The following is a 57,671-nucleotide window of genomic DNA, read 5'->3' as shown; positions in this document are numbered from 1 at the left end:
CGGCCGCAATGACGATCAGGTCAAGCTGCGTGGCTTCCGCATTGAACTGGGGGAAATCGAAAATGCCCTGACATCCCACCCACAAGTCCGACAGGCGGTGGTGATTGACCGCCTGCATCAAGGGGATCAGGGAAAAGAAAGAAATAGAGAAAATAATGGAGGAAATAAAGTACTGGCTGCGTATTTGGTCATCGAAGGTGAGCTGTCTGATGAAAACCTGACCAAATATCTCTCTTCGCGTCTGCCGGAATATATGATACCCGCCAGTTTTACCCGCCTTGAGTCCATTCCCCTGACGCAGAACGGCAAAGTGGATCGCCGCGCCCTGCCGGAACCGGTTTGGGGAAATCAGGGCAACGGCATTGCCCCGCGCAATGCACTGGAAACACAGCTATGTGCTATCTGGCAGGAGGTGCTGAAGCTGGAACACATTAGCATTGACGACAATTTTTTCCGCATTGGCGGGGATTCGATTGTCAGTATCCAATTGGTTTCCAAACTGCGGCAAGCGGGCTTCTCCCTTCAGGTCAAATCGATTTTTGAAGCACCGACTGTGGCCCAGCTAGCACAATGGTTGTCCCAATCGTCATCCACAGAGAAAATTATTGCTGAACAGGGACGATTAAGCGGGGAATTTGATTTATTGCCTATCCAGCAAACCTTCTTCAACTGGCACTTATCCGCTCCACACCATTGGAATCAGGCTTTCATGGTTCAAATCCCCGGCGATATTGAAGCGAATCAAATTGAACAAGCCTTAAGCAGACTGATTGAACGACATGACATGCTGCGAACCCGTTTTATAGAAACGGAAAACGGTTACCGCCAGTACTATTCTTTTGACCACGACTATCCTGATTCAGAGGAAACTCCGCCTTCGCATCCCCTTTTACAGTACTGTGATATCCGGGGATTGGATAAAGCAACGCTGCATCAACAATTGACCCAATGGCAAAGCGGGTTTGATTACCTTAACGGGCCATTGTGGCAAGCCGGTCTCTTGACCGGATACGCGGACGGCAGCGCCCGATTATTCTTAGCATTCCATCATCTGATCATTGATGCGGTTTCTTGGCGAATTATTGCTGAAGACATGCGACTGTTATTGCAGGGCATGAACTTACCCGCGAAAACCAGCAGCTACCGGCAATGGGTCGCCGCTGTTCACCGCTATGCGCAGCAGCACCAAAATGAAGTCGCTTATTGGAAACAAGTCGTCTCCGGCAACAATATGGCACCAGCAACGGGTGACAACACCCAGCATGAGTTAAGCCTTTCTGCGGAAACGACTGACATCCTGCTCCATGAAGCCAATACGGGTTATCACACTGAAATTAATGATTTATTGCTGAGCGCTCTGACACTGGCCTTGCAAGAAACTTTCTCTCGCACCGTAAACTACATCCTTTTGGAAGGACATGGGCGGGAACCGATTGACAGTGCATTGGATCTTGCCGAAACCGTTGGCTGGTTTACCACCATGTATCCGGTTCGTCTGGAAATGCAGGCAGATATTGCGGAAACCATCATTCACACCAAAGAAATGCTGCGTGACATACCGAATAAAGGCATCGGTTACAGCGCACTGCATCAAGCAGGTTACCTGACCGGCGAATTGCCGGCCATCAGTTTCAACTACCTCGGACAGTTGGGCGGCTCCAGCCATCAAGACTGGACAATCACCAGTGATGATTGCGGGGATACGATAGCCAGCGCAAACGGCAGCCACCTATTGCTGGGCATTAATGGCGCAGTACAGGCAGGAAAATTGCAGTTCAAAGTGGATTCCCGCTTGCCGCAAACCCAGACCGAAGCGTTCATCCGGGCATTTGAACAAGCACTCAATAACATTGTGGTAACAGGTCAAAAACAGGCTCAGTCCGGTGGCATAAAAACCCCCAGTGATTTCGGCATCAAGGGCATTTCGATGGAGCAATTGAACCAGCTTAGCCATCAATTTGATCTTGTTGAAGATGAAAACTCGCCTCTCAACTCAGAAAAGAAAACTATTTTGGACGTGTAAAAAATGTTGATGCTATTTAAAGAACTCAATAAAAATCAGGTATCAGTCTGGGTCTGTGAAAATAAGTTAAAACTGGCATTTACAGGGGATAATCCCCCTGTTCAACTTATTGATAAGATTAAGCAAAGAAGAGAAAGCCTCTTAGATTTTTTAAACGAAAAAAATATCTTCTCTGAAGATGAATTCAAGCATTTTGTTTTCTGTGAAAATATTGCCAGTGAAAATCACGCTGATTTAGCTAATTCGTCACCATCCAGCAGAAAAAAGGTCACGGCGATATTCCCGGCTACCAGCTTGCAGCAAGGCTTTGTCTACCACCACTTGGCCCAGCCACAGGATGATGCCTACCGTGTACAACTCTTGCTGGATTACCGCGCCCGTTTGGATCTTGCTGTTTACCAACAGGCTTGGTCTTTGGCTTCACTGCGTTTTCCTATCCTCAGAACTGCATTTGACTGGAAAGGAAAAATATTGCAGTTAATCACCACAGGCTCCAGCATTGACTCAAAAAAATTTACGACCAAAGATATCAGTCAGTTGGCAGAAAAAGACCGCAACGCGGCAATTGACACCATCCAGCAAAATGATCGTGCTCTGCCCTTTGATTTAAGCCAGCCCGGATTAATCCGTTTCACTTTTATCAAACAGGAAGAGCAACTGACAACTGTCTTGATCACTTTGCACCATTGCATTATTGACGGCTGGAGCTATCCGGTTTTATTGCAGGCAGTGCATGAATATTACAACCAACTGATACAAGGGCAGCCCCCCCAAATAGTGGTTGATAATGCCTATCTGGCAACCCAACAGTATTATTTGGATCATAAAGCAGAAACCGAGACTTATTGGGCTGAACGCAAATCACAATTCTACTCAACGAATGATTTGTCGCCCTTGTTAAGTCATCGCGTTGATTTAGCGCAGATAAAAACCATTGAAAAGCCTGCCGAGCAGATACTCACGATACAAGGAAGCACTTACGGGCAACTCATGGATACCTGCCGGGAACAAGGCATTACCCTGAATGTGGCGCTGCAATTCGCCTGGAATAAACTCCTGCACAACTACACGGGTGATGAGCAAACCCTTGTCGGCACGACCGTTTCCGGACGCGATGTCCCGGTAGAAGGGATTGAATCCAGTGTTGGCCTGTATATCAATACCTTGCCGCTGATGGTGCAATGGAAGCAAACAGACAGCATCGCGACAGTCTTGCAAAACATCCAACAAGATATTGCCGCCCTCAACAGCCACAGTGAAATTTCACTATCAAGCCTGCAATCTCATGGCGAACGCCTGTTCCACAGTTTGCTGGTCTTTGAAAATTACCCGTTACCCGAATCAGCCGAAAACGAGACAGGCATCGAGCATACCCTGACATTCCGCCGCGCCGTCGAAAAAGTGGATTATCCGGTATTGTTGATGGCTTACACCCACGATAACCGATTAGTCATCAAATTCAGTTATGGAGAAGACTGGCTGACGGAAAAACAGGCCCAGCGTTTGCTGTGCCAACTTGAACGTATTTTGCACGCGGTGGCTTACACCCCGAACCAGCAGCACACTTCAATAACCTTCCTCAGTGAAGAAGAACGCCATACCCTGCTGGACAGTTGGAACCAGACCGATGCGCCTTATCCACAGGACAAGACTCTGCAACAATTGTTTGAAACTCAGGCAGACCAACGCCCTGAAGCCATTGCCCTCATATTTGAACAGCACAAGATCAGCTATGGCGAACTCAACCGGCGCGCCAACCGTCTGGCCCATCGCTTGATTGCACTGGGTGTGCGGCCGGATGACAAGGTCGCCATTTGCCTCGAACGCAGTCCGGATATGGTGACAGGCATACTCGCGATCCTCAAGTCCGGCGGCGCTTACGTACCGCTCGATCCGACCTATCCGGCGGAGCGGCTGGCGTACATGCTGGAAGATTCCGCCCCCGTGGCTTTGGTGACCCAGACACAGCAAGCCGAAAAACTGGGCAGCGCTGTACCGCCAATGCTGCATGACAGGACGATACTGCTCGATGCTCAGGCTGCCTTGCCCGAAACCCTGCCGGACACGAATCCGGATACTTACGCCTTGGGGCTGACCTCACGTCATCTGGCCTACGTTATTTATACTTCCGGCTCCACCGGGCAGCCCAAAGGCGTGATGGTGGAACACCGCAATGTACTTCGGCTGATCATCAACAATGGCTTTGCTGACATTGGCCCGAATGATTGCATGGTCCATTGTGCCAATATTTCATTTGATGCCGCGACATGGGAAGTTTGGTCTGGATTAGTTCATGGTGCCCGTATCCTGCTGATCCCAGAAAAAACCCTGTTGCACCCCGCTGAATTTGGTCAGTGCCTGTCATCAGAAGGAGCCAGCGCGCTGTTTTTGACCACCGCCCTGTTTAACCAATATGCAGGCTTGATTGCGCCGTCATTGTCCGGGCTGCGCTATGTTTTGTTCGGCGGTGAACAAGCGGATAACCGCTCCGCCATTCGTCTCAGGGCGGAACATGCACCAGAACATCTGCTGCATGTTTACGGGCCGACAGAAACGACCACATTCGCCACAACTTATGAAATACCACTGATTGAAAATGAAGACAGGAAACTTCCCATCGGGCGACCCATCAGCAATACCCGCATCTATATTCTGGATAAACAAGGCCAACCCGTTCCTGTCGGTGCTGCCGGCGAGATCCACATTGGCGGAGATGGCGTTGCCCGGGGTTACCTGAATCGCCCGGATCTGACAGCGGAACGTTTTCTCCCTGATCCGTTCTCACCGCTGCCGGAAGCCAGAATGTACAAAACCGGTGATCTCGCCCGCTGGTTGCCTGACGGAAATATTGAATACCTGAGCCGCAATGATTTTCAGGTCAAACTGCGTGGTTTCCGCATTGAACTGGGAGAAATCGAAAATATCCTGACGACTCACCCACACATCAAACAAGCCGTCGTAATTGATTATGACTATAACGGCCATAAAGGACTGGCAGCTTACTTAATTGCCGAAGGAACATTATCAGATGACATTCTGATCAAGCATTTATCTGAGCGATTGCCGGAATACATGATACCCGCCAGTTTTACCCGCATCGAAACCCTGCCCCTGACCCTAAACGGCAAAGTGGATCGCCGTGCCCTGCCCAAACCCGTTTTGGGGGATCACGATAATTATGTTGCCCCGCGCAATGCGCTGGAAACGCAACTGTGCACCCTTTGGCAAGACGTGTTGAGGCTGGAACGCATAGGCATAGAAGATAACTTTTTCCGCATTGGCGGGGATTCGATTGTCAGCATCCAGCTAGTCTCCAAACTGCGGCAAGCTGGTTTTTCCCTTCAGGTTAAATCGATTTTTGAAGCGCCGACAGTGGCCCAATTATCACAATGGTTGCTCCAGACTTCTTCCACAGAAAAAATCGTTGCAGAACAAGGCCTGTTGAATGGCGAGTTTGACCTGTTACCGATCCAGCAAGACTTCTTCAACTGGAATTTACCGAGCCCGCACCACTGGAATCAGGCTTTCATGATCCGCCTGCCCGGCAATATTCATTCTGCTGCAATTGAACAGGCCCTAACCGCCCTGACCGAGCGGCATGACATGCTGCGTGCCTGCTTTAGCACGCTCACACCTGATGCAGCACTCCCTGCCGGAACAAACCGGAAACACCGCCAGTACTACTCCGCCGGCATGCCATCCTGGCAGCCCACATTACTGCATTGTGATGTCAGCACATTGAATGAAGCAGAGAAACAGCAACAATTAACCCAATGGCAAAGTGGCTTTGATTATTACACCGGGCCATTGTGGCAAGCGGGACACCTGACCGGATATGCGGATGGCAGCGCTCGCCTCTTCTTCGCCTTTCATCACCTGATTATTGATGTCGTTTCATGGCGGATCATTGCTGAAGATATACGCAGATTATTGCAGGGAGAGACGTTGCCGGCGAAAACCAGCAGCTATCGGCAATGGGTCAATGCCGTTCACCACTATGTTCATCATACACATACTCACCATACACATGCTCACCAAGCAAAAAACCAGCAACAGGAAATGGCCTACTGGCAGCGAGTTGTTGCAGGAAACACTGCCCATCCGGTTTCAGGTGAGGCCAGCCACCACACGCTGGGCATTTCTGCTGCACTGACTGACGTTCTGCTGCGTGAAGCCAATTCAGGTTATCAAACTGAAATTAATGATTTATTGCTCAGTGCACTGACACTGGCATTGCAAGCCGTTTTCTCAAATCCCGTCAATCACATCACACTGGAAGGCCACGGCCGGGAAGCCATTGATGACACATTGGATGTCTCGGAAACCGTTGGTTGGTTTACCATCGTGTATCCTGTTCGTCTGACCATGCAAGATGACATTGCTGAGACGATTATTCACACCAAAGAGATGCTCCGTGCCGTACCAAATAAAGGCATTGGCTATGGTGCATTGCGTCAGGCCGGATATTTGGACGGAGATTTGCCGGCGATCAGTTTCAACTATCTCGGTCAGTTGGGCGGAGAAAGCGGGCAAGATTGGTCACTGACCAGCGATGAGTGCGGAATCGCGGTAGCGGGTGATAATCATAGCCATTTATTGCTGAATATTAACGGTTTGATCCAGACTGGCACGTTGCAATTCAACATCAGTTCCCGTTTGCCGGAAACGCAGACAGCCGTATTTATCACCGCATTTGAACAAGCCCTCCATTCTGTTATCACAACGGGCCAAAAACAGGCGCAATCGGGCGGGGTAAAAACACCAAGCGATTATGGCATTGACGGGGTTTCGATGCCGCTTTTGCGCCATCTTCAGCAGAAATACCCGATTGAAGCCCTGTATCCAGCCACCAGCTTGCAACAGGGATTTATTTATCACCATTTGGCCCAGCCGCAAGACGATGCCTACCGCGTACAACTGCTGCTCGATTATCACACCCATCTGGATATTGCCGCTTATCAGCAAGCATGGGCTCTGGCTTCACTGCGCTTTCCCATTCTCAGGACAGCATTTAACTGGGACGAAGAGGTTTTGCAAATTGCCGTCCAAGGCGCAAGTATTCGTGCGGAAAATTTCGAGAGCAAAGATCTCAGCCAACTGCCGGAAGAAGAACGAAACAGCGCAATTGATGCGATCCAACAAGATGACCGTACTTTGCCGTTTGATTTCAGCCAGCCCGGATTAATTCGTTTTACCGTCATCAAACAGCATGAACATCTGGTCACTGTATTGATCTCGATGCACCACGCGATTATTGATGGCTGGAGCAACCCGATCTTATTGCAAACCGTGCATGAGTATTACAACGAACTGACACAAGGCCACACGCCCAAAATCGAGCCAGATCATGCTTATCTGGCAACCCAGCAATATTATTTGAATCATAAATCAGACGTTGAAGCGTATTGGGCTGAACGCAAGGCGCAATTCCACGGTATAAATGACCTCTCGGCTTTATTAAGCCATCGTGTTGATTTGGCAAAAATAAAATCGATAGAAAGCCCGATGGAACAAACGATCAGCCTGCAAGGGGATTCATATCAGCGACTGAAAAAAATGTCCCGGGAGCACGGCATTACATTGAATGCCATGTTGCAATTTGCCTGGCATAAACTCCTGCACAGCTACACGGGCGATGAACAAACCCTTGTCGGTACCACCGTATCCGGCCGCGATGTACCGATAGCCGGGATTGAATCCAGCGTTGGTTTGTATATCAATACTTTGCCGCTGGGGGTTCAATGGAATAAAACCCGCAATATTATCAGCGTGCTACAGGAAATACAGAAAGATATCGCTTCACTCAACAGCTACAGCGCCGTGTCACTGACCGATTTACAATCTGACGGAGAACGTTTATTCCATTCCTTGCTGGTTTTTGAAAATTATCCCGCCCCGGTTATCGGGAATAATTCAGCCAGTGCCGATGAAAGCAATAACGGGAAAAACATTCGTATTGAGAATAGGCTGACGCTGCGCAATGCCATCGAAAAAATCGATTATCCCTTATCACTGATGGCTTATGAACCGGACAACAGTCTTAGGATCACATTAAATTATGGCGAAGCGTGGATAACCGCAGAACAAGCGCGGCGCTTACTTGGCCAGATTGAACGGATTCTGTGTGCTGTCGCCAGCGATCCACACCAACCACATACATCAATCACGTTCCTCAGTGATGAAGAGCGCCACACCTTGCTGCATACGTGGAACCAAACTGACGTTGCTTATCCGCAGGATAAAACCCTGCAACAACAGTTTGAAGCCCAAGCAGAAAAAACGCCCAATCATGTCGCACTGGCATTTGAAGGAGAAACGCTGACCTACCGCCAGCTCAATGAGCGAGCAAACCAGCTGGCACATGTCATCCGTAAACATTGCCAACAGCGATTTAATGGCCCCATGCAGGCTGATACTCCCATTGCCCTTTATCTTGACCGTAGTCTGGAAATGGTGGTCAGTATTCTGGCAGTACTGAAAGCAGGTGGTGCTTATGTCCCTATTTCACCGGAATATCCGGCGGAAAGAGTTCAATTTATTCTGTCTGACATTGCCGCGCCTTGTGTCATTACTCAACAGCAGCATATGGCAACATTGGCAAACTACAGCCAAATTCTTTCAGAGCACCCGATATTCATCCCTGCGGATGAGCAGACCGTCACAGCCACTCTGCCTGTGGAAAACCCGGCACCGATAAATAAATCGACCGATCTGGCCTATATCATCTATACCTCAGGCACCACGGGCCAACCCAAAGGGGTTATGATTGAGCATGCCGGCATCAGCAACTTGGCGCAATTTATTGCCAGAACACATTCACTGAATTCTCAAACCAAGGCGTTGTTTTTCTCCAATTATGTCTTTGATGCCTCTGTTTTCGAAATCTTCCCTGCCCTGCTGGCAGGCAGTTCTCTGTTTATTGTTCCTGCCGCGGCGACAAAAGACAGTAACCGACTACTGGCATTCATCAATATGCATGAAATTACCAAAGCGTTTATTCCAACCGCTTTGATGAACCATTTTTCCGCATCATTGCTCCAATCAACGTTACAAACCATCCATACCGGCGGTGAAGCCTTGAATACGCTGGATCTACATTCAGGAGTAACCGTATTCAATCAGTATGGCCCTACCGAGATTACCGTTTGTGCCACTCAACGTTTATTGCAGGACAAAGAACAGTCCATCGGTAAAGGTATCGACAATACCCGTTTATATGTTCTTGATGATGAGGGCCATCCGGTTCCTATCGGTGCAGCAGGAGAACTGTATATCGGCGGCGCCGGGCTGGCCCGGGGATATTGGAATCGGCCTGAATTAGCCTCAGAGTATTTTGTGGCAAATCCATTTGCGACAGCGGAAGATACCGCCAGAGGCTACACCCGTTTGTATAAAACCGGTGATCGGGTACGCTGGCTAGCGGATGGTAACCTTGAATATCTGGGGCGCAACGATTTTCAGGTCAAAATCCGCGGTTATCGCATTGAATTGGGGGAAATTGAAACCGCCCTGTCCGCACACCCGCAAGTCAAACAAGCCGTTGTCATTGATCATAAACACAAAGGCAACCGTATTCTGGCAGCCTATCTGGTCACAGAAGCTACAGACGATGAATTGTCTGATGAAAGTCTGATTAAGCACCTTTCCAGTCGTTTGCCGGAATACATGGTGCCCGCCAGCTTTACCCGCATTGAAACCGTACCATTAACACTGAACGGCAAATTGGATCGTCGCGCCCTGCCAGTACCCGCATGGGGGAACCGGGACAGTTATGTTCCGCCACGCAATGAGCTGGAAGCCCAGCTTTGTGCCATTTGGCAGGATGTTTTGGGAGTGGAAAAAATTGGCATCGAAGATAATTTCTTCCGCATTGGCGGTAACTCCCTGACCGCAATTAAACTGACCACCGCCATGCGAAATCAATTGGGAGTAGATATTCCTTTAAATATTCTGTTTAACCATAAATCGATTGCTTTGTTATCGGAATGGTTAGAATCAGGTCATTTAAAATCCAGTTTACTGAATTACCTCACCCCAAAATCGGCGGCGAAAAATAAACTATTTATGATCCATGCTGCTAACTGTGGCAGTGAAGTTTATGAACCGTTGGCAACTACTTTATCCGATATCTATAACTGTATCGGTATCGATAATTATAATCTTTGTACAGATGATCACATTGGTTCATTGCAAGAAATAGCGCAAATCTACATGAAGCTAATATTGACCCAAACGTCTATTGATGCGCCTATCCGCATTTTAGGCTGGTCATTGGGCGGGCAGTTGGCGATGGAGATGGCTTTTCAGCTTGAGAAACTCGGAGCAAGGGACATCCAGTTATTTTTATTGGACACCATCATGAATAATGATGAGATAAAAGAACTGCGAAATAATTTAGATATGCCATCTATATACCAAAAGATCACTAATACATTGTATGAAAAAGGGGCAAACGATACTTATATCAATAAAGTTCTGGAGATTGTTCCTGTCGAAGGCAGGATGGTGAATTGTGATTTAAGCGGGAAACTGGCACATGCCAAAGTCACGTTATTTAAAGCCGGAAAAACAAATCCGCTCCATAAAAATGGAGTTGATTTATCAATAAATCAATTGATCAGAAAAATACCGGACAATAATATTTCACAATGGACTAATACACCATTGCGAATCATCTTAATTGAAGATAGTTATCATGAAAACATGATCAATTACGCTTCCATCATTCGTGGAGAAATGCTCAATTATTCACCTTCAATAAATGGAAAATAAATTTCATTGATTTACCTTAAAGAAGCCAGCAATGCTGGCTTCTTTTTTTGTTATTATATTAATTTCATAAGGTTATTTTATTTTCCCTGCTCTACTTTAAGTAGTAAAAGCATTGGCAATCTGGATCGATCAATTATTTTTTCAAACATTAAAAACCAATTAAGAAATAAAATCCTTAATGTAGATACACCGATTATGCGGGACAATCTGCATTTCGACATGTATATAAAGCCGAGTTAAGCTAACATCCTGTTATTGCTCTGGTCATAACATTTCTTCAATAAAAAATTGACGGCATCACGTATTTTTATCACATCAATGTCATTAACTACCTTCCCTTCCTTTAAAAGGATATTTTCAACATTAAGGGGATGCCAACGTAAATATTTTTCAGGCCTATTTTCAAACAAAGATACCACTGGTATCTGTAATGCTGAACACAGATGCACTGGTGCGCTATCAGCTGACACAATCATGCTCATGCAACTTGTAGCCGCAATCATATCCTGAACGCTTGTGGTGTTAAGGTAATGCACCGGAAGACCAGAAAAATACTGTTTACTTATTGCTTCACTTTGGTCATGAAAAATAAAAAATTCAGCCTCACTTCCTATCAACCTGACTAAATCAGCCCACTTATCGATATCCAATTGCCTGTCTTTTGATTTATTCGAGATAAACAGGCCTATTTTTGGTTTATTTGCTGAACCCATTTTTCTCATCCATTCATCACGCAACAACGGATCAGGATAGACATAGAGTTTTAAAGTATTAACCTCAGGCGTTTCAATTTCAGGCATCAAATCAAACCCAGATAAAACTTCATGCTTTATTGGCCGATTAGCAACATGATCAGCGTTCCTGTCATCAAACTCACTTTCCTTCGTGTGCCAACGACAATCGGGTATATTTAATTGACGAATAAATTGAATGCTATTTTTATTCAACCCGCCATTTGGGATAATTCCTAAGTCAAAGTGTATTCTTCGCAATTTGAAAATTAATGCAAGCCTATTTATCAATGAGCTGAATATCCCGGGGTTTACATTTCGTTCACGGTTTTTGCTATAAACATACGTATGAACAAATGCAACATCCGGGTTTCTATCCAGTACCGGCGCATTGTATTTATTAGCTAAAACATGAATCTCAGAGTTTGGGAACTTTTTCTTTATGGCATGAATCAGAGGTGTTGTGCATATCATATCGCCAAGAAAATCTATCCTAATTATTAAAATACGTTGTTTTCTCATATACATTTTTAAAAATTATTTTTCTTATGGAATATATGTAGGATCCATTACGTAAACTGGACAAGTTTATCTGCTTAAAACACCGATTAGACACAGTAAAAACTTATAGGCACAATTATAAGGTTCTAGTTTCACCTAATACGCCAAGAATTAAGTTAAAGGCTTAGAACCGTTTTAATAGCTTCTGATTGCACTGTCGTCATCATCTTGGAAGACTTTAGCTTTATGTCGATGATTTTGCCAAAAATTAATTCTATTTTGAGATCAACCGCTCACAGAAGATAATTTATCTAAGACTATGTTTTGGTTTGTTTATTTTTTGGTTTTTTTTAATCATCTGAACCACCTGTGACTTAGGATGGCTTCCTTGGTCTTTTTTACAGCATCATCCATTGAATCACCGGCCGAGAAACAGCCGGGTATACTTTTTAATGCTAATTGGATCTCTGCCGGTGGCGCCCTAAGTGTCTTTTTAACAAACGTGCGCAGGATATATATCTTTTTCCCTTTAGCGAAAGCAAAAAAGGTGCGTGTAATATCTTTTTTGCCTGCTCTTAACTCAAACAGTCCATCCTGAATAATATCCGTATGCGGATAATGCAACTGATTACCTTGTGCCTCAAGTGCTGGGGCCTGATTCAACAATAGTCAGAATGGATATATACGCAATGAATTTCAAGTTGCATCGCGGCGGCAAGGGAATTCATCCCCAGGAGCATAGATAACTATGTGACTGGGGTGAATGAGTGCAGCCAACAAAGAGGCAACTTGAAAGACGAAGCGTATAGTTAATTTGGGTATAGTTAATTTGGGTATAGTAAATTTCGTTATCGTAAATAAGTTAACTAAGAATAGCAATTTAGGATTTAAATTGACTGGTTAACTGTGCTTTTGTTCCATCGCCTCACAAACCCAAAAAATAAAATTTTTATTCGGTGTTCCGTAAAACCCCATTCTTCGCTTTAGGTCTGGGAGGATGTCAAATTTTTGTAACAAACGTTGTTTATTATGAATTCGTTATATAAACCTTGCTGGGTAAAAATTTTAATCAGGAATATTTACATGAAACTAACGCTAAAAAAGATAAATTGTATATTAACAACAAGTTTAATTGCCTGTTCACTATTTGGTATTACTCAGGCCCAAAGTAATACCATTAATAATCCCCTCACTAGTAACGCTACGTTGCATAGAGCAGACAATATTCAAAAAATTGAGACAATCATAAGTACTATTGACAAACCGAATGTTGCACCAATATATAAAAATAACAAACCTAACCGCATCACATCTACGTTAAAAAAACAAACAGATACAGAACGGTCATTTCGTTGGTTCACCAGTGACGAAGTAAAATCACCTGTTGTAATGGTTGATACTCATCCTGATATGAAAAATGCTACAGCTTATCCAGCAGAAACGGCTATAGTTGAAAGCCATTATCTTGAACGTGATAAAGATGGTTTTTTTATCTATAAAGTGCTCGATGATAAAAACAATGTAGTACGCTATTTCACTGATGCTGGTATTACCGATATAAAATGGGAACCTAAAAAAGAGGCGAAAAATAAAAATGAAAAGGTAGCAATAGATATCATTCCTGTAAAAGAAGTGATTTATAGTGCAGACATCAGTGGATTATCTCCTGATACCGTTTATTATTACAAAGTTGGGGATAAAAATGGTGAACTTAGTCAGATTGGTCAATTTAAAACATCTAGCTCACCACAAAAACCCTTTTCATTTATTCAATATACCGATACACAAAATGCTTACTGGAACGAGCATATTCGTAATGAAGCCCAATTTGGCGCAGATACCCTACAACAAGCACAGAAAAAAGCCCCTGATGCAGAATTTGTAATTCATACTGGTGATATTGTGGAAGTTAGTGAAGTTGAGGATGAATGGGTTGATTTAATGTCACAGTCGCAAAATTCATTATTAAAAATGAGTATTGCGCCCGTTTCAGGTAATCATGATGAATATGGTTTAAACACAACTGATTTATACCTTAATAAATTTAATGATCATTTTAATGTCGATAGTGCTGGTAAAATTGATGGAGGATCATACTACTCCTTTGATTATAATAATGCTCACTTCATTGTACTAAATACTAATGATTACAAAAATAAAGAGAAAAAAGCATTAAGTAAAGAACAATTAAAATGGTTAGAAAATGATGTGAAACAAGCGCGTGAAAAAGGAGCCAAATGGGTTATATTGAATTACCATAAGCCATTATTTTCTAAGTCTTATCATTCATTACAAGATGAAGATGTGCAAAATGTCCGCGAAGATTTTATGAAGTTAATTGATCAGTTGGATATTGATTTAGCGCTACAAGGTCATGACCATGTTTTCTCACGAACTAAATCATTAAAGTACGCGGATAAAGCAGACAGCTTTGTAAATGCTAAAATTGATAACGCTCAATTCACCTATGATGAAAATAATTATAAAAAGTTAATTTCCCCCTCAGGTACGACTTTTGTTATTCCGAATACGGGAGGAACGAAAGCCTATGATGCGATCTTCAATAAGCCGCTAAAACATATTCACGAAATGCGACCAAAATTAAATTGGTTAACTCAGGAACAACTCGATCATTACAATAATTTATTTGAAGTCGGTTACCAACCCCAGAATTCTGAACGTTTTAAAACAAAACATGAGAATTACCGTGATAGTTCAGTTCAAAACTTTGCAGTCTATACAATCGATAATAATCAGCTAACAGGTGAAATCTATCAAGTTGCTGGTGATTTATCAAAAGGTGAAAAGCGTAGTGTAGAATTAATCGATAAATTTTATATAGAAAAATAGTAAATAGGGGGATCGGCGTAGAATCCTAATACGGAATTCTGCGCCGGAAGCCAGTAAAATTTTGAGGTATTGATCATCAGCCTGAAGACAGAGTGATCCCACCGAGCATTGCGTCCAGTTCGATCTTCTTCCTCTCACTGATAAAAGTGTAATGTCCAATTAAAAAGATGTGTTGCCAAGCGAATGGTAACATCCAACTCAGTAATTCAATACTACGAGAGTTATCGTTGGCCTCGTATTTTTGTAGGCAAAGAAATAAGCAGTGTTATGACCGGTTATATTTTGGCTGATAATGGGAGAAAAATAAGCCGATTGTTCGAGATTATCCGGGTTAATAATGTCAATATAATGTAAACTTAAGCCGACTTTTTTATATGAATGGACAGCGTAAAGAGAGGGAATAATGATGGTTTCTCGCCCAAAAAATTATTTACCGGGGCTAAAGAGTATATTAGTTTCTTTGTTTATTATTTTTTTCTCTGTGTTTTGTTTGTATAAATACAAACATATTAATATCGTCGAAAAGATATTTGATTATACAGACAGGTATTGTCATGTTAATGAGGAATGTGTGGTTAACATGGCAAACGTCACCCCATTTGAATGGGATTATATGTATCTCATCGATAGTGGGCAAGATCCTAAACGGGTTGAAAGTATTATCAACTTAAAATTTTATGGGGATCTTGATTTTTTACAAAGTATTTTTTTTATTAAAGATAACAAAATTATTCATTTTGAAGGATACTTTTATTACCCGGATTCCAGTGATGAAAATGGGTTGCTGTTAAATTTTGATAGTTTTAAAAAGGGAATAAAACCGATTAATTATTACATCATGTCAAAAGATAACGCGAGCATTTTGATAAAAAAGGAAATAACCCCTTATAAAATTCGCTATTGGCTTTCATATGCAAATGAAAACCAAGTGGTGAGGGGGAATGTGATATATCAGGGACGAGCAGGAGATTAAATGTTAAGTATTTACAAGGCGATAGCCATTCTACCGCCTATGACATTTCATTATCCCCCAGCAACACCAATCGACGTGTTTTAATGCTTCAATGGTCAAGTCCGTGTTTTGCTATACCATTTCCACTGATTTCGTGATTTTCTCTTCGGTAAGGCGAACAATCTCCCCTGTTTTATTACCGTGGGAACACAATATTCTGCTTATTAAAAAGATAAAAGATCAAACTGAGCTATTTTGGTATGCAGAACAGGTGCAGGTTCTTGATGCTGCTTTTTATCTATATGCCTAATGATTTAATTCCCCCCAGCCATAAGGGTACAGCCAGACAGATTTTACAGCTAAATGTTAGCCCCCATTTCACTATCAAATGGGGGCTATGTGGCGAATCTTACGGCAGGTAAACAAAACTTTTACAGCGGGTAAAGGCTTCTTTTATTGCTTGGCCCAATTCTTCATCAGTAACATTATCTGGGAGGGTGATATTACAATCAGCTGACATACCTTTTCCTCCCCAGGTTTCAAGTTTCTCATGAGCCTCTGGCGTAATTGTTAGTTTACCGTCTAATTGTTTTACATGACACAGGTTCATTTTTTTGAATAATGCCCGTTTAGTTTTATATCCACCTTTTTCCATTGCTTCTGCAATCCAGTTTTTATAACGAGCTTCGATCATATCACGGTGAAAAAAATCAATATCTTTATATGGGTCAACTATACGGCTATGGGATAATGCCTGTCGAACTGCGTCACCTAATATTTTATCATTAGCATCTTTGGGTAAATAAAGTACTTCTGCCTCATGATCCACAACTAAAAAGTGATAGCCTGACCATGTTTTCACATAATAAAAATCCCCATTAAAATTAATGGATGCATTAAAACCTAAGCCAGTATCTTCAATCATGGGGCATCACCTCTTACAATAGTCACTTTGACATCAATGTTTTTATCTGCGGCGTAACTAATGGATTTATTAATTTCAGCCCATTGCGTGGGTGTGGTTTTCTCTGGTACGGCAAGATATAGAGTTTTCTGCTTGATCATATCATTATTTATTTTGAATTCACCTTTAGTCGTTTTTTCAAATTTGGCCATCTCATTAATATACCCATTTAGTTGGCTGCTTATCTGCTCCGGTTTTTGTAATCTAGAAGCCGTCGTTGTATTTAACGTTTTTACACTAATTGCCTGACGGTTAGGTGTAAAATAATCAAACGTTTCAGAACCATAAGGTAAACGCGCACTTTCTGGCAATTTTAATTCTTTCCCCACAAAATCCTCAAACGGGTAGCCTTGCTTGTAATTCCCTTCTGTCCATGACATTGACGTTTTGCTCCCGTCTTTCTCAATACGAACGACATCCCTGATACTGACCATTCCTTCCGTATTTTTCAGGCCTGAAAATTTGCTGCCGACTGTTCTGAATGTATTGGTCGCTGCTGACGCTCCCCCTTTGACCACGGCTACGTAGCCAATCATTTTCGTGATTAGTTTTCCTGTCTCCACTCCGTAATTATACGCACCAATCAGACCGGCTCTTTCATACTCTTGCTCAATGGTATCCAGCCGTTTGATGAAATCGGCTTTTTCTGCTTGATAAACAGTATTCATGATGCTGTCACTATTTATCAGTTTTTTTAACGCTTGCAGTGTTTCCTTATAATTGGCCGCAGCCCCCAAAATGGCCACGACCGTATCCGAAAGTTCCTCCGGCACGCCTGACACAACTCCCGCCAGTGCGGCACCATCCTGATTTGCACTGGTCAGACCCCATTTGATATGGATAAGTCCTCTCTTCATGGGGTTGGGTTCGGCTGCCAGTTCTTTGTCCCGCAGTTCCGTTTGATGATGAGCTAAATAATTATAGCGGAAAGTTGTCTCCGCTGCCGTGGCACCACTCTGTACGCCGCCCGCTTTTCCAGTGACTACAGCTCCGGCAAAACCTCCTAATACGCGGACAATTTGAGCTTGTGTTTCTGCTGCCTTGGCCCACTCTTCTGCTTTAAGCGTATTTTCACCCAGTGATATCGCGGCCAGCTCCGCCGCCAACGCACCAACAGCCGCCCCTTTCGCATCTCCACCTGTGATTTCAGCCACCATACCACTGAGTACGGCATGACTGACTGATTTGCCGGGATGTCCGAGAATTTCTCCTTTATCACCAATCAACCCGGCACCATAAGCGTGGATTTGGTTGCCTAGATTATTTAATAAATCGGCCCTCAGATTATCCGCAAAACTGCCGCCATTAATTGCGCTTCCCAGTGTCGAACTGACGACAGAATGCGCCGCGACACGTCGAGCTGCTTCTCCCCATCCATGATTTGATAATGGTAATGGGAGCTGCACTTCGACAGGATCAACGATCTTCGTGTTTTCGACTACTTTTCCCCATCCCATGACGTGGTCTACGCTACCTAATGCCCCACCGACCGCCATTCGCGTTACCAGTGATTTCACTGAATCACTTTTTGCCAGTGCTTTTAGTGTGCCACTCAGATTGCCTTTATTCTCAACCAAGGCAACAGCCGCTTGAGTCGTCAATCCTATCATACCCGCGTAAGCTGCCCCATACACCGCGCTTGCAGCTGCACCCGTGGCTCCGGTCGCCCCGACGGCACCTTTACCTGCCCACGCCGCAAGGCCTGAGCCGGAAGTGACCGCCGCCACGGCGATCGCAATCACCGCGCCCGCCACCGGATTTAACTGTTCGCTTTTCTTATCCCAGCTAGTGTATGCATCCTTCACTAAATTCCACTGAATATCATTACGATCTTTTAAGCCTTTCAACCATTCTGTGCCGGGTGTGTTCCCCAGTGTTGTCAATACCTCTTCCAGTGTTTGTCCTTCTTTCATTTTGGCATCGGCACTGATCCCTTTCGCAACATCCACTGTTAATGTACCGCCGACACGTACAGAGGGGATGGCCCAAACGGTTTCATCACTGCCTTTATCTTGGTGGGTAATAAAAAAACCTTTTGCTGTTGAAACGGTTTGTTCAAACGCGGTATTCGGCATGGCCTTAAAGCTGACGCGCCCTGTCTGGCTGGTGATTTTAGCGTTTTTGTTGGTTTCAATCCGGCTGGCTTCCAACGTCACATCATCTTTGGCCATCAAATTAATGTCACCCCCTGCGATAAACTCAGTGGGTTTATTTGTTGAACTTACTTTTCTGTGAGTTTCTGTTTTTGAACCAAAAACACGGCAGGATCTGATACCCAAGAAACTATTACATTTTTTCTTTGTTTCTTCCCATTGGTAATCCTCATTCATGGCTTGTGCGTAGAGAACCCCCCCTTTTGCTGCTATATCCATCATTCCTTTGGCTATTAACGAGGTTGCCTGAAATAAAATACTCCCTTGAGAGGTGATTTTTAATTCGCCACCGCTGTTAAGCTGACTCGGCCGTTGTCGAGTACGCGCACTGTTTTTCTCTTCATGATATTCCTGTACTGATTCAAAACGAATATTTCCTCCGGTAGTAATTGTCATATTATGACCGGAAGTTAGGTTTGCGCCTGATGTTGATAACTGTCCAGCGGCAGCTAACGTCAAGTTCCGGGCGGCGTTGAGGTGAATAGGTAGGTACTTATAGTTATAGTTTAGGTCTGCGTAGCCAAAAGCCGATAACGCCAGATGACGACCTGAATTAATGGAGATATCGCCAGCTTTCGCTGTTAACGAGGCACTTCTGGCCAGAATATCTCTTCCTGCATTGAGTTGCAGATTATCACCGGCAATCAGTTTTGTGGCACTAGATATAATACGCGCGCTGCTTTCGTCGAAGTGTATATTGGAGGCTCCATCATCCGCATTGTCATCCCGCATGAGAATATCACGGCCCGCGTTCAAGGTGATTTGTTGACCTGCAATCAAGTTGGTCTTTGTTGCATGGATATCATTTCCAGCCAATAAATTAATATTGCCTGAAGCGTCTAATAAGGTTGTCCCCTCGCCAGAATAAGGTATGTTTGGGAAAAAATTCAGATTGTTGCCCGCGATGAACGTAGCATTATGAAGAGGATATGATAATTTTTCGGTGACTTTCAGATCCTTTCCCGCAGTAACCGTCAAGTTTTTGGCTGAAACGCGTATGTAACGAGAATCTAACTGAATGCTCTTTCGGGGGAAATTTAATTCAACATTCTCTCCCTTCCAATAGTTATCTTGTCCCCAGTTATGGGTTGTTAAAGATAAATTTTTTGTTGCCTCTGCATGGAAAGTGTTAAGGTATTTACCTGCATTTAAAATAATATTCTTCGCTTGAAGACGTGACAGGAGAATATTATCATTGGCCACTAATTCTATGTTATTTTGAGCAAAAACAGGAACATCACTGTTAATGTCTTTTCCGGCCAATAACTTAATATTGCCTGTCACCGCCGAGAAAGGTTCAGGGGCTGAAGAATAAATTTTAATATTTTCGTCAGTGGCTAACGTAACATTATGAAGAGTGTTAGGTAATTTTTGGGGTATAAATATACTGTTCGCTGCAGAAATGGTCAGATTTTTAGCTGAGATTGAATGCTCCGAAGAGTTAAAATTGAAATTACTTAGAGGGAAATGGAATTCGACATTTTCGCCCTTCCAGTCACCTATTTTACCAAGCGAGGGTGCCTTAACTAATAAATCTTTTATGGCATAAGCTCGTCTAGTCTTAATTTGTCTATCTGCATTCAAGCTAATATTATTAGCTGTAAGTGCTCCAGTGTCGATAACACTTTTTGAAAGTATGTTAAGATTATTTTTGGCAAATATAGGAACCCCAGATAACATAACCCCAAATGACATACCCCCCATTGTTTTGGTTGAAATATCAATGTTATTACCTTTAATTTCCGGCCAATAATCTTGACCTGTTTTATAATAATTCCTGATTTCTGTCGCTGCTCTTAGTTTTAAGTTGTTATTCGCAGTAATATCTTTCCCTTTAAAACGAATCGCGTTATTTTTTGAATAAATATCAATGTTATTAGCTTTTAATGTTACATCATTGAGTTTGATATTACGCTTGGCTCTTAATTGTAAATTGTCATCGGCAATAATTGATTGACCTGACAAAATAACCTCTCCCTCTTTGGATGAAATATCAATATTATTAGCCTTTAATGTTACATCATCATAAATAATATTACCTCTTGCATTTAGTTGAAAGTTGTCACTTACTTCAATCGATTTACCTTCAAATCTTTTACCTTCATGTATTTTAAGTTCGCCTTCAGACGAAAAAAGTGTTATGTTTTTTCCTTTAAGTGTCGTTTTTGGATCTATTATCATTGAAAGGGTCGATGATAATCCCAAATTATTTTCGGCAGAAATCATGTTATTGGTTGCAAAAGTTATTATGCTACCCTCATGATTGAAAGTGTTATTGTCCAAAAACCGAATAGAGCCGTTACCAGTGATTAAATCGATGTTTTTACCTCTAACTGCTGATCTTTCAAATTCGATAAGCTCTTTCCCTGCCAACATGACATTATTTTTTCCTGATAGAACAGTATCATTCATTGTAATGTATTCATCTGATATAATTGACAAATCATTTTTTGCCATTATGTAAACATCATTATTTCTTGGGGGATTGGAATCATAATTGATTTTGATTTTTGGGGATTTTAATAGAATATTTTCTCCATGAATGCTTGAAGCTCCATTTTCTATGGTAAACGCGTCTCTAAAATCAGCCACTACATTTGAATTAGAGGCAAGTGTTCCCAATCCACTTGAATATTTATCAGAGGCAAGTGTTCCAAATCCACTTTCATATTTACTTCCTGTCAAAATGAGGTTTTTTTTCGCATATATATAACCTCTATTATTAAATAAATCATTTGCATTAATATAAGCATGTGCACCTGATTTCAAATCGGCTTTTTCGTTATTGAAGAGTCTTTTGGTGCGAATAAAAATATTTCCCTCATGAGTTTTCAAATTGCTTGACGTGTTGTCAATGTAATCGGCTGCCTTTCCTTGTGCATCTCTTTGTAGCCATAAATTATTTTTGGCGACAATATTTGCTGGTATTAAAAGATTTTTTCCGGTTTTATTGTTTCGATTTTCCAATCGATTAACAAACAAACGCATATCCTTGTCTGCATTCACGTTACCGGCGTTATACACTGCCCCTGCCGCAATCGTAATATCTTTTCCTGCCATTAACTTGTTTTTTTCTGATATTGACACGCTTTCGTTGGTGCTGATGTTAAGATCCGTTTTAGCCGTAATATCACCTTTTACTATAATTTTTCCATCCGTTGTCAGGGTAATATCATCCTGTTGAGCAGTAATATTAGGCAGATGCAAGTCCTGTTTGGTTAGTGTGCTTATTAGTCGAATTTTATTCGCATACATCCCGCCTAGCTCCGAGGCATCTACGGCTAATAGTGGATGGCTCTCTCCCTTTACCGGAGTAATCAGGCCTTTTTGAAAATCAACCTTGTTCGCTCCTAGTGTCAGTGCCAAATTTTTGGCCTGAATTTTGCCGTCCAATGTTGTGGCTAAGCTGATTATATCCACATAATCTTGCGCAGTTGCATCCAGTCCTTTTTTGCCAATAGAAATGGTGCCACCTTTTACTTCCAGTGCCTGTAATGCGCCATCCGGTGCAAACACGGGCTTTCCCGTCGATAAGGTGACAGATGGCGTATTGATAAAACTGCAACCATCACAGGTTATACCTCTTGGGCTGGCAATCAGAAGATTGGCTTTTTGCCCGGCAACTTCCAGTTGGCCTTCCAATTGTGCATAACCAGAGCTTGTTACCTCATTAATAATCAAATCGGCCGCTTTTCCTTTGAAGTTCGGATTTGCCCCAATTTGCCCTGCCAATACAGATTGCGCCTCATTAGTCGCATTATTCAATACGCTGCCTGCCGCACCGACATTAAAATCTTGATAGGTATTATGGGAGACGCCGGCATTATTTGGTGGGGCGATATTGACGATGGGAATATTGCCTTGTTGGATAACCTGAGTTTGATTATTGGCAGACTCAATTCCAGCGCCTATTGCTGGGTGTAATGGCAACACACCCATCACATAAATCAGCAGATAACTCAGGTACTTCATTCTGGGAAGATGTTGTTTAGCCATAATAGTAACCTTTTCTTATTAGGGTTAACTTAAAATTCAAATGAGAAAGCGGCGTAAAACGACCAAGTATCTGGTTTCAGAAAAGTTGGGTAGTACAAAGGTTTTCCGACCATGAATCGGGACGACATGGAATGTTGTGTCAAAGTGACACCCAACGCGGTGCCCAGTAAGTGAATATTTTCTGTATTGTAACGACGCTGCCCCGCCAGATAGCCATAATCCAGTGCGCCTGTCAGTGTCAGCAAACCAAATGGGCCATCTTTCAATTGATGGGTGATTTCCTGACGCCAGTAGCCCCCTTGGTTACCACTCAGGGACTGTGCTTTGTATCCGCGGACGGAGTACAGCCCTCCCAGCGATAATCGTTCAGGAGAAGGCAAATCATCTGGGCTGAGTTGGCTAAAAAAGGACGTAAAATAGGCAGTATTTGCTGTAAAAGGCCAGTAATAGCTGCTACTGAGGTTGAATTTACGGGACTTATTGCGAGTTACAACCGGTGGCGCAGTCACCACCGTGCCGTATTCAAATGAGGGGTTTAGTGTAAAATAGCCTTGTCCCAGCACTGTACTGTATTGGGGACTGAGAAAAACCGTTTTAACAGTTGGGCTGGAGACTGAAATTTTCTGATTGGCAATATCAACATTGACAGACTTATAACGGCCGCCGATCTGTAATCCCAGCTTTTGTTTACCATCACGATAAAGGATACGACTGATATCCAGCTGATGAGCCTGGTTTTCACTGTCATAGGGATATTTTTTATCATTGATCCTGAATGACTGCCGTGAGGTGTTGGAGTAATAGTGATAGCGGGTATTCCAATAACCATACGGTATGTTGACAGACGCTGTCAGATTACGGCTAAAGTGCGCTGACCGAAAATCAGTATCCTGTGTCCAAGATACTGACCATTGCTCCCCTAAGCCTAATGGTGTATCCAAAATCAGTTCGGCACTGGCTTGATATTCTCCGGTCTCTTTCTGACCACTGTTGTCCACACTGAATTGGATCTTACCCGGAAAATGACCTGGTTGTTGTCGAATGTGTACAAGGAAATAGCCTACCTGCGTGCCAGGTAGAATATCAATTGTATAACGGGAAGAATTGAGGCGATTAAGATGCTCTAAACCCTGTTCAATATCCCGTAAGTTTAAAATACGGCCTACTTTGTCGGGAAACAGCATTGTTGTCATACGCGGGGGGTTACCGTCAATTTCAATCGCTTCTATTTTTCCCTCAATTACTGTGATCAGGAGTTTACCCGTAGAGAGATCTTGTGCAGGTAATTGTGCTTGCGAAGTGATATTGCCCTGCGCAATATAAGTGTTGGTTGTTGAACGGACCAACTGCTTAATCTGAGATAATGTGAGACAGCGATGCAAATAAGGCTGAATCAGTATGCGTTGAACGGCATCAGATAATGACTCGGCCTGCTGAAATTCGATTTCATTAATTTTCACACACTTCGTGTCTGTATCTGGGACTGGGTCAGAAGATGGCGGAAATAATGACACCGTGTTTTGCAAATCTTCACGTTGTTGTCGAGCCTCATCGAGCAGTTCTTTTTGTTGCTGCCGCTGGCTATCCAGTGCCGCCGAAGAGGAATCCATATATTGTATTTGCTGGGGTATTGGCCCAGAAGGCGGTGGTTCTGCTTGTGCAGATAATATAATGAATCCGCCCCATCCAAAGCCAATCAGCCTCATTATTATTCTTTTTGACATATGCGCTGCCATTATTGAATGAATAACTTACAGGTTATTGGGGGAGTAACAGAAAATATGAGACAATCTATTGTGGCATCGACTGATTAATTTTCAACCAAATGAATGCATCGAAAATCACAAAGTGATATTTTTAGTTTATTTCTCCATTAAAAATGGATTCTAGAGATATTTTTTATAAAAAATAAAATAAAACGATTAGCCAAGAGAAATATTTATCTGGATATTTAATTATTGCTTTTAAACATAGATTTGTTTTCCATTGCAAATGATTAAATTGTATTTATTCTTTTTGTAAAATCATTCAATGCAGTGATTTTTTTGTGAATTTATTAAGTGTAATTTAGAGATTGTTTGATTTTTTATTTTGGCCAGGGTTAGATGGTGAGTATTTATTACGTGGGGCAGAATGTGATGTTTGTCATAAATAAATATGGATTCTTTTTATAATAAAAATGGATGAAGTTCTATTATATGAAAACCATTAAATTCCTCACCAAATTCAGGATTGAAGTTTGTAACTGGCATATTCGCAACAATGCTAAATAGCTGTTCCAAATAATAGATCACAGGTAGGGAACTCAATCCAAATTGAGCGATCTGATTAATCGCCAAACCAAAAAAATCACCCATCGGACTGAGTTATGTCAATCATAGCACCAATACCGCGCAATGAGCGCCGCTTAATGCAAAAAACTATCCAGAAAACCCGTGATAAAATCATGCCCGAAGATTGATGGCCATGTTGATGTTGCACCGTGGCGACAGCGTCAGTCATGTGGCAAGAAGCCTCGCATGTGGTCGTTCTTCTGTTGGCCATTTACCTTGATTTGTCTCTTATTACGTCAACTGATTTTGCATTCTCCTGAAGCATTCGGTTACCAACGTTCACGCTGGAGCAGTGAGCTTATCGCGAGACAAATTAACGAGATAACGGGATGCCAACTGCATGCATCAACAATACGTCGATGGTTGCCACAAGCAGGTATTGTTTGGCGGCGTGCAGTCCCTACATTGCGAATACGCGATCCGCAGAAAGAAGAGAAAATGAAAGTGATTAATGCGGCACTGAAAAATTGCAGTCCCGACCATCCCGTCTTTTATGAAGATGAAGTCGACATCCACTTGAACCCTAAAATGGGTGCAGACTGGCAATTACGCGGGCAACAAAAACGCATCACAACCCCGGGGAAAAATGAAAAGTATTATCTGGCAGGAGCCTTACACAGCGGCACCGGAAAAGTGAGCTATGTTGGCAGCAGTCAGTCGAAGTCAGGGATCTCACAGGATGCCATCTTTACCTGTCAGAGCCTGACCTGCCTGAAGTGCTTTCAGGGCTTTATCGAAATCGAAGGGTTGAGTCATTTGTCATTCCTTTTTGGTTCATCTTACTGGAATGACACAGAATTTCTAACACTCCCAAATGATACTTCATATATCTCTGAAACATGGATTCTACGAATAATTTCTATTTTATTACAATCAGTTAAAGCAATCACTAACCTTGTTACTTTACTAACTTCAACAGCATCCATTAAAAAAGATAGCAAAATATCTAATCTTTCTTTTCCATTAACAGGAAATCCGGTCATGACTCCAAAACGTTATAATGATGTTTTTCAATATATGCGCCAATTAACTTTTCGTGGACTTCAATCGAACGTGAAAAACAAATTGCTCTTCTTGTCAATCGTTTGATGTAAATGCGCAGATTGAGATTATGCCGCTCAAATACGTTGTGTAAAAATTTTTCCCACTAAATGTTTTTCAGGCTCAATTTCTCTGGTGTAACTCCCCCAATCATCCGTGGTGATGAAACGAATGCTAAAAGACATCAGTCAGTCGAGCAATTGGCGACAGGTCGCATCAGTTCGCGAACCGAATACATGTGCTATTACCTGTTTTCTCTTTGTATCAAACGCATACCAAAGCCAGTGGCGTTGCTTTTTGTTACCGACAAAAGACCCTTGTTCATCTAATTCACAGATAAGAGTCACATCTTCGTAGACGACTTGCCTCGTTGTTACTTGCTTTGGCGAGAGTTTTTAAAGTACGTATAACGGTGTTGATACCTACACCTAGAACACGACCGGTGTCTCTCACACCAGAACCATTCATCGCCATATCAACAATTTTCTCTTTCATGTCAGGCTGATGTCCATTATAACAATAGTTAAGTTGAAAGGTTTTCCGACAATTTTTGCAATAATAGCGAGGGAAACCGGCTTTACCTGTTCCGTGCTTACGTACTGGTTCCGTTTGACCGCAATATCGGCAAGCAACTTCTATCGTGACAGTCATATAGTGCTACACTGAAAAAGTGAAAGAGCATCAAATTAACGCTTTGGAGTCATAACCAAATCAAATAACAACAAACACCAAAAATAGCACCAAACAAAAGCACTTAATCATTCATAAAGAGGGTTCTAAAATGACACTTGAACAAATTTTGCATGATACTATGCAAGAGGCTCAATCGATATTTGAGGGTAAATCACATAATATAAGTTATTATGATATAAATATGTTACCTGAAGAGAAAAGAGAGTATTACACAGACGAAGGTATGGATTATCGAGTCAAGAAATTTACGAATCTAAGAGACGAATTATTAATAATAAGATGCTCAAGCGATAAAATATATAGCGATTTGATTTCAGAAAAAAATTCATTTTTAGTCGGAAACTGTCTTCTATTAACCATTTTTGCTTTACAACACTTGAAAAAAGTCTATAAGCAAAATCTTTGCCAGTTATTCTATCCTCCGGATACTGATCTATCTAAATTAACATGTTTGCTAAGTTTGCAACTCATTGTAACCGATAAGCCCTATAACCATGCATTTGCGCTTATCTGTCCTCCAAGTCATATCTTCCCGCAACACAAAATAAAAGGAAAATATGAGCCCAATGTATTTCCAGAAGGTTCTTGGGTCTGTGATCCTTGGGCTAATATTGTATGTTCTGCCCAAGACTATAATCATGCCTGGAAAGCTAGAATGGCAGAATGGAACACCAAAGGGAAAGTGGTTTTTATGGGACGCACTAAAACTGATTATGATAACAACTTCAATTATTCTCCATTAGGGCTATATACATATATGGCAATACAGAAAAGTAAAAAAACCATCGATGAAATTATTATCATATTTCCAAATGGAGAAACTAAAACAAAAACTAATTATTCATATCCAAAATGCAACTTACTTTGATTTTAAAAAATTATTCTATAGCACTTCTCTTTACCACAAAATAAATTATTAATTTATTAACTAATTTTATCAGCGAGTAGATTAATCTAAATAATTAAATAACATTATTTTGTTCTGATTAAGAAAAAACATTATTTAAATTTTTATTTCAGCACATATAATCAGGATAGTAAGGCCATTTAATGCCCGTTTCGAACCAAGTCACATTAATAGGATTTATTAACTATGTATAAAGTACTTTGCAAGGAGCGCACTAACTAATAATTAATATATTAAGGGGAAACTGATGACTCATACACCGCCTCACTCTCCCAAAATACAAAGGCAGTCATGGGAAGCTAATGATGCTCCACTTTTTATCGTGCTTGGGCAGTCCAATAGTTATGGTCACGATACACAGTTGCCACCGGATGAGAGGATCATCCAAGGTTTAAACAATGTTTTTACCTTATCTTTGCCAGAAGTCTATAGCATTAATTTTACTACGATTAATTGGGCTGGATTAACCAGTTTTGGCAATGCCAATATTGGTGCTCCTGTAGGCTTGCCTCGTGGTAATCAAGACCATCCCTACAATGCTGCCAATCGTTTCGCAAAATTCTGGCAAGATCACATTGATCAAGGTAATGCGCTGAATTTGCCGAATCTTTATGTGATTTTGATGGGCTATGGTGGGCAAGGTATGTATCTGGATAATCCACCGGATAATCGCTGGGCACCAGAGCGTGATCCCAACGATGTGGAATCTCTCTACCCTCGTGCAATAAGAACGCTACGCATGGCAATCAAATCATTACGTATGATGGGAAAAAAACCGCGGGTTTTAGCGGTACATTGGAACCAATGGGAGGCGGAAACAGAAAGTTTGGAAGCAGCCAAGGCGGCAGAGATGAATTTTACCCGTATTATCTCAGGAATTAATCAGGCGATTGGCTCTCACTCGGTTCCGTGGCGGTTGTATTATCCTCTTTCGGTGGCATTCGATCCCCTGAATACCAGCTATGTGAATGAAGCAATTAACGATGTTATCGCCGCAGATCCTCAACACCGCACTCTGATCGATGCGAGAAATTCAACCAATTACACGGGGATCCCTTCTGAATATGGTGTCTTTATTCCCGATGAAATGCATTACGATGGCAATACTCAAACCTGGTTTGCCCAACAGGAGTGGGAACTGGTTTTATCTGGTTACTGCGGCATTAAAGTATAAAATGCATGATATGGTGGGATGCCGCCATATCATTATATTCTTTGATTTTTAGCCATACACTTCGTCTTTCAAACTGCCTCTTGGTTGGCTGCGATGCCAATTCATTGTGATATCCATTTCTCCGGTATGCTCATCCAATCCCATTTCACTCTCAATGAAGCCATTTTGTAGGTAAAAATTTCTGGCTTGAACATTTTTTACATAAACTTGGAGCGACAAGTTATTGTGGGATGCAAAAGCATAATCAAGTAAACGGGAACCGATCTTTTTTCTTTGGTAATCAGGAGAGACGAAAATAGCCGCTATCATATCTTCTACTAAGCTAATAAAGCCGACCATTTTATTATCGACAATTGCTATCATGGTTTCTGCTTGGGGAAGATAAACGTCTTTCATTTCTTGTTTGCATGATTCCCAATATGTTCTGGGGATAAAGTCATGGCATCTAACTGACGCTGAAAACCAAATATCAACCACGGTATCTATATCATTCTCCAATTCAATGGGGCGCAACATGACACTATTCAAAAACTTATCACTCACTTAATTTCTCCTTTTCATTTATCTTAAAACGCTGTTCAAGTACCCGCTTTCCTGATTCAGTTAATACTAATTCTCGGCTGTCCAACTGCCTGATAGCCCATTTTTTCTTTAAAAAAGTATCAAGTAAAGCAGCCCCTAAAACACCACCAAGGTGGAAATGCCGTTCACTCCAATCAAGGCAGGCACAAGCGAACTTTCTCCGTGTGATAGGTTTTTCTGTATCATTTACACCGAGAGAAAGCAAAAAATCCTTGCCGTCTGGCGTTAATTCATAATGCGCTGTTACCCAATTGTTTACCAACAAGCTATCGTGAATTTTAACCGCAATTTCTCCTGCCATATGATCATAACAAGTTCGGAATAAGCGCAATGATTTTGGTGTTGAAATTCGGGCAATATCTGTTTGCCCGTCATTGGCAAAACGCATCATATTTTCCAGCAATTCTGCAACTTCTGATCTGTGTATCTTAAAATAACGATGCCGCCCCTGTTTAATGCAGATGATTAGCTCTTCTTCAACCAGACGATTCAGATGGGCACTGGTTGTTGATGGCGTGACATCAGCGGCTGCACTCAATTCTGTCGCGGTATAAGCCCGCCCATCCATCATCAGAAATAACATACGGGCACGGGTGCGATCAGCCAACAATGCAGCAATTGTTGCCACTTTTTCTTCAAGGCCAAATTCATACATACTTTGATAACCAACGAAGTGATTATGATTTCAGCAAGATAACTTATGGTTTCTTACCCTGCAAGGAGACAATGATGCTCGCTGTCATATTTGAAGTTGAAATCGCAGAAAACCAAAGTGCGCAGTATTTTGATACTGCGGCTGCAATCAGGCCATTGTTAGACAATATTCCCGGGTTTATTTCCGTCGAACGCTTTCAAAGCCTCAATAAAAACAATAAATATCTTTCACTCTCCTACTGGCGTGATGAAGAATCGATACGGCAATGGAGAAATACTGTCCAACACCAGGAAGCACAAGTATTAGGGCGCAATGGCGTATTTGCAGATTATCGGCTACGGGTCGTAGCCATTATTCGGGATTATGGGATGAATAATAGAGAGGAAGTGCCGACGTGAAGGCGGTAGGTATATAAAGAAATGAATAAAATCAACCTCCCGTAATATAGGAGGTTAACAGTTATAGTTTTAATCTTGGAAAATAATAAAAGTTATTACCTCCAATAACCTTATTTTAAAAATAAGCCATTACTATTAAATAGTTCTAAATTGAAGCAACCCCATCCCAATAAAAAATAATCACCCATCAAATAAAAAACGTATTAATTTCACTTTCACAACCATCTTATTCCAATATTATTGTTCTCCATTATTATTTGCGTGTACTTCTCTCATTGCATCAGCTATTTCCTCTTCGAGTTTACTATCTGAAAGATCAGTAATGATATTATCTTCATGATAATACCTAATCATCTTTCCACTTACCTCTGGATCTACTATATTAGGTATCACAAATTGACTACCTACAATATTAATATTGTGTTTTTCAGTTGTGGATATTATACCTTTTTCATCTGTTTTAGTCACATAGCCTACATTACCTATATTAGGTATGTAAATTTCCGTGATTTTTCCCCTGCGATTAACCTCAGTTACAAAAGCAATTAGTGGCAATTCACTTCTCCCAACAATTTTACATCTTTTACCATTATTTTTATAATTATTAATAATTTCTATAACATTTTCAATAATATTATCTAGGTGGTTTGTAAGTTTAGCAACATCATCTGCTATTTTATTCTTTACTTCATTGTCATGCTTTTTACGGAGAGGCCCTCCCATTGTATGATCAAGTGCACTTCCCGTTTTCTTAGAAACGGTTTTATATATTTCCTTATTATCGACTTTAAATGCCTCTTTAAATCCTGGCGCAATTTCACTAGCAAATTCTGCTATTGCATTTGAAGCTGTTTCTGTGATTGCTGGAGCTATTTCTTTTAATGCTTCATACGGGGTTTTTAAAAATGCTTCGAATTGCTTGGAAAGGAAGTTTCTAATCATTACCGATAATATTACTGCGGCTATTCCCGTTCCTTTAGATAGATATTTTTTTACATTTTTCTCAAAATTTGAATAGTATTCGTTTGAAGTTGATTCAAGACTGGCTTTATATGCTTGAAATACTTTTTCTTTAGTTTCAACCGCCTGATACATAACTTGACTTTTTATATCATCTAAATTATGGCGAGGAGAATCTAAATCATTTAAAATACCAATAAAGTTAAATAAGAAATACGGTGGCAACTCTTCCCCATGCGTTATTCTCTTGTAAGAACTAATGATATTTTCATATTGGCCTTTAGTCATTGCTACACAAATATCATTTATGTCATATATATTCAACAAGCTAACAATATCAGCAATCTTAATAGGAGAATTAATGCACCTCTTAACAATATTATGTCCTATCTCAACATTATTCCCATTAGGCCCTGATTTCTTTTTATATCTTTTTTTTGTGGCAAATTTATTTTCTTGATGTGGCATATTTATCTCCTAACTACATATTAACTTTAAATATATTGAGGTAACTTTTACATTACTAATGTTTTTCTCATTGATATTTTTCAAACTTCAACAAAGATAATTGATTGTAATAATATAACTTAAAAGCGTAAAATTCAATTTTATATATAAATAGAATATAAACAGATAACAGAAATAGTTACTTATTCATAGTTATCACACATACCAAACTCATTGACATTTAAATACATTGCCTTTACATAACAGTTTATTATGAAGTTAATTCTCTAAATAAATTAAAGGACATTCTCATTCTTAGATATATTTTAGTTTTTAATATTCGATTTTGCATTAATAAAACAATTAACAATTAGTAATTATATACGCAATTAATTTGAAGTTGCAGGAAGCAGAGTATTTTTCCCCGCGTCGCGGAGAAAATATAAATGCATCTTGAAGTACGACGAGTATTTATAGCTGCAGCCCGAACGGCTGCAACTTTAAATCTGAAAGGGTTTTAAATCAGCGGTACATCTCAAATAAAGACATGCCTTTTAAATCAGTAAAGGCTTTGAAAGAGGCTTGCAGTGCGGCTTGTTGCTGGTAGTACTCGGAAATCGTCGCTGTCCAGTCAACATCCACCAGTTCACCTGAACGTACTTTATTGGAGATGCTGCGTTCGCTGCCCAAGGCATCCAACTGTTCCAATTCCTGGAGCTGCAAACCTAATACCGCTTCAGCAGAGGAGAAGTTATTCAGGCTATTGCGAATTCCACGATTAGCTTTATTCATCAGCTCCATCGCTTCATTCTTTTCTTCTTCTGTCGCGCTGCCATAAGGGGCTTTCAGTGCCTTGATCGCCATATCAATGGAGGCGAAAACATCAGATTCACTGTTGGTTGTGCCATCCGGCTCTTTGATCGGATTGCCGGGCTGGGATAGAAAGACTTCCCTGCCAGTATGGGCAATGGTCATTGAACGGTTATCATCCACTTTCTGGGTGATTTTCTCATCACCGCCAACATAGCTGACTTTTCCATCCTCACTGGCCACAAAAGGGGGTTTATCCGTCTTATAGCCAGCAAAGACATAACGGCCGTTACCATCCGTTTTATTGCCCAAATTCAACAGTTGTTGTTTAAAGCCTTCCAACTGTTGTGCATAGGAGGCACGATCCTGAACACTCTGCTCATCTGCCGCTGCAACTAATGTTTCAAATACATTCGTTGTCACTTTCACCATACTTGATGTGATGCTCAACTGTGTTGACATAGCATTTTTGGCAAATATACGGGCAGTGGCGAACTGCTGGTTTTTCGATTCAGATTGAGAAACCATGATGTTTTGTGAAGCAGCCAGAGGATCGTCAGACGGGGTAATCACCCGACGGCCGCTGGAGAGTTGTTCACCCGATTTCATCCACTTAGATTGGGCACCGAAGATCCCATTCATCTTTTGGTCATAGAGTTGATTCGTACTTACACGCACAATCTTATTTCCTTTTTTACCCCCGTCGTGTTTCAAGTTGCCGTAGACAAAGCGGCAACTTGAAATCCAATGGGTATGTCTTTAACTGAATGGTGATTAGCGAATACCCAAGATTGCGTCAAACAAGGTTGTCGCAGTCTGGATGACACGGGCGTTTGCCAGGTAATATTGCTGCAAGCGTTGCAGTTCGCCGTATTCTTCGTCCATGTTGACGCCAGAAATGGATTGGCGAGTTGAACCCAATTTATCGACGATATGCCCTTGCGCTTCAAAACCGACTTTGGCTTTGTTTGCATCGCTACCCACTTTACTGACCAGAGACGCGTATGCACCAGCAAAAGAGGATTTACCATCCACCAAACGTTTGTCCTGCAATTCAAGGAATTTCTTCACATTGCGGTTATCGCTTGGGCCGCCATCTTTAGCGCCTGCGGTTGCCAACTGGGAAGAATCTTTCAAATTGATTTCTAATGTGGCGATGACATTGCTGACAGATTTCAAGGTGTGAGTGTCGTGCTCTTGTGCCTTGGAACTATCGATGGTGACTTTCAGGCCATCAAACTCCAGCGTATCCCCTTTCTTTTCCACCGGAATGATGGCTTTGTCTGATACGCGCTGAACTTTCCAGTCCCCGCCTTCAAATTTGAGGGTGTAGTCACTGGCTTTAACTTTAGTGGTATCTGCATACTCCACTGTGATTTCGGCTGAACCTTGGTTGTTGTTGTTGGACACAATTTCAGGTTTGGCAAAGTTAAAGAAATCAATCCCCTTATCGCCGTTCAGGTCAAAGCCGGCATTCTGTACCTGATTGAATTGATCGGCCATCACCAATGCCAGTTGGTTCAATTCATTGCGGGTTTTATCCACCACTTCCCCGCGCACTTGCAATGCGCCGCCCAACGACCCCCGAGAAATGAATCGTTCATCAATTTCTCTTGTCTCGCCGATGCCATTGTTATAGCCCACAGTAATGCGGCTGCTGTCAGTGCTGGATGGGATCGCTTCCAGACGATAGGATTTGCCACCAGTGACCAGTGTTGTGCCGCCACCAAATGAGACGTTATAAACACCGCCGTCCTGCTGAACGACATTCACGTCGACCAACTGGTTTAATCGATTAACGGCTTCATCGCGCTGATCCAGCAAGGCCAGTGGCTCACCATTGCCTGTGCCGCGCATACGCGTAATTTCTTTGTTCAGTTCCGCGATTTGTTCCGCGTATTTGTTGATCTCTTGAACATTTTGCTCAACTTGAGAATTGATGCTGCCATCTATCTGGCGCAAATATTCATCAGCTTCCTTGAAACGGCTGATCAGACCTTCGGCTTTACCCAGAACGGTTGTTCTGGCTGCACTGTCTTCCGCGTTGCTCTCAACCGTTCCCAGACTTTTGAAGAAATCTTCAATCGTGTTAGACAAACTAGTGTCTTTATCTGCCAACAAATCATTAATTTTGGAGATCTGCTGGTTATACGTTTTCAGGGCAGCATGTTTTGTTTGCGCTGAATTATATTGTTGGCTGATGAATTCGCTGTATTCGCGATTGATAGAGCTGACAACCACTCCGTTGCCCACAAAGCCTACAGGCGACATGGTTCCATTATTCTGCGTCATTACGGTAGTCTGTCGGTTATAGTCCGCACTTTTGGAATTGGCGATGTTATTACCTACTACACCCATTGCCACCTGCGCGGCATTGATACCACTCATGGCAGTATTCATAAGACTATTGGACATGTGTAGATCCTTTTACGTTTTCTTTAAACCTCCAGCGATGGGAGGTCATTCACTGTTACAGTTATCGGCAGGTATCCCTGTTCCTTGAGCAAATATGCCCTTGTTTTCGATGGCGGCCGCTTAAAATTGAGTTATCTAGAAGCGGCCGTTTGAAACAGTTATTTATTTAAAATAAATTATCAAAATCAGAGGAGTAGGCTTTTGCCATTTGATTGCCGGTATTTTTTAACTGCTGGATCAGTGATACGAGTTTTTTGGCATAACCGGGATCGGTGGCATATCCTGCCTCTTGCAAGGAGTGCGCGCCCTGCTCCGCCGTTGTGGATTGTGCGACTTTGGTGTAACGCGGATTTTCTGTCAGTAATTTGGTGTAATCCGTTATCGCTTCAGCATAAGAACCATACACACGAAAACTGTCCTGCATTTTCTTTGGCTCACCATCAATGTATTCCGTTGTCATGATGTTGGTGACCGGCCCTTTCCAATTTTTGCCCGCTTTGATGCCAAACAGGTTATGACTCGGTTTACCATCTGCGGTCAGAATTTCACGTTGTCCCCAACCTGATTCCAGCGCAGCCTGAGCGATGATCAACAAATGCGGGATCCCGCTTTGCTGGCTTGCCAGTTGTGCCGGTAACGAGAGCATGGAAACAAAGTTAGCACTGTTCATTGGCAGTGACCGGGTTTCAGCAGCGCGGTTGGAATACGTTGAAGAAGAACTTTCAGGCATGGCACGGCGTATAAATTGCTCCAGTGCCTGCTTCGGTAATGTGTGTAGAATTTCCTTGTCCAGCGGCATCGGCTGAGTGCCCGCCAATTCACTGGGAGCCGTCTTCGCATTGGAAAACTGTTTGACTATCATGTCAGCAAATCCCAGCCCTTTCTGGGAAAGGTCTTGGGCAATTTGCTGATCGTACATCGAAGTATAAAAGCGTGTCTGGTCACTGCTCAATATGCCATCCTGCGGCAATGAGGAACGCATGCTTTTCAGCATCATCTGGACGAAGACGCCTTCAAGTTGTTGGGCTACTTGCCGTAGCCCTTGTTGTGGTTCCTGTGACAGTTTGGCTTTCAATGAATGCAGCGAATTGAGGTCGTAAGCCGCATTGGGCGTCGTCAGGAAGTCGTTCATTAGATAATCTCCAATTTCGCACGCAGACAACCTGCGCTCTCCATCGCCTGCAAAATCGACATGAGATCTGTTGGGGTGGCACCCAATGCATTCAATGCACGCACGACTTGCGTCAAATTCGCACTGGCACTGAGTTGTTGCAATGCGCCGCCCTGTTCCTGAATGCCAATTCCGGTATTGCGGGTGACGACAGTGTTCCCTCCCGCCAGCGGTGTATTGGGTTGATTGACCGCAGTCTGACGCTCAACCGTGACAGAAAGGCTGCCGTGGGCAATTGCGCAGCTATCCAGCGTAACATTGCGATTCATCACTACCGAGCCTGTACGGGAGTTGAAAATCACTTTGGCGTCACCGGCATCAACACGGATATTCAGGTTCTGCACTTGAGACAGGAATTTAACCTGTTCACTGTTCTCAATCGGCAAACGTAACTGGACAGTCCGGGAGTCCAGCGGTGTGGCTGTTCCTGTACCTTTCAGACGGTTGACTGCATCACTGATTTGCTGGGCCAGACCAAAATCATCATCATTCAGTTGCAGGTTCAATGTGCCTTTCTGACCAAATTGTGTCGGCAATTCACGTTCAATCACAGCACCGTTGGAGATACGGCCTCCCGCAAGCTGATTGATTTTTATGCTATTGCCACCCGCACTTGCCCCTGCACCCCCTACCAGAATATTTCCCTGAGCCAATGCATAGACCTGATTATCCACCCCTTTCAGCGGAGTCATCAGCAACGTCCCGCCACGCAGGCTCTTGGCATTCCCCAACGAAGAAACCACGATATCGATGCTTTGCCCTGAACGTGCAAAAGGTGGCAGCTTGGCTGTCACCATGACGGCAGCGACGTTTTTAAGCTGCATGTTGGTGCCGGGCGGCACGGTGATCCCCAATTGTGACAGCATATTGCTCAGGCTTTGGGTGGTAAAAGGTGTTTGCATGGTTTGGTCACCCGTTCCATCCAATCCAACAACCAAACCATAGCCGATCAATGCGTTATCCCTGACACCTTCAATACTCGTCAAATCACGAATACGCTCCGCAAAAGCGCTGGTAGGCACAAACGCATTGGATAACACCAGCAAAAGTGCAAAAAGGCTGGCGACTAATTTTTTCATCCTGACCATCCTCTTTTAAAACGGTGAGATATTCATAAAGAAACGCTGTAACCAGCCCATATTCTGCGCTTCGTTGATATAACCATCGCCGACATATTCAATGCGTGCATCCGCAACTTGGTTGGAACTCACGGTATTGCTGCCGCTGATAGTGCGCGGATTCACAACGCCAGAGAAGCGGATGAATTCCGTCCCCTGATTGATGGCGATCTGTTTTTCGCCCACCACGTGCAAATTGCCATTCGCCAGCAGTTTATTCACGGTGACAGTAATCGTGCCCCTGAACGTATTGTTGGCATTTGCGCCGCCTTTGCCGCCAAATTCGCTGTTACCTTCCATGCCCAAATCAGTTTTGTCACCACCGATCAATCCCTGTAAGAAACGTGGGGTCAACGCAGCAGCGAATCCTGTTTTGCCGTTGCGGCTGGCATTGGCTGAAGAGTTTTTGCTCGCACTGACGTTTTCTTGCAGGATAATCGTCAGCGTATCGCCGATATTGCGTGGACGGCGGTCTTCAAACAGGGGTTGATAACCGTAATAGACCGGCTGGACAACTTGGAAAACAGAACCATTTGGTGTTGGCGCGGGTGTTTCGGCAGGCTTTGCGGTTGTCTGCCCGTCCACCAGCGGTTTGTGCGGTATATATGCACATCCCCCTAATGTCAGCGCTGACAATGTGAGTACCGCCATAGATATGCTGATACGCCACTTATTTCCCCGGTTTTTCCGTAAACCGGCAGAGTCATAAGCTATATGGTTGTTAGCATGGCTTCCGGCATGGTTCTCGGCAACTGGCATTGTATCCATCTTCTATGCTCTTATGTTTATTGCAGAAATTAGTTTTATCACAAAAACAGTGAGAGAAACGATTCCCCCACTATTTATGATCGGGTTATAACTGAGTCAGTTTTTGCAGCATCTGATCAGACGTGGATACCGCTTTACTGTTGATTTCGTAAGCTCTCTGCACCTGAATCATATTGACCAGCTCTTCCGCCACATTGACGTTGGATGTTTCAACATAACCTTGGTAAAGCAACCCTGCGCCATTGATGCCCGGGGCATTTTCCACCGGAACACCGGAACTGTTGGTTTCCAGATACAGGTTTTCACCGACACTTTCCAAACCGCTTTCATTGATGAATGTGGTCAGCGTCAATTGCCCAACCTGCTGAGGCGCATTTTGCCCCTGCACGTTCACACTGACGATCCCGTCACGGGCAATGCTGATTTTGGTGGCATTGTCCGGAATGATGATCGCCGGAACGACCTGAAAACCGCCCGCAGTCACCAACTGACCATTTTGATCAACCTGGAATGAACCATCGCGGGTATAGCCTGTTGTGCCATCAGGCATCTGGATCTGGAAGAAACCTTGTCCCTTGATGGCGACGTCTTTGCTGTTATTGGTCTGAGCCAAGTTACCTTGACTGTGCAGACGCTCAGTCGCGACCGGACGCACACCTGTACCTATCTGCAAACCCGAAGGCAGGTTAGTCTGTTCAGATGACATCGCACCCGGTTGACGCTCTGTTTGATAGAGTAAATCTTCAAAGACAGCGCGCTGACGTTTAAAACCGTTGGTACTGACGTTTGCCAAGTTGTTGGCAATGACATCCATATTTGTTTGCTGAGCATCCAGCCCAGTCTTGGCAATCCATAAAGATCGGATCATGAATTTATCCCCTGTTCCCGATTCAGCTCATCGCGAGAATTTGGTTAGCCCGCTGTGCATTCTCATCGGAACTGTGTATGACTTTCATCTGCATCTCAAAGCGACGCGCGTTGGCTATCATGTTCACCATGCTTTCTACCGGATTGACATTGCTGCCTTCCAGAACACCCGGCATGATTTTCACTTCTGTACTGGCCGCCAGTTCATTACCCAGTTGCTCTTGAGCCTGTGGCGTCAGATGGAACAAACCATCGTCACCCCGCACCACTTGGTTGGCTTCTGGTTTAACGATTTTCAGTTTGCCAATCTGTCCCAACAAAGTTGGCGGATCGCTGGCAATCAACGCAGAGATAGCGCCATCTGCCGCGATGGTCAGTTCAGCCTGTGGCGGAACATCAATCGGCCCGTTTTCACCCATTAACATGCGCCCCTGCACCATCAATTGGCCTTCGGGTGAAATCTGAATGCTGCCGTTGCGGGTATAGGCTTCCGTTCCATCTTCGAGTTGAACCGCCAAATAGCCGCCTTGTCCGACAGCCACGTCCAGCGGACGCGAGGTATAATTCATTGGCCCCTGACGGCTATCCATGCCGGGAGTGGAGGCAACTGTGAGTGTACGCGTTGGCAGGGTTTCGCCTTCAATCGGTACGGCACGCAACGCAGCAAGCTGGGCTTTAAAGCCCGGCGTTGACGCATTGGCCAGATTATTGGCAGTAACGGCCTGATGCTCCAGCGTTTGTCGTGCTGCGCCCATCGCGGTATAAATGACGTGATCCATAAACTATCTCCAAAAAAAGCGGCCAGCCGGAGCCTGTTAACGCATGCTGACCAGAGTTTGCAGAATTTGATCTTGCGTCTTGATGGTCTGGGCGTTGGATTGATAGTTACGCTGAGCGACGATCATGTTGACCAGTTCTTGGCTCATGTCCACGTTAGAGGCTTCCAGCGCGCCGCTGATGAGCTTACCGAAGTTGCCTGAACCTGCGAGGCCCACAACCGGGCTGCCGGAGGCACCGGATTCCGCCCACACGTTATCGCCTTGTGAAGCCAAACCTTCAGGGTTAGAGAAGTTTGCCAGTACCACCTGACCGAGAGCCAAAGTCTGGGAGTTAGAGTAAACACCATAAATTTTACCGTCATTATCAACCCGGTAGTTGGTGAAATGGCCGGTCGCATAACCATCCTGCTTTGGCGGTGCGATGGAGTTTTGTGCAATGCTCTGCTGCTTGCTGCCATTGAGATCAATGTTGATTTCCGCAGGCGCTGAGCCATTCAAAGCAGCCAAATTAAATTTAAACGCCGGAATCTCTTTCATTTGGCCGCTGGTACTGAATTCTAACTCACCCAGTGCCTGAGGTTCACCGCCAACAGATCTGTCCAGCGCATGAACTGCCCATTTGTTATTTTCTGTTTTAACAAAAAACACATTGATATCATGCTCATTCCCCAAGCTATCAAATGCTTGAAGCGGTGCACTGAAATTAAATGTGTCTTTCTTGTTGGGATCAAATGTGCCGCTGATCGCCGTTTCCATTGAATTCAGATTGGCTTTCAGTTTCATTTCGGTCGTAGCTTTTGCATCCAGCATGTCGGTTGGGATCGAAATCGGCCCGACTGCCCCGCCCTGCTGTACTTCACCGTTGACCGCCGGATAACCGGTCAGTTTCATCCCCTGCATATTGATCAGGTTACGGTCTGCATCCATCTGGAACTGACCATTGCGGGAATAGAAAATATTGCCGTTGGAGTCCTGCATGCGGAAAAAACCGCCCTGTGTGATAGCCATGTCCAACTGGCGGTTAGTCGTGGTGGTTGAGCCATCTTTAAAGTTCTGAACCATGCCAGAAACCTTAACACCCAAGCCCACATCTGAGCCGCTGAAAACGTCCGCGAAAGCAGCGGAGCTGGATTTAAAGCCAAAAGTAGCCGAGTTTGCAATGTTATTACCAATAACGTCCAGGTTACTCGCTGCGGCATTCAAGCCACTAACCGCTTGTGAAAAAGACATATGTCCTCCGTTTAATTAAAGAATCTGACGAACTTTATCCATGGTTACCGTACCCGCCAGCCCTAAATCTAATTTAGTGCCATCCTCACCCCGCGTGACGCCGTTGACTACGGCATAGGTCAGCGGAAGTGTCACTAACGCTTGATTTTGATAGCTTGCGGAAACAGTGAAGCTGTAAGCTCCGTTTTCCACATCCTTGCCATCTGCGTCTTTGCCATCCCATACGAAACTCTGGACACCAGCTTCAAATTTGCCGATATCCAATTCCCGAACTACCGCACCACTCTTATCTTTGATGGTTATTTTCACGTCATCGGCAGGTCGGGTCAGCTCAAAGCCAAATGGCGTTGTGCTAATGCCTTTATCTTCACTGGAGCCCACCAGAATTTTATCGCCGGGCACCATAACACCCCGATTAATCAGCAATGTCGTCTGCATCGCCTGATTGTTGTCCATCTGTCCGACAACAGCTCCCAGTGTTTTATTGAGTTTTTCTACACCCTGAACGGTGCTGATCTGTGCAAGCTGAGTTGTTAACTCATTATTTTGCATCGGATTGGTTGGATCTTGATTCTTGAGCTGGGCGACCAATAAATTCAAGAAATTATCTTTAATATCGTCGCTGCTTTGTGGTTTTGTCTTTGCCCCGGAGGCAAGCTCGCCTACCGTGGTATTATCCAATGAATCATTGATTGAAGCGGTCACTGCCATAATGGAATTCCTGTTACTGACCCAGCGTCAACGTTTTCAACATGATGGACTTAGTGGTGTTAAGCACTTCAACGTTTGCCTGATAACTGCGGGAAGCAGAGATGGTGTTGACCATTTCCCCGACCACATCCACATTCGGCATACGTACATAACCTTTTTCATCAGCCAATGGGTTACCCGGCTTATATTCAAGGCGGAAAGGCGTAGGATCATCCACGACCTCGCTGACCCGAACTCCGCCTATCTCCTGCCCCGCCGGTGCGGCAACGCGGAAAACCACTTGCTTGGCACGATAAGGCTCACCATCCGGCCCGACAATACTATCGGCATTCGCCATATTGCTGGCGCTGACGTTCAGTCGCTGGGACTGAGCGGAAAGCGCAGAGCTGGCAATATCAAAAATACTGAGTAAAGACATTCCCATTATCCTTGTGACTGTAGAACTGACATCATGCTTTTGATCTGCGCATTCGTCATAGTAAGTTCAGCCTGATATTTCAGACTGTTATCTGCGAAATTGCTGCGTTCCATATCCATGTCAACGGTATTTCCATCCATTGCCGTCTGATATGGCACCCTATACAGCAGATCCATCTCCAGACGCTTTTGAGGTTGAATGGGAATATGCCGATCGGATGTCAGAGTCAGCCCAATTCCATTTCCCGTTACACGACCATGTGCCATCGTTTTTTTCAGCTGAGCCGCAAAATCGATATCACGCGCCTGATAGCCAGGGGTATCCGCATTGGCGATATTAGCGGACAGAATTTCCTGCCGCTGATTACGGAGTGCCAGCGCTTCTTGTCGAAATTGAAAGGCGGCATCTAATTTATCGAGCATATTCCTTCCTCGTTTTTGCTGACTACTTATACCCGTCGTCTTTCAAGTTACAGCCTTGTTGGCTGCAACTCGAAATCTAGAGGGTATATTGATAAAACAGTGCTGGGATAAGCTCCAAGCAGCTAACAGAATAAACGGAGAAGAAAAAGCTGATTCGAAGAATAGAAACAAATTGGATTGCTATTTATCCCATTAACGAATAATCAATCGCGTTACACTATTAACATCCAACAGGTACTGAATATGTTTTGAAATCATGGTTCGCTAACAGGGTTAAGGTGGTTAAATGCCGGCATTAAAAACTATCGGGTTTCTTACCTTTTTCCTTAATTTATTTTTTGTCAGTTCTGTCTCTTGGGGGAACAACTTACCGCAATTGATAAGCGACTATTTCAGCCAGATCCATCACACATCAGGCAATAAAGTCAAAGTAGAAATAAAAACGCCTGAACAGCAATGGCCGGATTGTGAACTGCCTGAAATACAGCAGCCAATTGGCAACAAGAATTGGGGAAGCCTTTCCGTTCCTGTAACGTGCGGCCAACAACGACGCTTTATTCAGGCTTATGTCAATGTCACCGGTTCCTATTTAGTCGCTAAGCGAGCCATTAACCGTAGTGCAACCCTGACAGAAAAAGATTTTCACATTAAAACGGGAGCATTGGACAAGCTGCCAAACGACATAATTCGTAACAAAAAGGCCATACAACATGGTATTGCACTTCGTAACATCGCTGCCGGGCAATTCATCACACGCAATATGATCCGGCGTCCTTGGGCAATAGAAGCCGGACAAAATGTGGTCGTTACCGTAGATGGACACCATTTTCAAGTGCGTTACGAAGGAAAAGCGATTAACAACGCCGCGAGTTTTGATAATATTCGTGTTCGCCTGAACTCCGGACAGGTTATTACTGGTGAAGCTCAAGAGAATGGTAGTGTAAAAATGATGTTATAAATGGCTAAAGTTTTATTTCTTCCAGCCGATATAACCAACAGACCATGATTTACAGGCATGCCAGCGGTATATCGCCTGCTACCTATACCCGATGGATTTCAAGATGCAGTGCGACGGCAAGGAAAGGCATCACCTGAAACATGGATAACTATGTGACTGGTGTGTGAGCGTAGCCAACAAAGCTGCAACTTGAAAGACGACAGGTATAAGACAAATAAATAATGCCTGATTAAAGGATTACGATTATGAGTATTGAACGCACTCAACCTCTACTGGCTATTGCTGCTTTACAGCAACGGAATGCCAATGAAGGTGCTCAAAGCACTCGCAGAACTGTGGCTGTGGCAGAAAAAAGTGCCGATACACAGGTTAAACTGAGTGAAGCACAGAAAAAGCTTGTTCAGCCAAGCAGTCAGGATATTGATATCCAGAAAGTACAACAATTGAAAGAAGCCATTGCAAAGGGAACCCTGACAATGGACAGCGGTAAGATTGCCGATGCCCTGTTCAGAGAAGCCCTTGAAAACATGGAATATGATAAATAAACCATCAAAATCATAAAGAGCCATAAATGGAAGAACTTCAACTCTTGCTCGAACAGCAACGCGCACATTTAAATTCGCTTTCTCATACTATGGCAGAAGAGCAGCGCATATTAAGTGAAGGCTTTATTGAAGCGAATCATTTACATCGGGTGACGGAACAAAAAACATTTTTGCTTTCGGCGCTTGATCACGCAGAACGAAAACGTCAGTACTTAAATGAAACGCTGAAAATCAATGCGCCTTATGCCGCCCATGAAAGATTGGCTATATTATGGGAACAAATTAGCCAAACACTTGAGCGCATCCGTGATTTAAATGCGCATAATGGTCTTTTGCTGGATCAACATGTCGAGTTGAACAGTCAAGCGATTGCTTTTCTGAAAAGTCACCACAGCCCTTCTCTTTATGGTGCAGATGGTCAGGCACACCGTAATACGGCGTTATCTGGTCACAAAGTCAGCGTTTGATTTTTTATTGTGATGTCCAGATAGCCATATCTACAGGTTTGTTTGGTTTGTACCCTATGGATTTCGAGTTGCATCGAGGCTGTAAACAGTGGCTGAAGTAAGTGCCGCCAGCAAAGATGCAACTTGAAAAACGATGTGTATATCAGCAAAGATAAGGGGTTTACTTTATTTGCTGTTTAAACAGTTATAAACCCACTTACCTAACCTTCCTGAAAGGGAAAAATCCCTACTACTCGTTAAAATACCGAGCTTTTCAATTGGGCTTCATTTTGGTGGCGTTCTATCGCTAACTCAATAAGCCGCGTGATTAAGTTTGTATAGCTAATACCTGTGGCTCCCCAGAGTTTTGGATACATGCTGATGCTGGTAAACCCTGGCAGCGTGTTAACTTCATTAATCACAATCTGCTCGTCTTCAGTCATAAATACATCCACACGAGCCATTCCCGCACACTCAAGAGCCTCAAATGCTTTTAAGGCCATATTCCGTATACGCTCGCTGGCATCCTGACTCATCTGGGCAGGGATAGCTAGTTTTGCACCGTCACTTTCAATATATTTGGTTTCATAAGAGTAGAAACCGCGGCTAAGTACAATTTCTCCACATACACTAGCTTCAGGATACTCATTGCCCAGCACCGCACACTCAATTTCTCTCCCATTAATGGCTTTTTCTATTAACAATTTGTTGTCAAAAGTGAAAGCCAGATCAAGGGCGATTTCCAGCTCTTCTGGAGTCGTCACTTTGCTGACTCCGACAGAAGAACCTTGATTTGCGGGTTTTATGAATACAGGCATACCTAATTGTGCCTGAATGGTTTCAAAGCTCAGTTCATGACGTTTATGGCGATTAAGGCATATGAAAGGCGCAACCTCTAGTCCTGCATCGCGAAGCAGGCGTTTAGCCACATCTTTATCCATACATACAGCAGAACCAAGTACCCCGGAACCCACGAATGGGAGATTAGCCATGCGAAGTAATCCCTGCAATGAGCCATCTTCTCCCTGCGTGCCGTGCACAATAGGAAAAATCACATCTAATTGTGAAAGCAGTTGAGCGTTTTTGGATTCGATCAGCTGGTTTTTCTGCTGCCCCGGCACAAGTGCAACGTGCCTTCCCGACTGATTTAATGCGATAAGACTAGGGTTATCTGCATTGAGCAAGAACCCGGAAGCCTCGTTTAGATGCCACACACCTTCTTTGTCTATGCCAATAAGGGACACATCAAACTTTTCTTTATCTATAGCTTCAAGGATATTTTTGGCTGATTGAAGAGAGACTTCATGCTCGGAAGATTTCCCTCCAAAAAAGAGTCCCACATGGATTTTGGGCATCTGAATTTCTCCGGCGAATTTGAGAGAAGAAAAAAACTACTGCGATAATAACATATTAGAAATGTTGCTTTCTAATCAGTCTAGCAATCTTTTGATGTATCAAGAATTTTTTTATTGCTGAATGAGACAAAATGTTAGTGGCAGATGTTCAGGTGTTGGGCAAGATATGAATATTCATATCTTGCCCTGTTTAAAACTGGAAATTGAAAATACAGGAAGTTCTAATCGGGGTTAAAACACAACCTACTCAATATTATCTCGCCCCGCCAATAGTCGCGGTCATTCTGATTTGGCGGTTGTCCGTAATTTCAAGGTTGGACAATACAACCAACCGCGGCAATACGCGGCGCAGGAAACGGGATAATAATGGGCGCAGCGCATGGTTGACCAGCAACACTGGCGGCGCTCCCAGCATTTCTTGACGCTCCAAAGCTTCTGCGGCCTGACGTTCCAAGCTTTCCGCCAAGCCCGGTTCTAATCCACCGCCATTTTGCAGTGCCTGAAGCAGCAATCTTTCCAGACTGGTATCCAAGCCAATGACTTTTATTTCATCTGCTCCCGGGAACCATTGCTGGGCGATGGCCCTGCCGAGTGAAATTCGGATCATGGCAGTCAATTCATAAGGATCTTTCTGTACCGGTGCATGTTCAGCCAATGTTTCAATAATGGAGCGCATGTCGCGGATCGGCACTTGCTCTGCCAGCAGGTTTTGCAGAACTTTATGCAAAGTCGTCAAGCTGACAACATCAGGAATGAAGTCTTCCGTCAGTTTTGGCATTTCCTGACTGACACGTTCAAACAATTGTTGGGCTTCTTGTCTGCCGAACAGTTCGCTGGAGTGTTGGGACAGCAAATGGTTCAAGTGAGTTGCAACAACCGTGCTGGCCGCAACAACAGTATATCCCTGTACTTGTGCCTGTTCCCTTAAGCTGTCATCAATCCACACCGCCGCCAAGCCAAAGGCCGGATCGGTTGTTAAATCGCCCTGTAGTTCGCCCACAGCACCGCCCGGATTGATCGCCAGCCAACGCCCCGGATGTGCTTCACCACGGCCAATTTCTACCCCTTTCATCATAATGCGGTAACTGGCCGGCGCTAATTCCAAATTGTCACGGATGTGCACGACAGGAGGCAAATATCCCACTTCTTGCGCAAATTTTTTGCGAATGCCACTGATACGACCCAGCAATTCCCCGTTTTGACGGAAATCGACCATTGGGATCAAACGGTAGCCCACTTCCATTCCCAGTGGATCTTCCAACTGCACATCAGACCATGACGCTTCTGCGGTTTGTTGTTGCTCTTCCACCGCTTTCATCTCTTCGTGTTGTGCCATCAACGGGTTTTTATCTTTACGCAGCAGGAACCAGCCCAATCCCGCCAATGCTGCCGTGAACAGCAGGAACACAAAGTTAGGCATTCCCGGTACCAGACCGAGTAACCCAAGCACGCCAGCACTCAACATCATGACCTTAGGGTTGTTGAAAAGCTGGGTTACCATTTGCTGGCCGACATCTTCATCCGTTGCCACGCGGGTAACGATAACACCCGCCGCAGTAGAGATGATTAATGCTGGCAACTGGGCAACCAATCCGTCACCAATGGTCAGCAATGTATAAGCTTCCGCCGCATCGCCCAGAGTCAGGCCATGTTGGGCAACACCAACAATTAATCCGCCAATGACATTAATCACCAAGATCATCAAGCCGGCGATGGCATCGCCACGCACAAATTTACTCGCACCATCCATTGAGCCATAAAAATCAGCTTCCTGTGTGACTTCGGCACGACGTTTCTTGGCTTCATCCTCGCCGATTAATCCGGCATTCAAGTCGGCATCAATCGCCATTTGTTTGCCGGGCATACCATCCAGCACGAAGCGCGCACCAACTTCTGCAATACGCCCCGCACCTTTGGTGATGACCATGAAGTTAATCAGGATCAGGATAACGAAAACAACGATACCAATTGCAAAGTTACCGCCCACAAGAAAGTGACCAAAAGCTTCCACCACTTGCCCGGCCGCCGCCGAACCGGTATGGCCTTCCATCAGGATGATTCGAGTGGAAGCAACGTTCAGGGAGAGACGCAATAAGGTTGAAAATAGCAGAATAGTCGGGAATGCAGCGAAATCCAGCGTCCGGCGGGTGAACATTGCCACCAGCAAGACCATGATGGAAAGTGCGATATTAAAAGTGAACAACAGATCAAGCAAAAATGGCGGCAACGGCAGTACCATCATCGACAAGATCATCAAGATCAGAACAGGCCCCGCAAGCATTTGCCACTCGGAGCCTTTCATATTCCCCGGTAAAAGATTTCCCGTTGAACGATTTCCCATTAAGCGTAGTAATGAGGCCAGATTAGCCATGACGATTATTTTCTCCAGCAAAATCCAGTGCTGGCGGCACTGGCAGATTTTCAGGTTTCTTCGGTTTCAGGCCACCTTCCTGTTTCCAACGTTTTAATTGGTAAACCCAGGCAAGCACTTCTGCGACAGCAGCATAGAGCGCAGCAGGAATAAAGCCCCCGACTTCAGCATGACGAAACAACGCCCTTGCCAAAGGCGGCGCTTCCAGTAACGGAATGCGATTCTCCGCACCAATTTCTTTTATGCGCAAGGCAATAAGCCCGGCCCCTTTTGCCAGTACTTTGGGGGCACCCATTTTTTTACTGTCATACTGTAAGGCAACGGCGTAATGGGTCGGGTTAGTGACAATGACATCTGCCTTCGGCACATCCGCCATCATGCGCTTACGCGCGGCCGCTCGCTGTTGTTGACGAATTCTTGCCTTTACATGGGGATCCCCTTCTTGCTCCTTAAATTCATCCTTGATCTCCTGACGGGTCATTCTCAATTTTTTCAGATGGCTGCGGATTTGATACAACACATCAAATGCCACCATCGGTATCAACATAAACAAGACAATATAGCTGGCAAAGATCAGCATCATCATGGCATCACTCAATGCCATCAATGGCGGCTGAGCAATCAGATTCAGCATGGCCGGCCAATTCGACCAGATAAACAAGGCAGCACCGCAACCGACCATTGATGCTTTCAAAATGGCTTTAAATAATTCAGCCAACGCATTCATGGAGAATATTTTTTTCAGACCCGAAATCGGGTTCAGCTTTTTCAGATCAAATTTGACGGATTTGGAGCTAAATAACAGCCCCCCCATCAACGTCGGGGCGCCAAGGGCAATCAAGACCAACCCGGCAAAAACGGGCAGCAAGGCAAAAACGGCTTGTTTCAGCAATCGACCGACTTGTTGCACCATCTGTTTATCGTTGCTGACCATATTGTGGTCGAAGTTGAACCCTTCAAATACCATCAATGAAAGTTCATGGGTGATCGACTGCCCGCTCATCCAGAGCAGGCTTACCCCTCCCGCCAACATCAGGATTGAGGTGAGCTCCTTGGAACGCGCAATCTGCCCCTCTTTACGGGCTTTTTCCCGTTTATGGGGCGTGGGTTCTTCGGTTTTTTCGAGATCGCTATCTTCAGCCACGACTTTCCTTGGTGAGCGTTCGTTATTACATGTAAAATTTGCCTTTGGAAAAGAGCAAACAAAATTGTGCTATACCCTATGGATTTCAAGATACAGCGCGACGGCAAGGGAATGACAAATTCGTCGGGAACGAGTTTGCCCAGCCAAAGGCTGGCCTCCGGTGAAAGGCAGAGCCTTTCATTAATCCCCGGGAGCATAGATGACTATGTGACCGAGGTGAGTGAGCGCAGCCAACAAAGCTGTAACTTGAAAGATGACGATAAGCATGACAAAAGCCCAAGAATTCAATGGCGGGAACACTGCGAATTTTGCGGGGGTATTTGGGGAATTATGGTTAGGGCAGCAAAAAAGCCCAATGGCATCATGCTGGCATTTCCAAAGGAATAATTATTCATTTTGATGGTAAAAAGCGGTGAAAAATAGAAAGTGGCTTGTAATCACCACTCCCTATTTTTTCGTTTCTTATTTTTTATTGTTCACTTTTTATTTTCACTTACTGATTTCACTTACTGACATCAATACATTGTTTTTAAAAATATCAATCCGCCTTCATCACAGGCTTAATGTCAATGCTATCCGCGTTAACATCTTTAATATGATCTTTCGTCAGCCTATACACAACCGGGCTGAGCAACGCGATGGCTATCAGGTTGGGAATTGCCATCATTGCGTTGAGGGTATCCGCCAGCAACCAGACAAAAGTCAATGACTGAGTGGCGCCAATCGGCAACGCAATAATCCAGGCAATACGGAAAGGCACGATAGCTTTTGGCCCCAGTAAATATTGGATACATTTTTCACCGTAGAAGCTCCAGCCTAAAATGGTCGTGAAGGCAAAAATCGCCAAGGCCACGGCAACAATATAATTGCCTCCCGGGATGACGGCTGAGAAAGAAGCCGCGGTCAATGTTGCCCCCGTCTGGCCGGACAGCCAGCCGCCCGTAATAATAATGGTCAAGCCGGTTACGGAGCAGACAATAATGGTGTCAATGAACGTTCCCAGCATGGCAATCAGCCCTTGGCGGATCGGGTTTTGGGTTTTGGCTGCGGCGTGGGCGATTGGGGCGCTTCCCATGCCCGCTTCGTTTGAGAATATGCCACGGGCAATACCAAAACGGATCGCCGCCCAGACCGCAGCACCAGCAAATCCGCCCTGAGCCGCGACTGGCGTGAAAGCAGATTTGATGATTAAAGCAAAGGCATCCGGAATGGCAGAAATATTCATCCCCAGCACAATGATTCCGGCACCAAAGTAACCGACTGTCATAATAGGTACTAATTTTCCGGCAACATCAGAAATACGTTTAATGCCGCCGATCAACACAGCGCCGACCAAAATAACCAAAATGCCCGCAGTGATGGCTTTTTCGATGCCAAAATTACTTTCCAGTACATCTGCAACTGAGTTGGCCTGTACCGTATTGCCGATGCCAAAGCCAGCTATACTGCCGAAAAAGGCAAAAAGCGTTCCCAGCCAAACCCATTTTTTCCCAAGGCCATTTTTGATGTAGTACATTGGGCCGCCAACGTAATTCCCTTTTTTGTCGGTTTCACGGAAACGTACCGCCAGCACGGCTTCTGAATATTTTGTCGCCATGCCCACTAAAGCGGTCATCCACATCCAGAACAGTGCACCCGGCCCGCCCATGACAATGGCGGTCGCGACACCCGCTATATTCCCGGTTCCAATTGTTGCTGACAACGCAGTCATCAACGCATTGAAAGGTGAAATCTGGCCTTCGCCCCGTTTTTCATTTTTTTGGAAAAGTAATTTGAAACCCATACCCAGTTTACGGATGGGCAAAAAGGATAGGCGGATCTGCATGAAGATACCAATGCCCAGCAACCCAATTAGCATTGGAATGCCCCATACTACCCCGTTTATTGCACCTAACCATTGTGTAATCTGTTCCATATACACCCTCGGCATTTAACGTAACAAGTTAGCAACAAAATTATTTCAATTAAATAAAGAGTATTTTTGGAAAATAAGCGAGAACTTATTCGCTATTACTGGAAGGAAAAATTAATACTGTGAGTTAAATCACTCGATTTGGTCATGTTTCAATGAGTTAATTAATAAGTGTAATTATTTCATTACTTGTTATGTTACTGCTGTCACATAGCAAACTTTTATCTCGAAATATTATTAATTATTGGTTTTTTGTATCGGCCAAATCAGTATTATCTACATAATAAATAGTCTCTATACGCAATGGATTTCAAATTGCATCGAGGCGACAAGGGAGATCATCCCCGGATCCGTATGTTTATAAAAACGGTGGTCGGGGTGAACGAATTCAGCCAACAAAAAGGCAATTTGAAAGACGAAACGTATAACGTAATTAAAGGATTATCAGTGGCAAAAGTGGGTTACATCAGAGTGTCAACAAATGACCAAAATAGTGATTTACAAAGAAATGCGCTGAACAGCATTAACTGTGAATTTATTTTTGAAGACAGAATCAGTGGAAAAACCGCTAATCGCCCGGGTTTGAAGAGAGCTTTAAAACATCTTCATTCCGGCGATACTTTGGTTGTTTGGAAATTGGATAGATTGGGGAGAAGCGTAAAAAATCTGGTAACGCTCATTTCTGAGCTGCACGAACGGGGGATCCACTTCCAAAGCCTGACTGACAGTATTGATACCAGTACGGCAATGGGGCGGTTTTTTTTCCACGTAATGAGCGCGCTGGCAGAAATGGAACGCGAGTTGATTGTGGAAAGAACCAATGCCGGTCTGGCCGCAGCACGGGAACAGGGCCGAATTGGCGGGCGCCCCGTGATATTTACCGAAGAAGACAGACAGCAGGCCGCCCGATTGCTGGATAAAGGACATAGCCGCAAGCAGTTATCGATTCTTTACAATGTGTCACTCTCTACAATTTATAAATATTTACCCGTAAATTTATTAAGGTGAACAATAAATAATGAGAAGTAAAAAATAAGCAATGAAAAATAAAATGAGGCACAAAAATGAGAAATAAATTGCATTGGGGCTGGCGTTTGGGCCAGCCTCCAGACTCACCCAAACGAGAACAAAACTTTTAAGTTTTGTTCTTTAAGATTCTATTTATAAAAAAGTTACGATTAAAATATTATTTGTAAGCGACTCATTGTTAAATACTATTTGGTTAGCTACTGCTTGTTAAATACTCGCACTCGTTATCAAAACCCTAAACTATCCAGCAAATCATCAACTTGTTCCTGGTTGGCAATAACGCCTGCACCATTTTGGTTGACTTGAGGCCCATTAAGAAGACTATCGTTCTCTTTTTTAGCTTTGACTATCTGGTCAGAGGGCATATTTTCCATCAATACCATAACCAATTGTTTTTCCAGTTCCTGAATGACTTCCATCATCCGTTTGATTACCTGCCCGGTAAGATCCTGAAAGTCTTGAGCCATCATGATTTCAAGTAATTGGGCATTGGTAAATGAGGCATAGTCAGGCACAAGGTTTAGGTAATTCCTTGTGTCCGTTACCAGTGAGCGGGCATCTGTCAAATCCAAATTTTTCGGGTTGGCAAACCACTCATCCCAACGTTCAGTCAAGGATTTTGCAGATGCTTCCAATTCGTTTTGACGAGGCTGCGCTGCTTCAACGCAGTTCAGCACTCTTTCAGCCGCTTGTGCCGTCATTTGGACAACGTAATTCAATCGCTCCCTTGCATCTGGGATCGCCTCAGCCGCCTGAGCAATAGTTTGATCCAATCCCAGTTCACGCAGGCTATCACGCAGCATTCTCGTTAATTGCCCGATACGACTGATTATTTCACTGGTTGGGATCGCCTCATCTCTCGGCATGACTGGATTTTCACTCATTTTGTCTCCTTAGAGCCCCAATTTTTCAAATATTTTATCGAGTTTCTCTTCTAAAATAGCAGCGGTGAATGGTTTCACGACATAACCGCTGGCACCAGCTTGTGCGGCTGCAATAATGTTTTCTTTTTTCGCTTCTGCCGTGACCATCAAAACAGGCAATGCTGCTAATTTTTCTTCACCGCGAATTGTTTTCAACAATTCCAGCCCGTCAATATTTGGCATATTCCAGTCAGAAATAACGAAATCAAATTCAGCAGTACGAAGTTTAGTCAGTGCCTCCGCCCCATCCTGCGCTTCGTCTACATTATTGAAGCCCAATTCTTTCAGTAGATTACGTACAATTCGACGCATAGTTGAAAAGTCATCGACTACCAGAAATCTCAGATCCTTACTTGCCATAAAAACTCCTTGGAATTTCACTTGTCCGACAGCACTTATTTTTTATAAAAACGCATTACGAAACGTATTACAAAAAAATAGTGCTGCAAAAATTAACATCAAATACAACTGCTAAATACGCACCGATTGACCCATGCTGATTTTGGCCAGCATCGTTTTACTGATTTTTTGGAGATCCATCACTTCATCCACAGCCCCCAATTGGATAGCCGCACGCGGCATTCCGAATACCACGCAACTTGTTTCATCTTGTGCCAAGGTATAGGCACCAGCTTGTTTCATTTCCAATAATCCCGCAGCACCATCACTGCCCATTCCGGTCAGAATGACACCCACGGCATTACGCCCTGCATATCTGGCAACAGAGCGGAATAAAACATCAACGGAAGGACGATGCCGATTAACCGGCAAGGCACCGGTTATCATGATTTGGTAATTCGCCCCGCTGCGGCAAAGTTCCATATGGCGATCGCCCGGTGCAATATAGGCATGCCCCGGCAAAACACGTTCGCCATCCTCAGCTTCTTTCACGGTAATTTGGCTCAATTTATTGAGCCTTTCGGCAAATGAGCGCGTGAAACCGGGAGGCATATGTTGCGTTATCAGCAAGGCCGGGCTGGTAACCGGCAATGGTTGCAGCAGGTTTTTGATTGCCTCTGTTCCCCCCGTTGAAGCCCCAACTGCGATCAGTTTTTCACTGGACAGCAACGGCTTGAAATTCAGTGGGGCTGAAACACCAGTGTCGGCTTTGATGGTGCTGACTTTTGCCTGCGCCGCCGCCCGAATCTTTTCAGCAATCAATTCACTGTATGCCAACATGCCATCGCGGATACCGAGCTGGGGTTTAGTGACAAAATCAACCGCCCCCAATTCCAGTGCTTTCAGTGTGATTTCTGAACCCTTTCCTGTCAGGGAAGAAACCATCACAACCGGCATGGGGCGCAACCGCATTAATTTCTCCAGAAAATCAATGCCATCCATGCGAGGCATTTCAACATCCAACGTTAATACCTGCGGGTTGTGTTTTTTGATGAGATCACGGGCAACAAATGGATCCGGCGCGCAATCCACCACTTCCATATCAGGATGACTATTGATAATTTCCCGCATGATTTGGCGCATTAGTGCCGAATCATCCACACAAAGAACAGTTATTTTATTCATGACCCCTCCTTGCCCGACCTACACCGTAAACGGTCTGTCCTTGCAAGTAGAACTCTCGGCTAATTTGAGTGACGTTTTCAGAATGCCCCGCAAAGAGCAAACCGTCTGGTTTTAAGAAATTGACGAAACGGCGCAAGATCCTTTCCTGCGTCTTTTTATCAAAATAAATCATGACATTGCGGCAGAATATCGCATCAAATTTCTCGTCAAGCGCCCAATCAGAATCCAATAGATTCAAGTGCTGGAAGCTGATTAGATCAGTCAGCACAGGGCGCACGCGCGCATAACCTTCAAAGAGCCCCACCCCTTTGAAAAAATATTTTTTCTTTTGGCTTTCGCTGAGAGTCTGCAATTCTTCCAACCGATAAACACCTTGCCGGGCTTTTTCCAGCACACTGGTATCTATATCGCTGCCAATGATTTTTATCCTGTTTGATCTATGCCCCAGTGAATCACACAGAGTCATTGCAATTGAATATGGCTCCTCACCTGTTGAAGCGGCGGCGCTCCAAACACGGTATGTTCCACCATTTTTCCGGCTGGCATGGGCTGCCAGAATAGGAAAATGGTGTGCTTCCCTGAAAAATGCCGTGAGATTGGTGGTCAATGAATTAATGAACAATTCCCACTCTCCGCTATGGATATCGTGTTCCAGAATCGACAAATATTGACCAAAGTTATCTAACCCTAATACACGTAACCGCCTGACTAAGCGGTTATAGACCATTTCACGTTTATTTTTTGCCAGTACAATGCCAGCCCGTTGATAGATAAACTGGCAGATGCGCTCAAATTGCGCATCTGACAAAGCATGCCGCGTGAGCATAAAGCTCAGCGGCGCTGTAGCATCAGAATCTGAAGCTATTAAATTGGATTTCATCTGACCTCAGTGTACTTAATCTACAACATACTCATTGGTCATGTTTGATGCAGAAGCCCCCTGACGCTTGTGTGATGAATTTGCAGGCAGTTCAAATTGTGTCACTGTTTTCACTAACATATCTGCTTTATCTTCAAGTGCTGAGGCAGCAGCCGCAGATTGTTCTACCAAGGTCGCATTTTGTTGTGTGACTTGATCCATTTGGCTGACAGCCTGAGCAACTTGGTGAATTCCACGGCTCTGTTCATCAGAAGCCGCCGCAATTTCAGCCATGAGATCGGTGACTCGATTAACGGATACAACGAGTTCATCCATCGTTTGCCCTGCATCGTTGACCAGCTCTGAACCTTGGCTCACTCGGTGGACAGATTCATCGATAAGTATTTTTATCTCTTTTGCTGCTTCAGCACTTCTCTGTGCCAAATCGCGGACTTCACCAGCCACGACAGAGAACCCGCGCCCCTGCTCGCCAGCACGGGCGGCTTCAACTGCGGCGTTCAATGCCAGAATATTGGTCTGGAATGCAATGCCATCAATCACGCTAATGATGGCGCTGATTTTTTTCGAGCTATTGGCAATTTCATCCATGGTTGCTACAACGCTGGTGGTCAGCTTTCCACCTTTTGATGCAACCTGAGAAGCCGATACTGCCAGCTCACTCGCCTGACGCGCATTTTCTGCGTTTTGCTTAACTGTTACGGTCAACTCTTCCATGCTGGCCGCAGTTTCTTCCAGTGAGGCCGCCTGCTCTTCTGTACGTGACGAGAGGTCTGTGTTGCCTTGTGTAATTTCTTGAATACCGACATACATTTGGTTGGTATTGTCACGCACTGCACCAATTGAAGTGATCAGTGAATTTTGCATATCACGTAACTGTTTGAATATATCACCAATTTCATCATTGGTTGTGACAGCTATTTCTTTATTCAAGCGCCCATCAGCCACATCCTGAAAACACGCTCTCATATTGGCAAATGGCCTGAGAAGATTGCGTTTCAACCACCAATGAGCGGCCAGAGCGACAATAAACACCATTAAAATAGAGCCGAAGAACATCGCAATAGCGGTTTTGTAATAAAGCGCCGCTGCTGCTACCACTTCCACAATATTATTATTGAGGTACTTCATGTAGTTGTTATAGGCAACTTCCATTCGGCTCTGATACGTTTCTGTAGGCTGATCATGGAAAGCCTGAAAATTTCCGCTATAGAGATAATCTTTCAGTTCTTTTAATGCATTAAAGTATTCTTGGTAAGCGAGTTCTATCTCAGTCAATAAAGCATCTCTCTGTTTATTCTCTCCAACTTGTGGCAATGAAATAAACTTGGCGAAATTTCGTTCCGCTTCATTAAGAGAACTTTTAAGCAATGCTTCCATTACGACGATGCGATCTTCCGGTTGCCCCACTTTTTGGGCAAGTGCGATTTTGTTCAGAGTGTTACGTGTTTGTAACAATGCAGCCCAACTCAGCCCAAGGGTATCTCTCCGTTGCGTTCCCAGATCAATTCTCTCAATATATGTCTGGTCTGTATGAATTATTCCCAGAGACAAACCACTCGAAATAATTTGCATTACACAAAACATCATCAATAACAGATACAGGCTGGTTGATATGCGAAGCTTGCCTAACATGTAATCACCTCGTTTAACGGCTGCATAACGCAGCCGCGGTTATATACTCTTCGTCTTTAAAGCTGCCTCTTTGTTGGCTGCACTCATTCACCCCAGTCACCGTTTTGATAA

General features: G+C 43.8%; 40 protein-coding genes and 2 pseudogenes (1 of these 42 running past the window's edge). 13 read left to right on the top strand and 29 right to left on the bottom strand.

The window, feature by feature from the left end:
- Together FE392_RS15455 and FE392_RS15450 are read left to right on the top strand one after the other, a co-directional pair.
- Positions 1 to 2,023 carry the 3' end of a non-ribosomal peptide synthetase gene (locus FE392_RS15455; protein ID WP_319931107.1) on the top strand. The gene continues 12,314 nt to the left of window position 1, outside the view, so 2,023 of the gene's 14,337 nt are visible here — the last part of the coding sequence; the start codon falls outside the window, past its left edge; it ends in the stop codon at positions 2,021 to 2,023.
- 3 nt (positions 2,024 to 2,026) lie between these two features.
- Positions 2,027 to 10,795, top strand: coding sequence for a non-ribosomal peptide synthetase (locus FE392_RS15450; RefSeq protein WP_319931106.1), 8,769 nt, complete (start codon positions 2,027 to 2,029; stop codon positions 10,793 to 10,795).
- Between the two features lie 236 nt (positions 10,796 to 11,031).
- Here the strand turns inward: FE392_RS15450 and FE392_RS15445 are convergent, their stop codons facing one another.
- Both FE392_RS15445 and FE392_RS15435 read right to left on the bottom strand, forming a co-directional pair.
- Positions 11,032 to 12,048: a glycosyltransferase family 9 protein gene (locus tag FE392_RS15445; RefSeq protein ID WP_319931105.1), complete on the bottom strand. Its 1,017-nt coding sequence runs from the start codon at positions 12,046 to 12,048 to the stop codon at positions 11,032 to 11,034.
- Between the two features lie 333 nt (positions 12,049 to 12,381).
- A complete protein-coding gene (locus tag FE392_RS15435) occupies positions 12,382 to 12,690 on the bottom strand; it encodes a type II toxin-antitoxin system RelE/ParE family toxin (protein ID WP_439153495.1) in 309 nt (102 codons plus the stop codon).
- Positions 12,691 to 13,110: 420 nt separating this feature from the next.
- On the opposite strand from FE392_RS15435, the gene FE392_RS15430 reads away from it, so the two are divergent.
- Positions 13,111 to 14,877, top strand: coding sequence for a purple acid phosphatase family protein (locus FE392_RS15430; protein ID WP_319931104.1), 1,767 nt, complete (start codon positions 13,111 to 13,113; stop codon positions 14,875 to 14,877).
- Positions 14,878 to 15,280: 403 nt separating this feature from the next.
- Positions 15,281 to 15,850, top strand: a complete 570-nt coding sequence (locus FE392_RS15425) for a hypothetical protein (RefSeq protein WP_319931103.1) — start codon at positions 15,281 to 15,283, stop codon at positions 15,848 to 15,850.
- A gap of 388 nt (positions 15,851 to 16,238) precedes the next feature.
- Here the strand turns inward: FE392_RS15425 and FE392_RS15420 are convergent, their stop codons facing one another.
- The 3 genes from FE392_RS15420 to FE392_RS15410 are packed head-to-tail and all read right to left on the bottom strand — an operon-like array spanning position 16,239 to position 24,552.
- On the bottom strand, positions 16,239 to 16,754 hold the full coding sequence (locus FE392_RS15420) for a contact-dependent growth inhibition system immunity protein (protein WP_319931102.1): 516 nt from the start codon (positions 16,752 to 16,754) through the stop codon (positions 16,239 to 16,241).
- The gene (locus FE392_RS15415) at positions 16,751 to 22,942 is read right to left on the bottom strand and encodes a DUF637 domain-containing protein (RefSeq protein ID WP_319931101.1); all 6,192 of its coding nucleotides are present in this window, start codon (positions 22,940 to 22,942) and stop codon (positions 16,751 to 16,753) included. Before FE392_RS15415 ends, FE392_RS15420 begins: the two co-directional genes overlap by 4 nt.
- A gap of 29 nt (positions 22,943 to 22,971) precedes the next feature.
- Complete coding sequence (locus FE392_RS15410) at positions 22,972 to 24,552, bottom strand: ShlB/FhaC/HecB family hemolysin secretion/activation protein (RefSeq protein ID WP_319931100.1); 1,581 nt, start codon at positions 24,550 to 24,552, stop codon at positions 22,972 to 22,974.
- A gap of 758 nt (positions 24,553 to 25,310) precedes the next feature.
- Here FE392_RS15410 and FE392_RS15405 point away from each other — a divergent pair.
- Positions 25,311 to 25,947, top strand: a pseudogene (locus FE392_RS15405) (winged helix-turn-helix domain-containing protein); the annotation flags it as partial.
- Positions 25,948 to 26,254: 307 nt separating this feature from the next.
- Here FE392_RS15405 and FE392_RS15400 read toward each other — a convergent pair.
- Positions 26,255 to 26,967 (bottom strand): annotated as a pseudogene (locus FE392_RS15400) (IS1 family transposase).
- A gap of 130 nt (positions 26,968 to 27,097) precedes the next feature.
- Between FE392_RS15400 and FE392_RS15395 the strand changes: the two are divergent.
- Both FE392_RS15395 and FE392_RS15390 read left to right on the top strand, forming a co-directional pair.
- Positions 27,098 to 27,877 carry a hypothetical protein gene (locus FE392_RS15395; protein WP_319931099.1) on the top strand — a complete coding sequence of 260 codons (780 nt, stop codon included), beginning with the start codon at positions 27,098 to 27,100 and terminating at the stop codon, positions 27,875 to 27,877.
- A gap of 286 nt (positions 27,878 to 28,163) precedes the next feature.
- Complete coding sequence (locus FE392_RS15390) at positions 28,164 to 29,090, top strand: hypothetical protein (protein ID WP_319931098.1); 927 nt, start codon at positions 28,164 to 28,166, stop codon at positions 29,088 to 29,090.
- 48 nt (positions 29,091 to 29,138) lie between these two features.
- Here FE392_RS15390 and FE392_RS15385 read toward each other — a convergent pair whose 3' ends face one another.
- Together FE392_RS15385 and FE392_RS15380 are read right to left on the bottom strand one after the other, a co-directional pair.
- Complete coding sequence (locus tag FE392_RS15385) at positions 29,139 to 29,633, bottom strand: GNAT family N-acetyltransferase (RefSeq protein WP_319931097.1); 495 nt, start codon at positions 29,631 to 29,633, stop codon at positions 29,139 to 29,141.
- Positions 29,626 to 30,327, bottom strand: coding sequence for an ArsR/SmtB family transcription factor (locus tag FE392_RS15380; RefSeq protein ID WP_319931096.1), 702 nt, complete (start codon positions 30,325 to 30,327; stop codon positions 29,626 to 29,628). Before FE392_RS15380 ends, FE392_RS15385 begins: the two co-directional genes overlap by 8 nt.
- Before the next feature lie 74 nt (positions 30,328 to 30,401).
- Between FE392_RS15380 and FE392_RS15375 the strand changes: the two genes are divergently transcribed.
- Positions 30,402 to 30,725 (top strand): antibiotic biosynthesis monooxygenase family protein, encoded by a 324-nt coding sequence (locus FE392_RS15375; protein ID WP_319931095.1) that lies wholly within the window; start codon positions 30,402 to 30,404, stop codon positions 30,723 to 30,725.
- Between the two features lie 237 nt (positions 30,726 to 30,962).
- Here the strand turns inward: FE392_RS15375 and FE392_RS15370 are convergent, their stop codons facing one another.
- From FE392_RS15370 to flgB, 12 genes are all read right to left on the bottom strand, one after another.
- Complete coding sequence (locus tag FE392_RS15370; RefSeq protein WP_319931094.1) at positions 30,963 to 32,153, bottom strand: hypothetical protein; 1,191 nt, start codon at positions 32,151 to 32,153, stop codon at positions 30,963 to 30,965.
- 501 nt (positions 32,154 to 32,654) lie between these two features.
- Complete coding sequence (gene flgL / locus FE392_RS15365; RefSeq protein ID WP_319931093.1) at positions 32,655 to 33,620, bottom strand: flagellar hook-associated protein FlgL; 966 nt, start codon at positions 33,618 to 33,620, stop codon at positions 32,655 to 32,657.
- Positions 33,621 to 33,716: 96 nt separating this feature from the next.
- On the bottom strand, positions 33,717 to 35,357 hold the full coding sequence (gene flgK / locus FE392_RS15360; protein WP_319931092.1) for a flagellar hook-associated protein FlgK: 1,641 nt from the start codon (positions 35,355 to 35,357) through the stop codon (positions 33,717 to 33,719).
- A 166-nt stretch (positions 35,358 to 35,523) separates the two neighbouring features.
- Positions 35,524 to 36,489, bottom strand: a complete 966-nt coding sequence (gene flgJ / locus FE392_RS15355; RefSeq protein WP_319931091.1) for a flagellar assembly peptidoglycan hydrolase FlgJ — start codon at positions 36,487 to 36,489, stop codon at positions 35,524 to 35,526.
- Positions 36,489 to 37,607, bottom strand: coding sequence for a flagellar basal body P-ring protein FlgI (locus FE392_RS15350; protein ID WP_319931090.1), 1,119 nt, complete (start codon positions 37,605 to 37,607; stop codon positions 36,489 to 36,491). Before FE392_RS15350 ends, flgJ begins: the two co-directional genes overlap by 1 nt.
- Positions 37,608 to 37,622: 15 nt before the next feature.
- On the bottom strand, positions 37,623 to 38,297 hold the full coding sequence (locus tag FE392_RS15345; protein WP_319931156.1) for a flagellar basal body L-ring protein FlgH: 675 nt from the start codon (positions 38,295 to 38,297) through the stop codon (positions 37,623 to 37,625).
- Between the two features lie 202 nt (positions 38,298 to 38,499).
- Positions 38,500 to 39,282, bottom strand: coding sequence for a flagellar basal-body rod protein FlgG (gene flgG / locus FE392_RS15340; RefSeq protein WP_092507019.1), 783 nt, complete (start codon positions 39,280 to 39,282; stop codon positions 38,500 to 38,502).
- Between the two features lie 22 nt (positions 39,283 to 39,304).
- A complete protein-coding gene (locus tag FE392_RS15335; protein ID WP_092507020.1) occupies positions 39,305 to 40,060 on the bottom strand; it encodes a flagellar basal body rod protein FlgF in 756 nt (251 codons plus the stop codon).
- Between the two features lie 36 nt (positions 40,061 to 40,096).
- On the bottom strand, positions 40,097 to 41,290 hold the full coding sequence (flgE, locus tag FE392_RS15330) for a flagellar hook protein FlgE (protein ID WP_319931089.1): 1,194 nt from the start codon (positions 41,288 to 41,290) through the stop codon (positions 40,097 to 40,099).
- A 15-nt stretch (positions 41,291 to 41,305) separates the two neighbouring features.
- Positions 41,306 to 42,001, bottom strand: coding sequence for a flagellar hook assembly protein FlgD (gene flgD, locus FE392_RS15325; RefSeq protein ID WP_319931088.1), 696 nt, complete (start codon positions 41,999 to 42,001; stop codon positions 41,306 to 41,308).
- Between the two features lie 13 nt (positions 42,002 to 42,014).
- Entirely contained in the window at positions 42,015 to 42,419 is a 405-nt protein-coding gene (gene flgC, locus FE392_RS15320) for a flagellar basal body rod protein FlgC (RefSeq protein ID WP_092507023.1), read from the bottom strand.
- Between the two features lie 5 nt (positions 42,420 to 42,424).
- On the bottom strand, positions 42,425 to 42,841 hold the full coding sequence (gene flgB, locus FE392_RS15315; RefSeq protein ID WP_319931087.1) for a flagellar basal body rod protein FlgB: 417 nt from the start codon (positions 42,839 to 42,841) through the stop codon (positions 42,425 to 42,427).
- Positions 42,842 to 43,127: 286 nt separating this feature from the next.
- Here flgB and flgA point away from each other — a divergent pair, with 286 nt between their 5' ends.
- The 3 genes from flgA to FE392_RS15300 all read left to right on the top strand — a co-directional run bounded on the left by flgA (position 43,128) and on the right by FE392_RS15300 (position 44,811).
- Positions 43,128 to 43,799, top strand: coding sequence for a flagellar basal body P-ring formation chaperone FlgA (flgA, locus tag FE392_RS15310; protein ID WP_319931086.1), 672 nt, complete (start codon positions 43,128 to 43,130; stop codon positions 43,797 to 43,799).
- Positions 43,800 to 44,044: 245 nt separating this feature from the next.
- Positions 44,045 to 44,344 (top strand): flagellar biosynthesis anti-sigma factor FlgM, encoded by a 300-nt coding sequence (flgM, locus tag FE392_RS15305; protein WP_319931085.1) that lies wholly within the window; start codon positions 44,045 to 44,047, stop codon positions 44,342 to 44,344.
- Positions 44,345 to 44,370: 26 nt separating this feature from the next.
- A complete protein-coding gene (locus FE392_RS15300) occupies positions 44,371 to 44,811 on the top strand; it encodes a flagella synthesis protein FlgN (RefSeq protein ID WP_319931084.1) in 441 nt (146 codons plus the stop codon).
- 236 nt (positions 44,812 to 45,047) lie between these two features.
- Here the strand turns inward: FE392_RS15300 and ddlA are convergent, their stop codons facing one another.
- The 3 genes from ddlA to flhB all read right to left on the bottom strand — a co-directional run bounded on the left by ddlA (position 45,048) and on the right by flhB (position 49,660).
- Positions 45,048 to 46,145, bottom strand: a complete 1,098-nt coding sequence (gene ddlA, locus FE392_RS15295; RefSeq protein ID WP_319931083.1) for a D-alanine--D-alanine ligase — start codon at positions 46,143 to 46,145, stop codon at positions 45,048 to 45,050.
- A gap of 253 nt (positions 46,146 to 46,398) precedes the next feature.
- On the bottom strand, positions 46,399 to 48,516 hold the full coding sequence (gene flhA / locus FE392_RS15290) for a flagellar biosynthesis protein FlhA (protein WP_319931082.1): 2,118 nt from the start codon (positions 48,514 to 48,516) through the stop codon (positions 46,399 to 46,401).
- Positions 48,509 to 49,660 (bottom strand): flagellar biosynthesis protein FlhB, encoded by a 1,152-nt coding sequence (gene flhB, locus FE392_RS15285; RefSeq protein WP_319931081.1) that lies wholly within the window; start codon positions 49,658 to 49,660, stop codon positions 48,509 to 48,511. The genes flhA and flhB overlap by 8 nt, the downstream gene beginning before the upstream one ends.
- Positions 49,661 to 49,738: 78 nt before the next feature.
- Between flhB and FE392_RS15280 the strand changes: the two genes are divergently transcribed.
- The gene (locus FE392_RS15280; RefSeq protein ID WP_319931080.1) at positions 49,739 to 50,047 is read left to right on the top strand and encodes a hypothetical protein; all 309 of its coding nucleotides are present in this window, start codon (positions 49,739 to 49,741) and stop codon (positions 50,045 to 50,047) included.
- A 151-nt stretch (positions 50,048 to 50,198) separates the two neighbouring features.
- Here the strand turns inward: FE392_RS15280 and FE392_RS15275 are convergent, their stop codons facing one another.
- Positions 50,199 to 51,575, bottom strand: a complete 1,377-nt coding sequence (locus tag FE392_RS15275) for an alanine/glycine:cation symporter family protein (RefSeq protein WP_319931079.1) — start codon at positions 51,573 to 51,575, stop codon at positions 50,199 to 50,201.
- Between the two features lie 444 nt (positions 51,576 to 52,019).
- Here FE392_RS15275 and FE392_RS15270 point away from each other — a divergent pair, with 444 nt between their 5' ends.
- Entirely contained in the window at positions 52,020 to 52,580 is a 561-nt protein-coding gene (locus FE392_RS15270) for a recombinase family protein (protein ID WP_319931155.1), read from the top strand.
- A gap of 248 nt (positions 52,581 to 52,828) precedes the next feature.
- On the opposite strand, the gene cheZ is transcribed toward FE392_RS15270, so the two are convergent.
- From cheZ to FE392_RS15245, 5 genes are all read right to left on the bottom strand, one after another.
- Positions 52,829 to 53,485: a protein phosphatase CheZ gene (cheZ, locus tag FE392_RS15265; RefSeq protein ID WP_319931078.1), complete on the bottom strand. Its 657-nt coding sequence runs from the start codon at positions 53,483 to 53,485 to the stop codon at positions 52,829 to 52,831.
- Between the two features lie 9 nt (positions 53,486 to 53,494).
- The gene (cheY, locus tag FE392_RS15260) at positions 53,495 to 53,884 is read right to left on the bottom strand and encodes a chemotaxis response regulator CheY (RefSeq protein ID WP_319931077.1); all 390 of its coding nucleotides are present in this window, start codon (positions 53,882 to 53,884) and stop codon (positions 53,495 to 53,497) included.
- A 111-nt stretch (positions 53,885 to 53,995) separates the two neighbouring features.
- Positions 53,996 to 55,048, bottom strand: a complete 1,053-nt coding sequence (locus FE392_RS15255) for a protein-glutamate methylesterase/protein-glutamine glutaminase (RefSeq protein ID WP_319931076.1) — start codon at positions 55,046 to 55,048, stop codon at positions 53,996 to 53,998.
- Positions 55,041 to 55,928, bottom strand: a complete 888-nt coding sequence (gene cheR, locus FE392_RS15250; RefSeq protein WP_319931075.1) for a protein-glutamate O-methyltransferase CheR — start codon at positions 55,926 to 55,928, stop codon at positions 55,041 to 55,043. The genes FE392_RS15255 and cheR overlap by 8 nt, the downstream gene beginning before the upstream one ends.
- Positions 55,929 to 55,943: 15 nt before the next feature.
- Entirely contained in the window at positions 55,944 to 57,560 is a 1,617-nt protein-coding gene (locus FE392_RS15245; protein WP_319931074.1) for a methyl-accepting chemotaxis protein, read from the bottom strand.
- Between the last annotated feature and the right edge of the window lie 111 nt (positions 57,561 to 57,671).

The sequence above is a fragment of the Xenorhabdus santafensis genome, from assembly GCF_033949405.1.
Classification (GTDB): Bacteria; Pseudomonadota; Gammaproteobacteria; order Enterobacterales; family Enterobacteriaceae; genus Xenorhabdus; species Xenorhabdus santafensis.
The sequence above is the reverse complement of the archived record's forward strand: the minus strand, read 5'-3'. Positions and strand labels throughout refer to the sequence as shown.

What these genes read in the sequence shown, in the direction of transcription:
- FE392_RS15450 (WP_319931106.1), top strand. Translation starts at nt 2,027, where the DNA reads ATGTTGATGCTATTTAAAGAACTCAATAAAAATCAGGTATCAGTCTGG.
- FE392_RS15445 (WP_319931105.1), bottom strand. Translation starts at nt 12,048, where the DNA reads ATGAGAAAACAACGTATTTTAATAATTAGGATAGATTTTCTTGGCGAT.
- FE392_RS15430 (WP_319931104.1), top strand. Translation starts at nt 13,111, where the DNA reads ATGAAACTAACGCTAAAAAAGATAAATTGTATATTAACAACAAGTTTA.
- FE392_RS15425 (WP_319931103.1), top strand. Translation starts at nt 15,281, where the DNA reads ATGATGGTTTCTCGCCCAAAAAATTATTTACCGGGGCTAAAGAGTATA.
- FE392_RS15420 (WP_319931102.1), bottom strand. Translation starts at nt 16,754, where the DNA reads ATGATTGAAGATACTGGCTTAGGTTTTAATGCATCCATTAATTTTAAT.
- FE392_RS15415 (WP_319931101.1), bottom strand. Translation starts at nt 22,942, where the DNA reads ATGGCTAAACAACATCTTCCCAGAATGAAGTACCTGAGTTATCTGCTG.
- FE392_RS15410 (WP_319931100.1), bottom strand. Translation starts at nt 24,552, where the DNA reads ATGGATTCCTCTTCGGCGGCACTGGATAGCCAGCGGCAGCAACAAAAA.
- FE392_RS15395 (WP_319931099.1), top strand. Translation starts at nt 27,098, where the DNA reads ATGACACTTGAACAAATTTTGCATGATACTATGCAAGAGGCTCAATCG.
- FE392_RS15390 (WP_319931098.1), top strand. Translation starts at nt 28,164, where the DNA reads ATGACTCATACACCGCCTCACTCTCCCAAAATACAAAGGCAGTCATGG.
- FE392_RS15380 (WP_319931096.1), bottom strand. Translation starts at nt 30,327, where the DNA reads ATGTATGAATTTGGCCTTGAAGAAAAAGTGGCAACAATTGCTGCATTG.
- FE392_RS15375 (WP_319931095.1), top strand. Translation starts at nt 30,402, where the DNA reads ATGCTCGCTGTCATATTTGAAGTTGAAATCGCAGAAAACCAAAGTGCG.
- FE392_RS15370 (WP_319931094.1), bottom strand. Translation starts at nt 32,153, where the DNA reads ATGCCACATCAAGAAAATAAATTTGCCACAAAAAAAAGATATAAAAAG.
- flgK (WP_319931092.1), bottom strand. Translation starts at nt 35,357, where the DNA reads ATGTCCAATAGTCTTATGAATACTGCCATGAGTGGTATCAATGCCGCG.
- flgJ (WP_319931091.1), bottom strand. Translation starts at nt 36,489, where the DNA reads ATGAACGACTTCCTGACGACGCCCAATGCGGCTTACGACCTCAATTCG.
- FE392_RS15350 (WP_319931090.1), bottom strand. Translation starts at nt 37,607, where the DNA reads ATGAAAAAATTAGTCGCCAGCCTTTTTGCACTTTTGCTGGTGTTATCC.
- FE392_RS15345 (WP_319931156.1), bottom strand. Translation starts at nt 38,297, where the DNA reads ATGGCGGTACTCACATTGTCAGCGCTGACATTAGGGGGATGTGCATAT.
- flgG (WP_092507019.1), bottom strand. Translation starts at nt 39,282, where the DNA reads ATGATCCGATCTTTATGGATTGCCAAGACTGGGCTGGATGCTCAGCAA.
- FE392_RS15335 (WP_092507020.1), bottom strand. Translation starts at nt 40,060, where the DNA reads ATGGATCACGTCATTTATACCGCGATGGGCGCAGCACGACAAACGCTG.
- flgE (WP_319931089.1), bottom strand. Translation starts at nt 41,290, where the DNA reads ATGTCTTTTTCACAAGCGGTTAGTGGCTTGAATGCCGCAGCGAGTAAC.
- flgD (WP_319931088.1), bottom strand. Translation starts at nt 42,001, where the DNA reads ATGGCAGTGACCGCTTCAATCAATGATTCATTGGATAATACCACGGTA.
- flgC (WP_092507023.1), bottom strand. Translation starts at nt 42,419, where the DNA reads ATGTCTTTACTCAGTATTTTTGATATTGCCAGCTCTGCGCTTTCCGCT.
- flgB (WP_319931087.1), bottom strand. Translation starts at nt 42,841, where the DNA reads ATGCTCGATAAATTAGATGCCGCCTTTCAATTTCGACAAGAAGCGCTG.
- flgA (WP_319931086.1), top strand. Translation starts at nt 43,128, where the DNA reads ATGCCGGCATTAAAAACTATCGGGTTTCTTACCTTTTTCCTTAATTTA.
- flgM (WP_319931085.1), top strand. Translation starts at nt 44,045, where the DNA reads ATGAGTATTGAACGCACTCAACCTCTACTGGCTATTGCTGCTTTACAG.
- FE392_RS15300 (WP_319931084.1), top strand. Translation starts at nt 44,371, where the DNA reads ATGGAAGAACTTCAACTCTTGCTCGAACAGCAACGCGCACATTTAAAT.
- ddlA (WP_319931083.1), bottom strand. Translation starts at nt 46,145, where the DNA reads ATGCCCAAAATCCATGTGGGACTCTTTTTTGGAGGGAAATCTTCCGAG.
- flhA (WP_319931082.1), bottom strand. Translation starts at nt 48,516, where the DNA reads ATGGCTAATCTGGCCTCATTACTACGCTTAATGGGAAATCGTTCAACG.
- FE392_RS15280 (WP_319931080.1), top strand. Translation starts at nt 49,739, where the DNA reads ATGGATTTCAAGATACAGCGCGACGGCAAGGGAATGACAAATTCGTCG.
- FE392_RS15275 (WP_319931079.1), bottom strand. Translation starts at nt 51,575, where the DNA reads ATGGAACAGATTACACAATGGTTAGGTGCAATAAACGGGGTAGTATGG.
- cheZ (WP_319931078.1), bottom strand. Translation starts at nt 53,485, where the DNA reads ATGAGTGAAAATCCAGTCATGCCGAGAGATGAGGCGATCCCAACCAGT.
- cheY (WP_319931077.1), bottom strand. Translation starts at nt 53,884, where the DNA reads ATGGCAAGTAAGGATCTGAGATTTCTGGTAGTCGATGACTTTTCAACT.
- FE392_RS15255 (WP_319931076.1), bottom strand. Translation starts at nt 55,048, where the DNA reads ATGAATAAAATAACTGTTCTTTGTGTGGATGATTCGGCACTAATGCGC.
- cheR (WP_319931075.1), bottom strand. Translation starts at nt 55,928, where the DNA reads ATGAAATCCAATTTAATAGCTTCAGATTCTGATGCTACAGCGCCGCTG.
- FE392_RS15245 (WP_319931074.1), bottom strand. Translation starts at nt 57,560, where the DNA reads ATGTTAGGCAAGCTTCGCATATCAACCAGCCTGTATCTGTTATTGATG.